54 protein-coding genes (1 of these 54 cut by a window edge) are annotated in these 54,847 nt (G+C 69.7%); 24 read left to right on the plus strand and 30 right to left on the minus strand.

Features of this window, described 5'->3' with window-relative positions; translation table 11 throughout:
• Positions 1–31: 31 nt before the first annotated feature.
• The 3 genes from ACO073_RS10395 to ACO073_RS10405 all read right to left on the minus strand — a co-directional run bounded on the left by ACO073_RS10395 (position 32) and on the right by ACO073_RS10405 (position 1,670).
• Positions 32–325 (minus strand): DUF1330 domain-containing protein, encoded by a 294-nt coding sequence (locus tag ACO073_RS10395; protein WP_421997203.1) that lies wholly within the window; start codon positions 323–325, stop codon positions 32–34.
• 12 nt (positions 326–337) lie between these two features.
• A complete protein-coding gene (locus ACO073_RS10400) occupies positions 338–1,204 on the minus strand; it encodes a sulfurtransferase (protein WP_421997204.1) in 867 nt (288 codons plus the stop codon).
• Between the two features lie 91 nt (positions 1,205–1,295).
• Entirely contained in the window at positions 1,296–1,670 is a 375-nt protein-coding gene (locus ACO073_RS10405; RefSeq protein ID WP_421997205.1) for a hypothetical protein, read from the minus strand.
• A 105-nt stretch (positions 1,671–1,775) separates the two neighbouring features.
• Between ACO073_RS10405 and ACO073_RS10410 the strand changes: the two genes are divergently transcribed.
• Positions 1,776–2,732 carry an AEC family transporter gene (locus ACO073_RS10410; protein ID WP_421997207.1) on the plus strand — a complete coding sequence of 319 codons (957 nt, stop codon included), beginning with the start codon at positions 1,776–1,778 and terminating at the stop codon, positions 2,730–2,732.
• A gap of 39 nt (positions 2,733–2,771) precedes the next feature.
• The gene (gene mscL, locus ACO073_RS10415) at positions 2,772–3,212 is read left to right on the plus strand and encodes a large conductance mechanosensitive channel protein MscL (protein WP_421997208.1); all 441 of its coding nucleotides are present in this window, start codon (positions 2,772–2,774) and stop codon (positions 3,210–3,212) included.
• A 164-nt stretch (positions 3,213–3,376) separates the two neighbouring features.
• Here the strand turns inward: mscL and dapA are convergent, their stop codons facing one another.
• Positions 3,377–4,276, minus strand: coding sequence for a 4-hydroxy-tetrahydrodipicolinate synthase (gene dapA / locus ACO073_RS10420; protein WP_421997209.1), 900 nt, complete (start codon positions 4,274–4,276; stop codon positions 3,377–3,379).
• Between the two features lie 86 nt (positions 4,277–4,362).
• Here dapA and ACO073_RS10425 point away from each other — a divergent pair, with 86 nt between their 5' ends.
• Both ACO073_RS10425 and ACO073_RS10430 read left to right on the plus strand, forming a co-directional pair.
• A complete protein-coding gene (locus tag ACO073_RS10425) occupies positions 4,363–5,226 on the plus strand; it encodes a LysR family transcriptional regulator (RefSeq protein ID WP_421997425.1) in 864 nt (287 codons plus the stop codon).
• A gap of 62 nt (positions 5,227–5,288) precedes the next feature.
• Positions 5,289–5,519, plus strand: coding sequence for a hypothetical protein (locus ACO073_RS10430; protein WP_421997211.1), 231 nt, complete (start codon positions 5,289–5,291; stop codon positions 5,517–5,519).
• 57 nt (positions 5,520–5,576) lie between these two features.
• Here ACO073_RS10430 and ACO073_RS10435 read toward each other — a convergent pair whose 3' ends face one another.
• Together ACO073_RS10435 and ppk2 are read right to left on the minus strand one after the other, a co-directional pair.
• Positions 5,577–7,901, minus strand: a complete 2,325-nt coding sequence (locus ACO073_RS10435) for an Orn/Lys/Arg decarboxylase N-terminal domain-containing protein (RefSeq protein WP_421997212.1) — start codon at positions 7,899–7,901, stop codon at positions 5,577–5,579.
• A gap of 27 nt (positions 7,902–7,928) precedes the next feature.
• Positions 7,929–8,849, minus strand: coding sequence for a polyphosphate kinase 2 (gene ppk2, locus ACO073_RS10440; RefSeq protein WP_421997213.1), 921 nt, complete (start codon positions 8,847–8,849; stop codon positions 7,929–7,931).
• Between the two features lie 223 nt (positions 8,850–9,072).
• On the opposite strand from ppk2, the gene ACO073_RS10445 reads away from it, so the two are divergent.
• Together ACO073_RS10445 and ACO073_RS10450 are read left to right on the plus strand one after the other, a co-directional pair.
• Positions 9,073–10,203 (plus strand): HlyD family secretion protein, encoded by a 1,131-nt coding sequence (locus tag ACO073_RS10445; protein ID WP_421997214.1) that lies wholly within the window; start codon positions 9,073–9,075, stop codon positions 10,201–10,203.
• Positions 10,203–11,783, plus strand: coding sequence for a DHA2 family efflux MFS transporter permease subunit (locus tag ACO073_RS10450; RefSeq protein ID WP_421997216.1), 1,581 nt, complete (start codon positions 10,203–10,205; stop codon positions 11,781–11,783). Before ACO073_RS10445 ends, ACO073_RS10450 begins: the two co-directional genes overlap by 1 nt.
• Positions 11,784–11,804: 21 nt before the next feature.
• On the opposite strand, the gene ACO073_RS10455 is transcribed toward ACO073_RS10450, so the two are convergent.
• On the minus strand, positions 11,805–12,899 hold the full coding sequence (locus tag ACO073_RS10455) for an NAD-dependent epimerase/dehydratase family protein (RefSeq protein ID WP_421997217.1): 1,095 nt from the start codon (positions 12,897–12,899) through the stop codon (positions 11,805–11,807).
• A 37-nt stretch (positions 12,900–12,936) separates the two neighbouring features.
• Here ACO073_RS10455 and ACO073_RS10460 point away from each other — a divergent pair, with 37 nt between their 5' ends.
• Positions 12,937–13,986: an LLM class flavin-dependent oxidoreductase gene (locus ACO073_RS10460; RefSeq protein WP_421997218.1), complete on the plus strand. Its 1,050-nt coding sequence runs from the start codon at positions 12,937–12,939 to the stop codon at positions 13,984–13,986.
• Positions 13,987–14,163: 177 nt separating this feature from the next.
• Here the strand turns inward: ACO073_RS10460 and ACO073_RS10465 are convergent, their stop codons facing one another.
• Positions 14,164–15,159, minus strand: a complete 996-nt coding sequence (locus ACO073_RS10465) for a Bug family tripartite tricarboxylate transporter substrate binding protein (RefSeq protein ID WP_421997219.1) — start codon at positions 15,157–15,159, stop codon at positions 14,164–14,166.
• 212 nt (positions 15,160–15,371) lie between these two features.
• Here ACO073_RS10465 and ACO073_RS10470 point away from each other — a divergent pair, with 212 nt between their 5' ends.
• Positions 15,372–16,331, plus strand: coding sequence for a D-2-hydroxyacid dehydrogenase (locus tag ACO073_RS10470; RefSeq protein WP_421997220.1), 960 nt, complete (start codon positions 15,372–15,374; stop codon positions 16,329–16,331).
• 113 nt (positions 16,332–16,444) lie between these two features.
• Here the strand turns inward: ACO073_RS10470 and ACO073_RS10475 are convergent, their stop codons facing one another.
• Positions 16,445–19,234, minus strand: coding sequence for an ATP-dependent DNA helicase (locus tag ACO073_RS10475; RefSeq protein WP_421997221.1), 2,790 nt, complete (start codon positions 19,232–19,234; stop codon positions 16,445–16,447).
• 375 nt (positions 19,235–19,609) lie between these two features.
• Positions 19,610–20,770, minus strand: coding sequence for a YbfB/YjiJ family MFS transporter (locus ACO073_RS10480; RefSeq protein WP_421997222.1), 1,161 nt, complete (start codon positions 20,768–20,770; stop codon positions 19,610–19,612).
• 70 nt (positions 20,771–20,840) lie between these two features.
• Between ACO073_RS10480 and ACO073_RS10485 the strand changes: the two genes are divergently transcribed.
• The gene (locus ACO073_RS10485; protein ID WP_421997224.1) at positions 20,841–22,442 is read left to right on the plus strand and encodes a lysine--tRNA ligase; all 1,602 of its coding nucleotides are present in this window, start codon (positions 20,841–20,843) and stop codon (positions 22,440–22,442) included.
• Positions 22,442–23,095, plus strand: a complete 654-nt coding sequence (locus ACO073_RS10490; protein ID WP_421997225.1) for an ureidoglycolate lyase — start codon at positions 22,442–22,444, stop codon at positions 23,093–23,095. The genes ACO073_RS10485 and ACO073_RS10490 overlap by 1 nt, the downstream gene beginning before the upstream one ends.
• A gap of 382 nt (positions 23,096–23,477) precedes the next feature.
• On the opposite strand, the gene ACO073_RS10495 is transcribed toward ACO073_RS10490, so the two are convergent.
• Positions 23,478–25,082 (minus strand): ABC transporter substrate-binding protein, encoded by a 1,605-nt coding sequence (locus ACO073_RS10495; RefSeq protein ID WP_421997226.1) that lies wholly within the window; start codon positions 25,080–25,082, stop codon positions 23,478–23,480.
• 45 nt (positions 25,083–25,127) lie between these two features.
• A complete protein-coding gene (locus ACO073_RS10500; RefSeq protein WP_421997228.1) occupies positions 25,128–25,742 on the minus strand; it encodes a TetR/AcrR family transcriptional regulator in 615 nt (204 codons plus the stop codon).
• 53 nt (positions 25,743–25,795) lie between these two features.
• On the opposite strand from ACO073_RS10500, the gene ACO073_RS10505 reads away from it, so the two are divergent.
• Positions 25,796–26,734 (plus strand): sterol desaturase family protein, encoded by a 939-nt coding sequence (locus tag ACO073_RS10505; protein WP_421997229.1) that lies wholly within the window; start codon positions 25,796–25,798, stop codon positions 26,732–26,734.
• On the opposite strand, the gene ACO073_RS10510 is transcribed toward ACO073_RS10505, so the two are convergent.
• A complete protein-coding gene (locus ACO073_RS10510; protein ID WP_421997230.1) occupies positions 26,724–27,332 on the minus strand; it encodes a TetR/AcrR family transcriptional regulator in 609 nt (202 codons plus the stop codon). The genes ACO073_RS10505 and ACO073_RS10510 overlap by 11 nt on opposite strands.
• A gap of 85 nt (positions 27,333–27,417) precedes the next feature.
• Here ACO073_RS10510 and ACO073_RS10515 point away from each other — a divergent pair, with 85 nt between their 5' ends.
• Together ACO073_RS10515 and ACO073_RS10520 are read left to right on the plus strand one after the other, a co-directional pair.
• Complete coding sequence (locus ACO073_RS10515; RefSeq protein WP_421997231.1) at positions 27,418–28,344, plus strand: SDR family NAD(P)-dependent oxidoreductase; 927 nt, start codon at positions 27,418–27,420, stop codon at positions 28,342–28,344.
• 68 nt (positions 28,345–28,412) lie between these two features.
• Positions 28,413–29,138 carry an SDR family oxidoreductase gene (locus ACO073_RS10520; RefSeq protein ID WP_421997232.1) on the plus strand — a complete coding sequence of 242 codons (726 nt, stop codon included), beginning with the start codon at positions 28,413–28,415 and terminating at the stop codon, positions 29,136–29,138.
• 22 nt (positions 29,139–29,160) lie between these two features.
• Here the strand turns inward: ACO073_RS10520 and ACO073_RS10525 are convergent, their stop codons facing one another.
• Together ACO073_RS10525 and ACO073_RS10530 are read right to left on the minus strand one after the other, a co-directional pair.
• A complete protein-coding gene (locus tag ACO073_RS10525) occupies positions 29,161–30,663 on the minus strand; it encodes a class I adenylate-forming enzyme family protein (protein WP_421997234.1) in 1,503 nt (500 codons plus the stop codon).
• Positions 30,660–31,406 (minus strand): SDR family oxidoreductase, encoded by a 747-nt coding sequence (locus ACO073_RS10530; protein WP_421997235.1) that lies wholly within the window; start codon positions 31,404–31,406, stop codon positions 30,660–30,662. Before ACO073_RS10530 ends, ACO073_RS10525 begins: the two co-directional genes overlap by 4 nt.
• Positions 31,407–31,527: 121 nt before the next feature.
• Between ACO073_RS10530 and ACO073_RS10535 the strand changes: the two genes are divergently transcribed.
• The 3 genes from ACO073_RS10535 to ACO073_RS10545 all read left to right on the plus strand — a co-directional run bounded on the left by ACO073_RS10535 (position 31,528) and on the right by ACO073_RS10545 (position 32,781).
• A complete protein-coding gene (locus tag ACO073_RS10535) occupies positions 31,528–31,908 on the plus strand; it encodes a RidA family protein (RefSeq protein WP_421997236.1) in 381 nt (126 codons plus the stop codon).
• 19 nt (positions 31,909–31,927) lie between these two features.
• A complete protein-coding gene (locus tag ACO073_RS10540; RefSeq protein WP_421997237.1) occupies positions 31,928–32,377 on the plus strand; it encodes a hypothetical protein in 450 nt (149 codons plus the stop codon).
• Between the two features lie 95 nt (positions 32,378–32,472).
• Positions 32,473–32,781: a hypothetical protein gene (locus tag ACO073_RS10545; RefSeq protein WP_421997238.1), complete on the plus strand. Its 309-nt coding sequence runs from the start codon at positions 32,473–32,475 to the stop codon at positions 32,779–32,781.
• A gap of 6 nt (positions 32,782–32,787) precedes the next feature.
• On the opposite strand, the gene ACO073_RS10550 is transcribed toward ACO073_RS10545, so the two are convergent.
• On the minus strand, positions 32,788–33,792 hold the full coding sequence (locus ACO073_RS10550) for an alpha/beta hydrolase (RefSeq protein WP_421997239.1): 1,005 nt from the start codon (positions 33,790–33,792) through the stop codon (positions 32,788–32,790).
• A gap of 25 nt (positions 33,793–33,817) precedes the next feature.
• Here ACO073_RS10550 and ACO073_RS10555 point away from each other — a divergent pair, with 25 nt between their 5' ends.
• The 4 genes from ACO073_RS10555 to ACO073_RS10570 are packed head-to-tail and all read left to right on the plus strand — an operon-like array spanning position 33,818 to position 36,077.
• Positions 33,818–34,003: a zinc-finger domain-containing protein gene (locus ACO073_RS10555; protein WP_421997241.1), complete on the plus strand. Its 186-nt coding sequence runs from the start codon at positions 33,818–33,820 to the stop codon at positions 34,001–34,003.
• A 14-nt stretch (positions 34,004–34,017) separates the two neighbouring features.
• Entirely contained in the window at positions 34,018–34,476 is a 459-nt protein-coding gene (locus ACO073_RS10560; RefSeq protein WP_421997243.1) for a MaoC family dehydratase, read from the plus strand.
• A gap of 12 nt (positions 34,477–34,488) precedes the next feature.
• Complete coding sequence (locus ACO073_RS10565; RefSeq protein WP_421997244.1) at positions 34,489–35,271, plus strand: crotonase/enoyl-CoA hydratase family protein; 783 nt, start codon at positions 34,489–34,491, stop codon at positions 35,269–35,271.
• Complete coding sequence (locus ACO073_RS10570; RefSeq protein WP_421997245.1) at positions 35,271–36,077, plus strand: phytanoyl-CoA dioxygenase family protein; 807 nt, start codon at positions 35,271–35,273, stop codon at positions 36,075–36,077. The genes ACO073_RS10565 and ACO073_RS10570 overlap by 1 nt, the downstream gene beginning before the upstream one ends.
• 19 nt (positions 36,078–36,096) lie before the next feature.
• Here ACO073_RS10570 and ACO073_RS10575 read toward each other — a convergent pair whose 3' ends face one another.
• From ACO073_RS10575 to ACO073_RS10640, 14 genes are all read right to left on the minus strand, one after another.
• Positions 36,097–37,119, minus strand: coding sequence for an NADPH:quinone oxidoreductase family protein (locus ACO073_RS10575; protein WP_421997246.1), 1,023 nt, complete (start codon positions 37,117–37,119; stop codon positions 36,097–36,099).
• Positions 37,120–37,890 (minus strand): crotonase/enoyl-CoA hydratase family protein, encoded by a 771-nt coding sequence (locus ACO073_RS10580; RefSeq protein ID WP_421997247.1) that lies wholly within the window; start codon positions 37,888–37,890, stop codon positions 37,120–37,122.
• A 9-nt stretch (positions 37,891–37,899) separates the two neighbouring features.
• Positions 37,900–38,280, minus strand: a complete 381-nt coding sequence (locus ACO073_RS10585) for a hypothetical protein (RefSeq protein ID WP_421997248.1) — start codon at positions 38,278–38,280, stop codon at positions 37,900–37,902.
• Positions 38,277–38,741 (minus strand): hypothetical protein, encoded by a 465-nt coding sequence (locus ACO073_RS10590; RefSeq protein ID WP_421997249.1) that lies wholly within the window; start codon positions 38,739–38,741, stop codon positions 38,277–38,279. The genes ACO073_RS10585 and ACO073_RS10590 overlap by 4 nt, the downstream gene beginning before the upstream one ends.
• A 4-nt stretch (positions 38,742–38,745) precedes the next feature.
• Positions 38,746–39,933 (minus strand): urate hydroxylase PuuD, encoded by a 1,188-nt coding sequence (locus tag ACO073_RS10595; protein ID WP_421997250.1) that lies wholly within the window; start codon positions 39,931–39,933, stop codon positions 38,746–38,748.
• A gap of 127 nt (positions 39,934–40,060) precedes the next feature.
• Entirely contained in the window at positions 40,061–41,338 is a 1,278-nt protein-coding gene (locus ACO073_RS10600) for an acyl-CoA dehydrogenase family protein (RefSeq protein WP_421997251.1), read from the minus strand.
• A gap of 189 nt (positions 41,339–41,527) precedes the next feature.
• On the minus strand, positions 41,528–43,225 hold the full coding sequence (locus ACO073_RS10605; RefSeq protein ID WP_421997252.1) for a formate--tetrahydrofolate ligase: 1,698 nt from the start codon (positions 43,223–43,225) through the stop codon (positions 41,528–41,530).
• A gap of 187 nt (positions 43,226–43,412) precedes the next feature.
• Positions 43,413–44,342: a methionyl-tRNA formyltransferase gene (locus ACO073_RS10610; RefSeq protein WP_421997253.1), complete on the minus strand. Its 930-nt coding sequence runs from the start codon at positions 44,340–44,342 to the stop codon at positions 43,413–43,415.
• A 4-nt stretch (positions 44,343–44,346) separates the two neighbouring features.
• Positions 44,347–45,792 (minus strand): formyl-CoA transferase, encoded by a 1,446-nt coding sequence (frc, locus tag ACO073_RS10615; protein ID WP_421997254.1) that lies wholly within the window; start codon positions 45,790–45,792, stop codon positions 44,347–44,349.
• A 39-nt stretch (positions 45,793–45,831) separates the two neighbouring features.
• Positions 45,832–47,562, minus strand: a complete 1,731-nt coding sequence (gene oxc, locus ACO073_RS10620; RefSeq protein WP_421997255.1) for an oxalyl-CoA decarboxylase — start codon at positions 47,560–47,562, stop codon at positions 45,832–45,834.
• Between the two features lie 19 nt (positions 47,563–47,581).
• Entirely contained in the window at positions 47,582–48,271 is a 690-nt protein-coding gene (locus ACO073_RS10625) for a GntR family transcriptional regulator (protein ID WP_421997256.1), read from the minus strand.
• Positions 48,272–48,378: 107 nt separating this feature from the next.
• On the minus strand, positions 48,379–49,884 hold the full coding sequence (locus tag ACO073_RS10630; RefSeq protein ID WP_421997258.1) for a tripartite tricarboxylate transporter permease: 1,506 nt from the start codon (positions 49,882–49,884) through the stop codon (positions 48,379–48,381).
• 24 nt (positions 49,885–49,908) lie between these two features.
• Complete coding sequence (locus ACO073_RS10635; RefSeq protein WP_421997259.1) at positions 49,909–50,412, minus strand: tripartite tricarboxylate transporter TctB family protein; 504 nt, start codon at positions 50,410–50,412, stop codon at positions 49,909–49,911.
• Between the two features lie 90 nt (positions 50,413–50,502).
• Positions 50,503–51,513, minus strand: a complete 1,011-nt coding sequence (locus tag ACO073_RS10640; RefSeq protein ID WP_421997260.1) for a Bug family tripartite tricarboxylate transporter substrate binding protein — start codon at positions 51,511–51,513, stop codon at positions 50,503–50,505.
• Between the two features lie 89 nt (positions 51,514–51,602).
• On the opposite strand from ACO073_RS10640, the gene ACO073_RS10645 reads away from it, so the two are divergent.
• The 4 genes from ACO073_RS10645 to fdhF all read left to right on the plus strand — a co-directional run.
• A complete protein-coding gene (locus tag ACO073_RS10645) occupies positions 51,603–52,493 on the plus strand; it encodes a LysR family transcriptional regulator (RefSeq protein ID WP_421997262.1) in 891 nt (296 codons plus the stop codon).
• A 189-nt stretch (positions 52,494–52,682) separates the two neighbouring features.
• Positions 52,683–53,144, plus strand: coding sequence for a formate dehydrogenase subunit gamma (locus ACO073_RS10650; protein ID WP_421997264.1), 462 nt, complete (start codon positions 52,683–52,685; stop codon positions 53,142–53,144).
• Positions 53,144–54,682, plus strand: coding sequence for a formate dehydrogenase beta subunit (locus ACO073_RS10655; RefSeq protein WP_421997265.1), 1,539 nt, complete (start codon positions 53,144–53,146; stop codon positions 54,680–54,682). Before ACO073_RS10650 ends, ACO073_RS10655 begins: the two co-directional genes overlap by 1 nt.
• Before the next feature lie 10 nt (positions 54,683–54,692).
• Positions 54,693–54,847 carry the beginning of a formate dehydrogenase subunit alpha gene (fdhF, locus tag ACO073_RS10660; protein WP_421997266.1) on the plus strand. The gene runs 2,689 nt beyond the window's last position, so 155 of the gene's 2,844 nt are visible here — the first part of the coding sequence; it begins with the start codon at positions 54,693–54,695; its stop codon lies off the right edge, out of view.

Raw genomic sequence — 54,847 nt, forward strand, 5'->3', positions numbered from 1 at the left:
GGCGCGATATGCCGCCGCGTCGGCGCCCGGCTCAGCCACTATGGCCGTCGACGAGGATCGCCTTCGACCTGCCGGCCTTGACGCGCATGGCGAGCACCGGCTTGTAGTCGTCCGAATCGTAGAACTTCTCCGCCGCCTCGTAGCTCGGGAACTCCAGGACGACCACGCGCGAGGGCTTCCAGTCGCCCTCCAGCGTGCGCATCTTGCCGCCGCGCACGATGAACCTGCCGCCGAACTTGGCGACCAGCCCGGGCGTGTGCTTGCGGTACTCGGCCATCAGGGCCTCGTCGGTCGTCTCGATCTCGACGATGATGTAGGCGGCCACGTCGCTTCCTCCTCAACCGGTTTCCATGGGCAGGCTGGCGTCGTTCGACCATTCCTGCATGGAGTTGTCGTACACCGAAACGTTCCGGTGGCCCAGCAGCGCCGTCAGCACGAAGGCATCGAGCGTCGCGGCGATGCCGCCGCCGCAATAGACCAGGATGCGCTTGTCAGGCGTCGTGCCGACGCCCTCGAACGCGGCGCGCAGTTCGGCGAGCGGCTTCAGCGTCTTGTCCGGCCCGAACAGGCTCGCCGCCGGTACGCAGGACGAGCCGGCGATGCGGCCGGCCCGGCCATAGACCACGCCGCCCGCGCCCTTGTGCTGCTCGTGGCTGAGCGCGTTCAGCGTCAGCGTGTCCTTCCGGCCGATCGCCGCCTTGATCGCATCCTTGTCGACGAAGATCTCCGGCCGGCGGCGCAGGGTCAGCGTCGCCGCGGGATAGGTCGTGGACTCGGTCGAGAGCGGACGGCCCTCTTCCTTCCACTTGTCGAGCCCGCCGTCGAGGATGGCGGCATCGTCGAAGCCGACGGCGCGCAGCATCCACCAGATCCGCGTCGCCCAGTTCGGCGTGGCGTGGCTGTAGAGGACCACGAACGTGCCGTGGCCGATGCCCTTGGCGGCGAAGGCGCGGGTCAGCACGTCGAGCGGCGGCAGGGTGAAGCGCAGCGGCGAGGCGGTGTCGGACAGCTCGCCGCCGAGGTCGAGGAAGGCGGCGCCCGGAATGTGGCCGGCCTCGTAGTTGGCGCGGCCGCTCTCGGCGTTGTAGCCGCCCTCGGGACGCGGCCGCAGGTAGGTGGTGCAGTCGAAGAGACGGAGACCCGGCGCGCCCAGGCGGCGCGCCAGCTCCTCCGTCGAGATCAGCGCTGCGGAATGCGCGGCCATCGTTCCCTCCCTCGGTTCGGGAGAGCTTAGCCGTCACCCCGCGCGGAGCGAAGCGCGGTTGAAGGCCGGTCCGTGGGGCCGGCCCGCGGGGTCAGATGGTCTTCTGCGGCAGCGGCGGGACGGCGACCGTGCCGTTCGCGGCCGGGACCGGGGCGGCGGCGGGCGGCGCGAGCTGGCCGACATCGGGCTGCTTGGGCGCCGACGGCTGCGGCGTGGTCTTCTTGGACTTCTTGGCCGTCGTCGCGTTGGCCGTCTTCGTGGGCTTGTGGGACTTGGCGCTGATCTTCTTGAGGCAGGCCGTGCGGGCGCTCGAGGTCTTCTGCTTCTGGCAGTAGGCGGCCGTGCCCGGCTTGGCCTTCGCCGCCGGTGTGGGGGTCGCCGCCGGCGTGTTCTCGTCCTGGGCGTAGGAAGGCACCGCCATGGCGACCGCCACCACGGCGGCCAATCCGGCAATGAGCAGACGCATTTTCGCTTTCTCCCGGGCCGCGTGAGGGGGATTGCGGCCACATTTCGCTGAAAAATACTACGTCTTTTCGGCTATTTATGTCAATTTCCTAATAGTTTAGTCCAAGTGAAATACGAGTCCCGCGTGCGCGCCATCCTCGACGTCGCCCTGCCGATCTTCGGCCTGATCCTGACCGGCTACCTGGCCGGCCGGTGGCGCATCCTGGGCCGCGAGGCGACGTCGGCGCTGAACGCCTTCGTGAGCTACTTCGCCCTGCCGGTGCTGTTCTTCGGCACGCTCGCCCGCACGCCGGTCCGGGCCGTGCTCGACCCCGCCCTGCTGGCGGGCTTCGGCGCGGTCGTGGTCGCGACCTTCGTCCTCGGCATGGCGGCGACGCGGCTGATGGGCCGCCGCGGCCTCGCGGCCATGAGCCTGCAGGGCATCGCCGCCTCGTGGGGCAATGTCGGCTACATGGGCGTGCCGCTCTGCCTCGCCGCCTTCGGCGAGGACAGCCTGCCGCCGGCCATGCTGACGGTGATCGTGACGGCGGTCGTCGCCATGGTGATCGGCGTCATGCTGATCGAGCTCGAGGTCGCGGCCGGCCACGGGCCGCTGCGGACCTTCCTGCGGGCCGCCTTCAACGTCGCGCGCAATCCGCTGCCGCTGTCGATCGCGCTCGGCATGGTGGTGTCGGCGGTCGGCCTGCCGGTGCCGACTCCGGTCGAGAAGTGGATCGACCTGCTGGGCGCCGCGGCCGGCCCCTGCGCGCTCTTCGCCATCGGCCTCTTCCTGTCCGACAAGTCGATCCGGAGCGGCCTCGCCGAGGCGGGAACGGCGACGGCGATCAAGCTCCTGGTGCAGCCGGCCCTCGCGTGGCTCGTGCTGCCGCTGTTCGTCGACCTCAAGGGAATCCCGGGTCAGGTCGCGCTGCTGATGGCCGCCCTGCCGACCGCGGCCAATGCCTTCGTGCTGGCCAAGCAGTTCGACGTCTCGGTCGAGCAGAATACGGCGGCGGTCCTGCTGTCCACGGCCTTCTCGGTGGTCACCGTTTCTGCTCTATTGGTGATGTTGCGCATTTCCTGACGACCAGAAGAATAGGCACGACCCAAAGGGGAGATGGACATGCTGCAGGAATTCAAGAAGTTCGCGATGCGGGGCAGCGTCGTCGACCTCGCGATCGGCGTCATCATCGGCGCCGCGTTCGGCAAGATCATCGATTCGATGGTCAACGACATCATGATGCCGATCATCGGCTGGGTGGCGGGCGGCCTCGATTTCAGCAACTACTTCCTCGGCCTGACCTCGGCCGCCGAGCAGGCGCCGACCTACGATGCGGCCAAGAAGGCGGGGGCCGCCGTGGGCTACGGCCAGTTCATCACCGTGACGGTGAACTTCGTCATCATCGCCTGGATCCTATTCCTGGTCGTCAAGGGCATGAACCGGCTGATGGTGAAGGAGCAGTCCACCCCGCCGCCGCCCGCGCCGCCGACCAAGGAAGAAGTGCTACTGACGGAAATCCGCGACCTCCTGAAGGCCTCGGCGCCGCCGTCGTCCCGAGCGTAATCCCTGTGTCGGGATGACAGTGCGCGCGTGACGGCGGGCTGCCCTGGCCCGGAAGACACCGCTGTCATCCCGAGGCCGAAGGCCGAGGGACCTTTGGGCGGCTCGAAAGGTCCCTCGCTACGCTCGGGATGACATCGAGTCTGTATCGGGCAACTGTCTCTCCCCTATGCCGCGCTGCGTGCGGCTTCGCCCGGAAGGACCGCGGCGTCGAGCCGGCGCGCCAGCCCCTCGGAGATGCGCGTCAGCGGCAGGCGGCATTCGGGCGAGGCGATCAGCCCCTGCCGCCACAGAAGGTGCTTGATCGGCATCGGATTGGCCTCGGCGAACAGCAGCGGCACGAAGGCGGCGAGCGGCGCCCACGCTCGCCGGGCGCCCGCCAGGTCGTTGGCGGCGAAGCGCCGGCCGACCTCGACGAACGCTCCGGTCATGACGTGGCTCGCCGCCAGGATGCCGCCGTCGGCGCCGTTCGCCATCATGGTGAAGTAGAGCGCATCCTCGCCCGTCAGCACGGAGAAGCCCCCGGGAACGTTGGCGGGCTTGCGCGCCAGCAGGTCGAGCGATTGCGCAAGGCTGCCGGAACTGTCCTTCACGCCCACGATGTTGCCGATCTCGGCCAGTTCCAGCAGCGAGTCGTTGGAGAGGTTCACGGCCGTGCGATAGGGGATGTTGTAGATCATCACCGGGCGGTCGGTCGCCGCCGCGACGGCGCGGAAGTGGGCGACCAGCCCGTCCTGGCCCGGCCGGTTGTAGTAGGGGCAGACCGAGACGATGCCGTCGAAGCGGAAGCGCTCGAGGCGGCGCAGCGCCGCGGCGACCTTGTGGGTGGCGTTGCCGCCGACGCCCACGAACACCGGCACGCGGCCGGCCACCACGTCGACCGTCCGCTCGACGATCGCGTCGATCTCGTCGGCATCGAGCGTGGGCGATTCGCCGGTCGTCCCGAGCGGGAACAGCCCGTCGACGCCCAGCCCGAGATAGTGCTCGATCAGCCGCTCGTAGCTCGCGAGGTCGACGGCGCCGTCCCGGAACGGCGTGACGAGGGGAAGCCATAGGCCGGTGATCATGTCGGTGCTCCTTCCACCGTGAAGGCTAGGGCCGGTTAATGAATTACCAAAACGAATGTTTCGTATATGATCGTTCGCAGGTGCTTATGCGTAAAGACATCGACCCCTCGCTGCTCCGGGCCTTCGTCGCCGTCGTCGATTCCGACGGCGTGACCGCGGCGGCCTCGGCGCTCGGCCTCAGCCAGGCCGCCGCCAGCCAGCAGATCAAGCGGCTGGAGGAGGTATTGGACTGCCGCCTGTTCGAACGGCGCGGCCGCAAGCTCGCGCTCGCGCCGGCCGGCGAGCGGCTCGTCGCCCAGGCGCGCCGCCTGCTGGCCGTGAATGACGAGGTCTGGACGGCGATGCGGGCGCCGGCCTTCGAGGGCGAGGTCCGTCTCGGCGTTCCCTACGACATCATCGCCACCTTCGTGCCGCCCATCCTGAAGCGCTTCGCGCGGGCGCGTCCGCAGGTCCGCGTCAGCCTCGTCTGCGAGGATTCGCGCGTGGTCCGCGAGGCGCTCCGCTCCGGCGGCGTCGACCTCGCGCTCACCACCGAGACCGACTGCGGGCGGCACGGCGAGACGCTGCGCACCGATCGCCTGGTCTGGGTCGGGGCGCCCGGCGGCGAGGCGCATCGGCTCGACCCGCTGCCGGTCTCGCTCGGTGCGCCGACCTGCCTCTTCCGGCCCGTCGCGGTGGAGGCGCTGGGCCGCGCCCGGCGCGACTGGCGCGCGGTCTGCGAGGTGAGCCGGCTGGAGCCGGTCTATGCCGTGCTCGAGGCGGGGCTCGCCGTGGCGCCGCTGCTGCGCTCCTCGGTGCCGCCGCGCTTCGAGATCTTCGAGGGCGCGCGGGCACGGGCCGCGCGCCTGCCGCCGCTGCCGTCCTTCCGGATCAATCTCTATGCGCCGCCCGCTCTCAGCGCCGCCGGTCGCGACCTGGCCGACCACGTGCGGGCGAGCTTCGCGGGCTGACGTTACACAAATGATACCAACGCGCGCTGTCGTGGCGGGGCGCGTCCACCTATCATCCGGCCATGCGTTTCCTGGTCGTTTGGACAGTGAAGCTCGGGTTCCTGGCGATATTGTTTCTCGCCCTGACGACGGATCTTCGACTTCGCCTGCCGCCGACCGTGTTGGGGATGAAGGTGCCGGACCAGGCGCGCCAGTGGGTCGATCGCAACGGCGACATCGGCAATGTCGCGGCGAGGGCCCACGCCGGCCTGCGGCAGATCTCCGACAGTCTGAGGGTATTCGCGCCGTTCTGAGGGGGCGTCGAGGGGCCCGGGCCGCGATCCATCGGATCGCGTGCCCGGGCCGTTTTTTTACTCGCGCACCACGTAGGTGTGGAAGCGCACGCGCCCGTCGGCGCCGGTCTCGCGGTAGATGCCCTGGATCTCGACGTCGAAGCCCGGAAACAGGTTCGCCGCCTTCTCGAACATGCGCAGGTAGTCGAGCATCGGCCTGGCGCGCTCGTCGAGCCGCTCGCCGGGGACGATCGAGGCGATGCCCGGCGGGTAGACGACGAAGAGCGTCGTGGCGATGCGGCCGGCGGCCTCGTCGATCGGCACATAGTCGACGTCGTTGCGCACCAGCCGGCGCACCGCCTCGTGCGGCGCCATCGCCGGCACGGGCAGGTGGCCGGGCGCGAACTGCGCCTGCTGCAGCGTGCTCACCGCGTGGTCGCGGTAGAAGTCGTGCATCTCGGCGCAGAGGTCGCGCAGGCGCATGCCGCCGTAGCGCGCCGGCCGCCGCCGCACGAAGCTCGCGAACACGTCGTCGAGCCTGGCATTCTCGTCGTGCAGGCGCTTGAAGGCGACGAGGGCGCTCAGCAGCGTGCCGGCCTTGCTCGATTCCACGCCCGGCGTGAGCAGGAAGAGCATCGAGTTGAGGTCGTTCTTCTCCGGCACGATCTGGTTCTCGCGCAGGTACTCGGCGACCACCGGCGCCGGCACGCCGTGCTTTGCATAGCCGCCGCTCGCGCGGTCGAAGCCCGGCGTCAGCAGCACCAGCTTGTTGGGATCGGTGATGGCATAGCCCTCGGCGACATGGTCGAAGCCGTGCCAGGCCGCACCCGGCTCGAGCGCCCAGAAGCGCGCATTGCCGGCCAGCTCGTCGGTCGGCAGGTCCTCCCAGCGCGCGTTGCCCACCTGGTCGGGCACGAAGGCCTCGAAGAACCACTGCCGCGCCGGGTCGCGCTCGCGCTCGGCGAACTCGCGGCGGATCGCGCGCACCTTCTTGCGCAGCTCGATGCCGAGCCGGATCGTGTCGTCCCATAGGACCTCGCCTGAGCGGCCCTTCATCATCTGCGCGCCGACGTCGAGCGAGGCGAACAGCGGATAGAAGGGCGAGGTCGAGGCGTGCAGCATGAAGAACTCGTTCAGCCGGCGATGCTCGACCCGCCGGCGCTGACCGGTGATGTGGCTGTCCTTGACGTGGATCTGCGAGGCCTGGCTGAAGCTCGCGAGCTGCTTGTGGGTCGACTGGGTGGCGATGATGCCGGGATCGTCGGGGCCGAGACCGGCGAGGCCCATGGCGAAGCGGCCGGCGTAGATCGGGTGGAACTTCATGAAGCCCGCCCAGGCCTCGTCGAACAGGATGTAGTCGCAGAGATGGCCGATCCGGTCGACGATCATGCGCGCATTGTTGATCGTGCCGTCGTAGGTGCACTGCTCGATCACCGCCACCCGGAACGGGCGCTCGCGCTTCCAGGCCTCCTTGTCGGCGACCAGCGGATGGGTGCGGATCTTCTCGCGGATCGCCGTCTCGTCGAAGGCCTCGTGGTAGATCGGGCCGATCAGCCCGTGCGCGTTGCGGTCGGCCTCGAGATAGACGGGGATCGCCTGGCCCAGGAACAGGGCGCCGTGATGGGCCGCCTTGTGGTTGTTGCGGTCGAACAGGACCAGATCGCCCTCGGCCAGTAGCGCCTGCAGCACGATCTTGTTCGACGACGAGGTGCCGTTCAGCACGAAGTAGGTGCGCTCGGCGCCGAAGATCGCCGCCGCTTCCTTCTGGGCCCGCAGGGCCGGACCCTCGTGCACCAGCAGGTCGCCCAGCTCGAGGACGGAATTGTCGAGGTCGTCGCGGAAGATCGCCTCGCCGAGATGCTCGACGAAGATCCGTCCGATCGGGCTGCGATTGTAGAAGATGCCGCCATTGTGGCCGGGGCAGGTCCACAGCTGGTTGCCTTCCTCCGCATAGTCGACCAGCGCGCCGAAGAACGGCGTCTTCAGCGTCTCGGCATACTGCTTGAGGCGACTCACCAGATTCTTGGCGATGAACTCCGGCGTCTCCTCGGCGAGGAAGATGTAGCCGTCGATATAGTCCAGCACCTCGACCGGGATGTCCTCGAGCCGCTTGCGGCGCACCAGGATGACGATGGGCAGTTCCAGCCCGCGCCGCCGCATCAGGTTGATCAGCGCCGCCGTCTTGCCCTCCAGGCCCTTCTTGCCCCAGTCGACGATCATGCAGCCGATGGCCGCGTCGGTCTGGACGGCCATCTCCGCGTCCTCGATGCCGCGCGCGCGGATGACCTCGAAGCCCATCTTCTCGATGGCGATGGTGATCTGGGCCAGCCGCTGGCCCTCCAACGATTCGGGATCGAAGGTGGGCGCGCAGAACAGGAAGGTGAAGCGGCGGAAGAAGTCCATGAAGTCCTCTTGGTCCGGCGGCCGGGCTCAGTAGACGGTCGGAACGTACATCGTTTCCGGCACGGGCGTGCGCACATAGTCCGGCTTGTGCTGGCGCTCGGGCAGGACGACCGGCTGGTGGTCGACGTCGCCGTAGGGCACCTGCTGCAGCAGGTGGTGGATGCAGTTCAGGCGGGCGCGCCGCTTGTTGTTGCCCTCGACCACCCACCACGGGGCCTCGGGGATGTGGGTGCGGGCCAGCATCTCCTCCTTGGCCTTGGTGTACTCTTCCCAGCGCCGCCGCGATTCGAGGTCCATCGGCGAGAGCTTCCACTGCTTCATCGGGTCGTGGATGCGCATCAGGAAGCGCAGGTTCTGCTCGGAATCGGTGATCGAGAACCAGTATTTCACCAGGATGATGCCGGAGCGCACGAGCATGCGCTCGAATTCCGGCACGGTGCGGAAGAATTCCTCGACGTCGGCGGCGTTGCAGAAACCCATCACGCGCTCGACGCCGGCCCGATTGTACCAGCTGCGGTCGAACAGCACGATCTCGCCGGCGCCCGGCAGGTGGGCGACGTAGCGCTGGAAGTACCACTGGGTGCGCTCGCGCTCGCTCGGCGCCGGCAGGGCCACGGTGCGGCAGATGCGGGGGTTGAGGCGCTGGGTGACGCGCTTGATGACGCCGCCCTTGCCGGCGGCGTCGCGGCCCTCGAACAGCACGACCAGCTTCAGGCGCTGCGCCACCACCCAGTCCTGCAGCTTGATCAGCTCGCGCTGCAGGCGCAGCAGCTCGGTGAAGTAACGCTTGCGGTCGATGCCGTCGGCCTGGCCCAGGTCGCCGACCTGGCCGGGCAGCCGGGTCAGCATGTCGTCGCCAAGCTCCTGCTCGAGCTCCTCGTCGACGCTGTCCGCCAGCTCCTGGCGAATCCGCTCCTCGAGCGTCTGGCTGTCCTTGTCCGCGTCCATTGGCCTGCTCCTGTATCCGCGCATCCCGGAAGGTGGTGGGAGGCGATGACAGTTTGACGACAACGCACGACGGCCAATCGCGCTCCGTCGCGCAAGGCCGTCGGTCCGCCGGGCGACGCGGTCCGAAACCAACGAAACCGAAGGCCGCCCTCGCGCAGTCTGCAGGATACCGGCGCCGCTCAGCATGGGCGCGCTGGAAAACTGCCGGCCCGAGGAGACCCCGATGTCCGCCCTGTCCTCCGCCCTGTCCCCCGTGTTGTGCTTCGTCGCCGCCATCGGCCTGAGCCGCGCCGGTCACGCGGCCGGCCTGGGACGCCCGTCGCCCCGTCAGGCGGCGCTCGGCCTCGCGCTGCTCGCCGGGCTGGGGCTGGCGGGCCGGGAGGGCTACGACTACTGGACGGTCGGCCGGTACCTGCAGTCGACCGACGATGCCTACATTCGCGCCGACTACACGACGGTCTCGCCGCGCCTGTCGGGCTACATCACCGAGGTCCTGGTCCGCGACAACGAGCCGGTGCGGGCCGGCCAGGTTGTCGCCCGGCTCGACGACCGCGACTTCCGCGTCGCCCTCGACGAGGCGAGGGCCGAGCTGGGCAGCGCCGACGCCGTGGTGCGCCATCTCGACGCCCGGATCGCCCAGCAGCAGGCGACCATCGACCAGGGGAAGGCCGACATCGCCGCCGGCAAGGCGACCCTCGCCCTGGCCGAGGCCGAGAACGAGCGCTACGGCGATCTCCGGAAGTCCGGTTACGGCAGCGTGCAGCGCGCGCAGCAGGCCGAGACGGTCCTGCGCGAGCGCCTGGCGCAGCTGCGCAAGAGCCGCGCCGGCCTGCTGGGCGCCCGGCGCAGCGTCGAGGTGCTGCAGTCCGAGCGCGCCCGCGCCGAGGCCCAGCGCGACCGCGCGAGCGCCGGCCTGCGCCAGGACGAGCTCAACCTCGGCTACACGTCGATCGTCGCGCCGATCGACGGCACGGTCGGGGCGCGCTCGCTGCGCGTCGGCCAGTACGTGCAGGCCGGCACGCCGCTGCTGGCCGTCGTGCCGCTGCAGGCGGTCTATGTCGTGGCGAACTTCAAGGAGACCCAGCTCGCGCGCATGCAGCCCGGCCAGCCGGTGGCGATCACGGTCGATTCCTTCCCGGACGTGACCTTGCGCGGCCATGTCGACAGCGTGGCGCCGGCGAGCGGCCTGCAGTTCTCCCTCCTGTCGGGCGAGAACGCCACCGGCAACTTCACGAAGATCGTGCAGCGCGTCCCGGTCAGGATCGCGATCGACCACGACACGCTGAGCGGCCGCCTGCGCCCGGGCATGTCGGTGCGGGCGACCGTCGACACGCGGACGGGCGGGGGACCCTGATGACCGGGGCCATCGTGACCGGGCCCGTCGTTGCCGAATCCGTTCCCCTGCGGACCTGGCTCGCGGTGGTGGGGGCGACGCTCGGCACCTTCATGGCGGTGCTCAACATCCAGATCGTCAGCGCCTCCCTCGACGAGATCCGCGGCGCGCTCGGCGCCGGCATCGACGATGGCGCCTGGATCTCGACCGCGTACCTCGTCGCCGAGATCGTCGTCATCCCCTTGTCCGGCTGGCTGTCGCGCGTGTTCTCGGTGCGTCGCTACCTGATCGCCAATGCCGCGCTCTTCGTCCTCTTCTCCGTCGCCTGCGGCCTCGCGCGGGACATCGACCAGATGATCGCCCTCAGGGTCCTGCAGGGGCTCTGCGGCGGCGTGCTGATCCCCATGGCCTTCACCCTCGTCATCACGCTGCTGCCGCCGGGCCGGCAGCCGGTGGGCCTCGCCATCTTCGCGATGGCCGCGACCTTCGCGCCGGCGATCGGTCCGACCGTCGGCGGATGGCTGAGCGAGAACTGGGGCTGGCAGTACGTGTTCTTCGTCAACATCGGTCCCGGGCTGGCGATGATCGGCCTGCTGTGGTTCACGCTCGCGCGCGAGCCGATGCAGCTCGGCCTGCTGCGCCGGGGCGACTGGGGCGGGATCGCCGCCATGGCGATCGGGCTGGCGGCGCTGGAGATCGTCCTGGAAGAGGGCAACCGGGAGGACTGGTTCGACTCCGGCTTCATCCTGCGCACCGCCGCGATCGCGGCGCTGGCGCTCTCGGCCTTCGTCTGGATCGAGCTGCGGTCGGCCCATCCGTTCCTGAACCTGCGCCTCCTGCGACGCCGCAACTTCGGCGCCGGCGTCGCCGCCATGTTTCTCCTCGGCGTCGCGCTCTACGGCTCCATCTACATGCTGCCGCTCTATCTCGGCCGCGTGCAGGGCTACAACGCGGAGCAGATCGGCTTCGTCCTGGCCTGGACCGGGCTGCCGCAGCTCCTGCTGATCCCGCTGGTGCCGTGGCTGATGCGCCGGTTCGATCCGCGCTGGCTGGTGGCCACCGGGCTCGTCCTGTTCGCCGGCAGCAACTTCATGAACGTGGACCTCACCGCCGACGTCGGCGCCGACCAGCTCCTGCTGCCCAACGTGGTGCGGGCGGTCGGCCAGGCGCTGCTGATGACGCCGCTCACGGCACTGGCGGTGAGCGGCATCGCGGCGGCGGATGCCGGCTCCGCCTCCGGGCTGCTCAACGTCACGCGCAACCTCGGCGGCGCGATCGGCATCGCGCTGCTGCAGACCTTCCTGGACGAGCGCCAGCGCTTCCATGTCGCCAGGGTCGGCGAGCAGCTCTCGGTGTTCGACGAGCCGACGCGGCTGCGCCTCGACGCCCTGGTTCAGCAGTTCGTCGACCATGGCCTGTCCGACCGCCTGCTCGCCGGGCGCAAGGCGATCGCCGCCCTCGCCGACAGCGTGCAGCAGCAGGCCTATGTCATGGCGGTCGCCGACGCCTTCTATGCGCTGGGCGCCACCCTGGTCCTGGCCCTGCTCGCCACGGTCGTGCTCCGTCGCCCGGCGACGCCGGCGGGTGCCGTCGGCGAATGACGGGCAGGCGGCCCGGCCGCGTCAGCGCGGCGGCAGCAGCTTCGCCGCCTGCATCTCGGCGAAGGCCTTCCGGAACATCGCCTCGGTGTCCATCACCTCGGTGAAGCCGGCCTGCAGCAGCTTGATGGTCGACACCAGCGCCGGCGGTCCGGGCTTGGTGCGGCCGAATCCCATCGTGTAGTCGGCATACTCGAAGGACAGGCCGACGAACTCCTTCAGCGTGCCGGAGACCAGCCCGTGCCGGCGGCGCACCTCGGCCCAGGCCGCTTCCTGCGGCCGGATTTCGCGATCGAGCGCCAGCGGCACGGCATCGCCGGCGTCGAAGCCCAGCGCGTCGGCGATGGCCGGCCAGACGTTGGGCCAGACGAAGACGTCGCCGTTGGTGACGTTGAAGATCTCGTTGCGCGCCGTCGCCGCCTCGCCCGACCAGGCGATGGCGCGGGCCAGCAGGTCGGCATCGACCGCCTGCGCCACGCGGCCGACGCCGCCGGGATAGTCGAGCCGCGTCTTGCCGGCCTGGCGCATCAGCGCGGCATAGGCGCCCAGCGCGGGGATCACGTTCATGGCGCTGCCCGTCGAATTGCCGACGATCAGGACCGGCCGCAGGATCGACCACGCCCAGGCCTTGCCCGGCTGGCGCTCGCGCAGGTAGCGCTCCTGGTTCCAGTAGAAGTTGGGCTGCTCGTGCATCTCCGAGCGGTTCTCGCGCGCCGGCACCAGCATCGGCCGCACATGCACGCCGTAGGCCTTGGTGCCCTGCAGCAGGGCGACGTGGCGCAGGTCCGGCGCGGCGCGCTCCAGCGGCTCGAACAGGTTGCGCAGCATCGCGTCGTTGGTGCGGATCTGCTCCTCTTCCTGCCAGCCGGCGACCAGTCCCGGCCGTTCGTGCAGGGCGGCATAGACGAGATGGGTCGTGCCGGCGAAGGCAGGGGCGAGGTTGGCGCAGGCCGCCGCGTCGGCGAGGTCGAGCGCGTGCCAGGCGGCGCCGAACGTGTCGGCTGGCCGGCGGCGCGACAGCGCCACCACCGCGCAGTCCATCTGCGAGCCGAAATGCTTCAGGGCGGCTTGGCCGACCAGGCCGGTGGCGCCGGCAATCAGGACCCTTTTGGCGACCATGGTTCGCTCTTACCATGCGTCCCCGGGAGGAAGCCCGATGGAATTCGGCATGTTCCACGAGTTCCAGGCGTTGCCTGGAGAGACGGCCGCCCAGTCCTTCGCCCATTCGATGGCGCAGGTCGACGCGGCCGAGGAGTGGGGCCTCGATGCGATGTGGCTCGCCGAGCTGCACTTCGCGCCGGACCGCTCGGTCCTCTCGGCGCCGCTCATCCTGGCCGCCGCCATCGCCCAGCGCACGCGCCGGCTGCGGATCGGCACGGCGGTGCAGGTGCTGCCGCTCTGCCATCCGCTGCGGCTCGCCGAGGAGGTGGCGACCGTCGACCAGCTGAGCGGCGGCCGCCTGATCTTCGGGGTCGGCCGCTCCGGCTTCGCGCATACCTACAGGACCTACGGCGTCGACTATGGCGAGAGCCGCGAGCGCTTCGCCGAGACGCTGGCGATCGTGAAGCGCGCCTTCACCGAGGACCGCTTCTCCCATCGCGGCAAGTACTTCGCCTATGACGACGTGCGGCTGGCGCCGAAGCCGCTGCAGCAGCCCTGGCCCGAGATCCGCATCGCCGCCGCCAGCCCCGACACCTATGTCGAGGTGGCCGAGATGGGCCACCCGATCTTCGTCGCCGCCCGCATCGGCAACCTCTCGGAGCTGGCGCCGCTGGTGCGGACCTATCGCGCGGCCTGGAAGAAGGCCGGACACGCCGGCGAGGGCCAGGTCTTCCTGCGCGTGCCGGTCTACGTCGCCGCCAGCGACGAGCGCGCGCGCGAGGAGCCGCGCGAGAGCATCATGCACCTGCTGCGCACGATCGGCGGCCGCCTCGCCGAATCCGCGACGGCAAGCGGCGCCCGCGCCCTCGAGAACCGCGCCGAGCGCGGCGCCCGCATGCAGGCGATCGACTACGAGGAAGTGCTGCGCGAGCGCATGATCGTCGGCACGCCGGACCGCGTCGTCGGCCGGCTGCGGGAGCTGCATGACGAGCTCGGCCTGGACGGCATCCTGGCCGAGCTCAATCCCGGGAGCCTGATCCCCCACGACCGCGTCATGGAGGCGCTGCGGCTGCTGTGTCGCGAGGTCATGCCGCGCTTCCGGTAGCGCGGCATGACATCTGGTCATTGGAGCGCGGACCTCCAGGTCCGCATCATGATGGTGAGCGGACCTGGAGGTCCGCGCTCCGATGAGGCGCTGCAGAGTGGTGTGCCCCCGGCAGCGAAAGAACTTGTTCTTCTCATGCTCCTCTCCCCCTGACGGGGGAGAGGAACCCGATTGTCTCTATTCCACCCGGGCGCCCGACTCCTTGATGATCGGCGCCAGGCGCTTCTCCTCGGCGGCGCGGAACGCCGCCGTGTCGGCGGGATTCATCCAGATCGCGGTCGCGCCCTGCTTCTCGAAGGCGGCCTTCACGGCCGGCGCCTCGAGCGCCTTCTTGGCGACAGCCGAGCACTTCTCGACCATGTCCTGCGGCACGCCGGCCGGCGCGCAGATGCCGCCCCACGAGGTGATCTCGTAGCCCGGCAGGAACTCGGCCATCGTCGGGATGTCGGGCACGGCGGGATGGCGCTGCTTGGACGTGACCGCGAGGCCGCGCACCTTGCCGCCGCGCATCAGGCCGAGCGGCCCCGGGATATTGTCCCACATCATGTCGACCTGGCCCGCCAGCAGGTCCTGGTGGGCGGGCGCGCTGCCCTTGTAGGGCACGTGCAGGAGCTGCACCTTGGCCAGCTGCTTGAACAGCTCGCCGCTGATCTGCGGGCTGGTGCCGGCGCCGGACGAGGCGAATGAATACTTGCCGGGGTTGGCGCGGGTGAGCTCGATCAGCTCCGGCACCGTCTTGGCCGGCAGGTCGAGCCGCGTCATCAGCATGTTGGGCACCGACCACAGCATGGCGATGCCGGTGAAGTCCTTGCCCGCATCGAACGGCAGCTTGGCGTAGAGCGTCGGCGCGATCGCGTGGCTGGCGATCGTGTAGAGCCCGATCGTGTAGCCGTCCGGCGGCGACTTGGCGATCGCGTCGGCGCCGACATTGCCGCCCGATCCCGACTTGTTGTCGACGATGAACTGCTGGCCGGTGGCCTCCGACATCTCGTGGCAGACGATGCGCGACAGCGTGTCGGTCGGTCCGCCGGGCGGGAAGACATTGATGTACCGCACCGGTTTGTTCGGCCAGTCGGCCGCGGCGCGGGCGATCCCCGAGGCGATCATGGGCGATGCCAGGGCGCCGGCCGACAGGATCAGGGCCCGGCGGCGCGGCAGGATCAGACGTTTCATCTTGGGTAGACCTCCACAATACTTTTTCTGGTCGCGACATTAGAGGAGGCGCGCCGCCGCGCACCTCTTATTTGCGGTCACATTTCCGGTACCGCGCCTGTCGGCCGCGTTCTCCGAAACCGTGCTGGAGAATCGGCTGGCGGCGGGCCGCCGTTGCATGGCGGCTGCGATCGGGTACGGTGCCGGCCCCGCCGCCGACCCGGAGCCGCTTCGTGACCAATCGCGCGCATGTCCTGCTGTGGACGGACCAGCCCGCCGCCTACCTCGATGCCGTCGAGGCCGCCGGCCTGGCCGACCGCGTTTCCCTCGACACCCTGCCGCGCAAGGAGAAGCCCTCGGCCGAGCAGATGGCGCGCACCGAGGCGCTGATGGCCGGCGCCATGCCGGCCGGCGTCCTGCCGCAGATGCCGAAGCTGCGATGGGCCCAGGCGATGAGCGCCGGTGTCGAGGCCTGGCTGGCGCTGCCCGACCTGCCGGCCGGGCTGACGCTCACCTGCGCCCGCGGCACCCACACCGAATCGATGCCCGAGAACATCGTCGGCGCGCTGTTCCACGTCGCCAAGCCGTACCGTTCGGTGGCCGAGGCCCAGAAGAAGTCGACCTGGGTCAACACCGTTGCCCAGCCGCTGGCCGGCAAGACGCTGGGCATCCTCGGCCTGGGCGCGATCGGCGCCGAGGTGGCGCGCATCGCGAGCGCGCTCGGCATGACGGTGATCGGCACCAAGCGGCGCGTCACGCCGGTGGCCAATGTCGCCGAGGTGCTGCCGGGCGACCGCAGCGACGAGGTGCTGGCGCGCGCCGACTTCGTCGTGCTGCTGCTGCCGGCCACGCCGGAGACCGAGAACTTCGTCGACGCCAGCAGGCTGGCGAAGATGAAGAAGTCCGCCTGGCTCCTGAACTTCGGGCGCGGCCAGGCGATCAAGGACGACGACCTGATCGCCGCGGTGAAGGGCAGGACGATCGCCGGCGCATTGCTCGACGTGTTCCGCCAGGAGCCGCTGCCGTCGGAGCATCCGTTCTGGACCACCGAGGGCATCATCGTGCTGCCGCACATCGGCGGCCCCCATCCCCAGCGCGACCGCTTCGTCGCCCGCCTGTTCGTCGACAATCTCGGCCGCTTCCTCGACGGCGCGCCGCTCAAGGAAGTCGTGGACCGCACCGCGGGGTACTGAGCGACATCGCGCCACTGCGTGGTCAGGATCATGTTCTTCTGGACCGCGGGCCTCCAGGCCCGCTCATGATCCTGAGCGAGCCTGGAGGCCCGCGGTCCGAAAGACGATGAGTGCTACCCGAGGAACTCCCGCACCGCCGCCACCGCTTCGGCCAGCCCGACCCGGTCGATCGCGACGCCGGACGGGAAGGCGCCCAGCAGGCGGCTGGGCAGGCGGGAGTCGAGCATGACGAAGACGCCGCGATCGTCGGCGCGGCGGATCAGCCGTCCATAGGCCTGCTTCAGGCGCAGCCGGGCCAGCATGTCGTCGTAGGCGTTGGCGCCGGCGCCCGCTTCCTTCCAGGCGGCCTTGCGGGCGCGGTGCAGGATGTCGGGGCGCGGCCACGGCACGCGGTCGAACACGATCAGCCTGAGCGAGCGGCCGGGCACGTCGACGCCGTCGCGCACCGCGTCGGTGCCGAGCAGGCACGAATGCTCCTCGGCGCGGAAGATGTCGACCAGGGTGGCGGCATCCATGCCGCCGACATGCTGGGCATGGAGCGGCAGGCCCGCTTCCTCGAGCGCCGGGGCGATGCGCTGGTGCACGGCGCGCAGCCGGCCGATGGCGGTGAACAGGCCGAGCGCGCCGCCGCCCGCCGCCAGGAACAGCTCGCGATAGGCCGCGGCGACCTGGTCGGCGTCGTCGCGCTTGACGTCGCGCACGATCAGCACGCGCGTCGCCGTCGCATAGTCGAAGGGCGAGGCCATGGCGGCGCGCATCGCCGGCGCCTGGAGATGGCGCAGCCCGGTGCGTGCCTCGGCGACCGTCCAGTCGGCCAGCGCCTCAGGCGCCTCGTCGTTGGCGGCGGCCGGCACGCCCAGCGAATCGCGTAGCGTCGCCGAGGTCACGACGGCGCCGTGCGAGGGCACGATGACCGAGTTCACGAACGGCTCGGTCGGATCGAGATAGTGGCGGTACATGCCGACGTCGATCTCGCGGTTCTGGCTGCGCTCGATGGCGAACCAGTCGACGAAGGCACGGTCGGGCTCGTTGTGCAGGCCGCGCAGCATGGCGCGCCAGGCCTCCAGCGTCAGCTCGCAGCGGTTGGCGAGCGAGCGTGCGACGCCCTCGATGCGTCCGCGCTGGCCGCTGTCGAGCTTGTCGGCCTCGCCCTCGAGCTTGGTGCGCAGCGCCTGCCGCAGCCTGCGCACCGGCGCCAGCATCTGCTCGAGCGCCTCGACCAGCCGGTCGGCCGCCTCCAGCAGGCCGGGGTTGAGGGGCCGCACGTCGCATTCCTGGCCGAAGCCCTGGTCGTCGCCGCTCGAGCGCGCGCGCACCTGCTGGCGCACCAGGGCGAGGAACTCCTCGGCCGGGCCGAGCACGGTGCCGTCGGCCAGCCGCGTCTGCCATTGCGGCGAGGGCAGGAGATGGGCGAGCTGCAGCAGCCGGCGCAGCGCGGTGTGCGCCTCCTCGTCCTCGCCCAGCAGGTCGGACAGGCGGCGTTCCAGGCCGCGGGCGCGGCTGCCGCGGCGGCCCTCAGCGCCGAGCAGCCAGCGGCGCAGGTCGGAGGCCTCGACGCCGCTCAGATGCGCGCCGAAGGCGCCGTCGGCGGCGTCGAAGAGGTGATGCCCCTCGTCGAAGACGTAGCGGAGCGGCCGCGTCGCGTCGTCGAGCCCGCCCATCGCCGCCTGCACCATGACCAGCGCATGGTTGGCGATCACGATGTCGGCCTGGCGGGCGCGGCGGATGGTGCGCTCGACGAAGCACTTCCGGTAGTGCTCGCAGGCCGAGTAGATGCATTCGCCGCGCCGGTCGGCGAGCCGCGTGATGCGGCTGCGCCCCAGCAGGTCGAGCAGCCAGGCCGGCAGGTCGCCGCCCACCATGTCGCCGTCGCGGCTGGCCAGCGCCCAGCGCGCCAGCAGGCCGAGCCCGACCGCGTTCTCGGGGGCGAGGCCGGTGCGCATCACCGCCTCCTGGAAGTTCAGCAGGCAGAGATAGTTCTCGCGTCCCTTGCGGATCACCACGCGCCGCCGCTTCTCCGCCGAATCGCGGTGCAGCCGGTCGAGCTCGTTGTCGATCTGGCGCTGCAGGTTGCGGGTGTAGGTAGCGATCCAGACCGGGGCGCCGTTCTTCTCGGCCCACAGGCTGGCCGGCGCGACATAGCCCAGCGTCTTGCCGACGCCGGTGCCGGCCTCGACCAGCACGACGTTGGGCTCGCCCTCCTGCTGGCGCGGCGCGAAGGCCTGGCTCGCGGCCGAGGCATAGTCGCTCTGGGTCGGCCGCGCCTCGGCCATGTTGGCGCCGGCGGCGATCATCTGCGCCAGGCGCAGCCGCGCCTCGCGCGGCTCGACCGGCTGGCTCGAGGGTGGTGGCGCGGGCGGTGGCTCCTCCCATTGCGGCAGGCTCTTCCAGATGTCGAGGCCGGCGCCGGGACGGATCTTGCGGCTGGCCGGGTCGAGGCCGAGCGCGGCCAGCACGGGCTCGCTCCATGCCCACTGGCCGCGCGCCATGCTGAGCGCCACGTCGGTCAGCTCGCGGTTCGCCAGCGCCGCCATGTCCTCGAGCTCGTCGAGCAGGACGCGCGCCGCCTCGGGCAGGCAGGCCGCCTGCTCCTCGGGCGTCTCGGGCACCGGCAGGTCGAGCGCCTCGGCGAGGCCGCGCGGCGTCGGCAGGCAGAATTGTGCAGGCCGCACGAAGGCGAACAGTTCGAGCAGGTCGAGCGCCGGCAGGTCCTCGAGGCCGAGCCGGGCCGCGACGGCGGGCGCGTGGCAGACGAGGGGCGGCTGCGCCGCGGCGCGACGGGCGACCTCGGCCGCGGTCAGCCGCTCGATCCGCCCGCCCTCCGGCCCGTCGCTTTCGGGCGCGCGCCACAGCGCGCCGCGCGCACTCGCGACGAGGGACGGGTGGTTGGCCAGCGACACCATCGGCAGCGCGATAGCACACAATGCGGGCGGGAGGGGGGTGGGCGGTTTCGTTGCTCGCGGCGGCAGGACCGGGGGCCGACGCCGGCACGGGAGAGGCGGGAAGCGGCGGCGACTATAACACTAGTGCACCGTAAAGTGACATGAGTTATCATGCGCTCCGGCGGCTTCCGGCCGCTTCGCTCTATGCATCGTCTATCCGAATCAGCCCGCCGGCTGCAGCGTCGGCGAAGGGGGGTGTTGTCGTCGTGTCGCATTCCAGGCGACATCGATCGGCCGTCTCCAGCGCCGAAAGATCGGATGCATCAACGACTTGCGCGTCTCTTCGAAGAAGCGTGGCGAACGCTTTCCGGTTCGCCGCTTCCGGGCGCGAAGCAGTCAGATTCGGCCACGGCGTCGGGCGTCGGCGACCGTCGACAGAACCGCCGCCAGCACCAGAGTCCCGGCGGCCACCAGCTGCGGCGTCGCGAGGCTGCCGGTGCGATCGTACAGGTAGCCGGCGAAGGTGGGGCCGAGAATCTGGCCGAAGCTGAAGGCCGCGGTCATGAGCGCGATGCGGCCGCGCGGATCGCCGCCGGCGCCCTCGCGCGCCGCCACCAGCCCCAGCGCGGTCAGGCCCATGAAGGTCCCGCCGACGAACAGGGCCGAGACGATCACGCTGGCGGCGTGCAGCCACAGCGCGCTCACCGCGACGCCGGCCGCCTCGACCAGGCTGGCCCAGGTGTAGGCGACGAGGATGCCGCGGCGCCGGGCGATCCAGGTCCAGAGCGCCACCGACGGCGCGGCGCTGAGGCCGAACACGACCCAGATGTAGGGTTCCAGCGGCGCCAGCCCGGCCGTGCCGCGCACCATGTCGACGATGAAGGTCGCGGTGATGATGTAGCCGAAGCCGAACAGGCCGTAGGCGACGACCAGAGCGGCGAAGCCGCGGGACTCGCCCGTCGGCGGGGGCTTTGCCGCGGCCGTCGCGGGCCGGGGCGTGTCCGGCGGCACCAGGACGACGACCGCGATGCCCGCCACGAGGGCGAGGGCGGCGCTCGCGAACCACAGGCCGGCCCAGGACGCGCCGCCCGCCAGCAGCAGCGCGACCAGCGCGGCGGAGGCCGCGATGCCGCTGCCGACCCCGGCGAAGTGGACGGCCGACAGTTCGCCGCGGCCCTGCTGCGCCAGCCGCTCCAGCACCAGCGCCGAGGCGAAGATCAGGGTGAAGGCGCTGGCCATGCCGGCGACCAGCCGCAGCGCCAGGAAGACCGCCAGCGCCGTCGTGAGGCCCATCGCGGCGAGGCAGAGCGCGTTGGCGGCAAGCGAGCCCAGCAGCCAGGCGCGCCGCGAGCCGGGCAGGCGGAGCGCGGCGAGCAGGGCGCCCGCGAGGTAGCCCAGGAAGTTGGCCGACGCGATCATCCCGGCCTGCGACTTGCTGAGCGACAGCGCCTCGACCATGGGCGGCAGGATCGGCGTGTAGACGAAGCGTCCGACGCCGATGCCGGCCGCCATGGCGAGCCCGCCGCCGAGCGCCAGGAGGAGGGGGGTCCGGGCCATGATGCGCGGCACTTTGGGCTCGCGGCCCGCATTGACGCAAATCGCCGCCGCTCCTAGTTTCGCCGGTTCCATGTCCCAGACCGATCGTTCCCTCGCCGAGGCCGCGCGCGCGTGGCCGTTCGAAGAAGCCCGCAAGCTGGTCGCCCGTATCGGCGGCAAAGCGCCGGCCAAGGGGTACGTGCTGCTCGAGACGGGCTACGGCCCGTCGGGCCTGCCGCACATCGGCACCTTCGGCGAGGTGGTGCGCACGACCATGGTGCGCCAGGCCTTCCGGCGGCTGTCGGACGTGCCGACGCGCCTGTTCTGCTTCTCCGACGACATGGACGGGCTTCGCAAGGTGCCCGACAACGTGCCCAACAAGGAGATGCTGGCGGCCCATCTCGGCAAGCCGCTGACCGCGGTCCCCGATCCGTTCAGCAACGAGCATCCGAGCTTCGGCGCGGCCAACAACGCCCGCCTGCGCGCCTTCCTCGATTCCTTCGGCTTCGAGTACGAGTTCCAGTCGGCCACGGACTGGTACCGGTCGGGCCGCTTCGACCGGATGCTGCTCACCATGCTGCGGCACTACGACGAGGTGCAGGCGGTCATGCTGCCGACGCTGGGCGAGGAGCGCCGCGCGACCTATTCGATCTTCCTGCCGATCTCGCCGAAGACCGGGCGGGTGCTGCAGGTGCCGCTGGTCAAGGTCGATGCCGACGCCGGCACCATCGTCTACCGCGACGAGGACGGCACCCTGGTCGAGACCCCGGTCACCGGCGGCAACGTCAAGCTGCAGTGGAAGGCCGACTGGGCCGGCCGCTGGTTCGCGCTCGACGTCGACTACGAGATGTACGGCAAGGACCTGATCCCCTCGGCCGAGCTCAGCGCGAAGATCGTGCGCATCCTGGGCGGCAAGCCGCCGGAGGGCTTCAACTACGAGCTCTTCCTCGACGAGGAGGGCAAGAAGATCTCCAAGTCCAAGGGCAACGGGCTGTCGGTCGAGGAATGGCTGCGCTATGCGCCGCCGGAATCGCTGGCGCTCTACATGCAGCAGCAGCCGCGGCGGGCCAAGCGCCTGTACTTCGACGTGATCCCGCGCGCCGTCGACGACTATCTCGCCGCGGTCGAGAAGCTGCCCGGTGAGGAGCCGGCCAAGGCGCTGGAGAATGCGGCCTGGCACATCCACGACGGCAAGCCGGTCGACCACCACTCGGCCGGCGTCAATTTCGGCATGCTGCTCAATCTCGCCAGCGTCGCCCACACCGACAGCAAGGACGTGCTGTGGCAGTACCTGCGCCGCTACGTGCCGGGGGCGACGCCCGAGAACGCGCCCTATCTCGACCGGCTGCTGACCGGCGCCGTGGCCTACTACCAGGACTTCGTGAAGGCCTCGAAGAAGTTCCGCCTCCCTGCCGGGAAGGAGCGCGAGGCGTTGCAGGACCTCGCCGACACGCTGCGCGGCCTGCCCGAGGATTCGACCGCCGAGTTCATCCAGAACGAGGTCTACGAGGCGGGCAAGCGCCACTTCGCGCAGGCCGAGCTGCGGCAGTGGTTCAAGACGCTCTACGAGGTGCTGCTGGGCAGCGAGCAGGGGCCGCGCATGGGCGCCTTCATCAAGCTCTACGGCCGCGACAATGTCGTGACGCTGATCGAGCGGGCGCTGGCGGGCGAGGATCTGAGCCGGGCCGCGTGATGGACCAGGTCGTCTTCGACTATCTCAATCCCAAGGTCCCCGCCGGCCTGCGACTGGTCGACGTGCCGGTGGTGCGCGCCACCGAGGAGTCGATCCGCGGCTACGGCGAGATCGCCCGCGCCAAGGACCATCGCATCGAGATCGTGCCCTGGCCGCTCAGCGGCTGGCGCCGGCTCGACGCCGGCACCGGCATCGAGGGCGGCACGACCCAGGGCGTGTTCGCCTGCGAATGGCAGGGCAACGAGCTGCTGGGCCGCAACGAGGCGGTGGGCGGCCACTATGTCATCGGCTTCCGCGAGCGGCCGGAGCAGGCGCGGCCGGGCGTGGCCCTGGCCGGCGACCGCGTGCTCTTGTGGCATTGCAACTACCATCCCGACGGCGGCCAGCTCTTCTTCCCGCTCGACGGCCAGCCGTTCGTCGTGCCGGTCGCGAAGCCCGGCGACGATCTCGCGCCCGAGGACTTCGTCGCCCTGTGGTCGGACGGCAGTTTCGGCATCTACATCCATCCCGGCATCTGGCACGAGGGCGTGTTCCCCGTGACCCCGTCGGGCCGCTTCTTCGACCGGCAGGGCAAGGTCCATGGCCGCGTGAGCTGCGACCTCGCCAACGAGCAGGGCGTCCTGCTCAACGTCCCTCTGCCGCACACTCTCTGACCGGTCCGTCCGCTGCGCGGACACATCCCCGTCTGCGACGGGAGGAGGAAGGTCAGTACTCCTCCCCAGCTCTGCTGGGGAGGTGTCGCCGTCTGCGGTGACGGAGGGGTCGAGAGGCTTCAGCCGGATTCATGACCCCTCCGTCCGCTGCGCGGACACCTCCCCGTCTGCGACGGGGAGGAGGAAGGTCAGTACGCCTCCCTGCGCGAAGCGCGGGGAGGTGTCGCCGTCTGCGGCGACGGAGGGGTCGAGAGGCTTCAGGGGGCCCATGATCCCACCGTCCGCTGCGCGGACACCTCCCCGTCTGTGACGGGGAGGGCTTCTTCAATCTCCTCCCTGCGCGCAGCGCGGGGAGGTGTCGCCGTCTGCGGCGACGGAGGGGTCAGCCCCAGTTGCTGGCGCGGAAATCGACCACGAAAGACTGTGCCGGCCGCCACTTGTAGTCGCGGCGCTTGGCGGTGAACGTCGCGTTCTGATGGACGATGTTGTAGACGGGATCCTCGCGCTCGATGATCGTGAGGATGCGGCGGAAGTCGCGGCGGCGCTGCTCGACGTCGATGCCGGCCTGCAGGTTGGCCATCAGCGACGGCATCTCCTCGTTCTCCCACTGGCCGGCTTCCCAGGTCTGGCCGCCCGGGGCGTAGGCGGCCAGCGAGGCCACGGGATCGTTGAACCAGGACGAGTTGGAGTTCTCGCAGATGCCGCGGCCGGGGAAGCGGCCGAGGATCTGGCCCCAGTTCTCCTTCATCTCGATGGCGACGTTCAGGCCGACGGCCTTCCACTGCTCGACCATGATCTGCGCCGTCTGCACCTGGTTCGTGTAGTAGTTGTTGAGCATCTGGTAGGGCACCGGGGCGCCGTCGTAGTCGGCCTCCTTGAGGAGGCGCCTGGCTTCCGCCGGGTCGTAGGCCGGGGCCGCCCAGTCGGTCAGCAGCATCGGGCCGAAGAAGTCCCACTGGAGCCCCTTGGGCACTCGGGTGCGGCCGGCCCACAGCGCATCGACGATGGCCTGGCGGTCGACGGCATGGGTCATGGCGCGGCGCACGCGCGGATCCGCGAGCGTCGGGTGGTGCTTGTCGAAGATGGTGAGCCGGATGTTCATGATCGGCCCGCCGACCACGTGGAGCTTCGGGCTGGCCTCGATGGTGGCGATCTGGTCCGGCGGCATGTCGCAGGCGAAGTCGAAGTCGCCGGCCCGCAGGCCGTTCACGCGCTGGGCAACCTCGGGCACCTCGACGAAGCGGATGCGCCGGATCGGCGGGCGGCCGCCCCAGTAGTCGTCGAACCCCTCCAGCAGCAGCTCGGCATCGGGCTTGTAGGCGACGATGCGATAGGGGCCGGTGCCGACCGGCTGGCGCGCCCAGTCGAGCCAGGTCTTGGCCTCGGCGAAGGCGCGGTGCGAGAAGATGGCGCCGCAGTTGCGCGTCAGGCGGCCCTCGAGCGTGGCGTCCGGCACCTTGTTGACGAAGCGCACGGTGTGCTTGTCGACGATCTCCATGCGCTCGAAGCCGGGATAGGCGGCCATGGCGATCTTGGGCGCCTCCGGCGGCGGCACCTTCGAGGTCGCGCCCGGCGTGGTCGAGACCCACATGCCGCGCGTGTCGACCGAACTGCCGCTCCACATGCGTTCGGGCCCGAAGCTGAAGGCCACGTCCTCGGCGGTCATCGCATCGCCGTTGTGGAAGCGCACATTCTTGCGCAGCGAAAGCTCGAGCGTGCGGCCGTCGATGCGGCGCCAGCTCTCGGCGAGGCCGGGCTGCAGCGACAGGTCGCCGGTCCAGGCATGGTCGGTCAGCGTCTCGGCGAAGGTGTAGAAGACCCGCTGGCCGACATTGGACTGCTCGCGCATCGGCTCGAGCGTGTTGGAGGTCGAGATCTTCTGGACCGCGATGGTGATCGAGGGGCGATTGTCGCCCTGGGCGATCGCGATGCGGGGCAGGGCGAAGGCGCCGGCAAGGCCGAGCGCATGGCGTCGAAGGAGCTTCATCGCCGCACGCTGCCCGCTCCGCGTGATCGGGCGATGACCCCGGCGTTACGTAGCGATGATGGCGCGGAAATAGCCTGCGATCAGGCGCACCAGCTCGTCCTCGAAGGCGCGGCTGCGGAAGAACGGCTGCTCCTCGAGGACCGCGGCGCGGATCGTGCCGAGCAGGGCGCGCGACAGCACGAAGAGCTGCACGTCGGTGAAGGCCGGCAGCAGCAGCCGCGGCTGGGCGGCGATGAAGGCCGCGACCGGCGCCATGACCTCGACGCCGGATCCCTGGGCGAGGACCGCCTGGACAACCGCCTTGCGCGCCCGCAGGCGGCCCCGGAAGCCGTTCACGATCGCCCGTACCGCGGCCCTGGCGCGGCCTTCGACCGTGGCCTCTTCCGGCGCGGTGGTCGCCTTCCTGAGCTCCGTCAGGGTAGCCTCGACCTCCTGACGGGCCAGCGCGACCAGGATCGCTCTCTTGTCGTCAAAGTACTGGTAGAGCGTGCCGACGCTGACCCCGGCCCGCTCGGCCACGGCATTGGTCGTGAAGCCGGCAAGACCGCGGGCCTCGAGAATCTGAGCCGAGGCCTCGAGGATCAGCGCGACGGTCTCGGCCGAGCGGGCTTGGCGCGGGACTCTTCGTTTGGTTTCAGGGACTTGCCGGCGAGGGGGCATGGCGATGGCGTGGCAGGGGAACGCGAGTTTCGAATATGAGCAATGCTCATAATATGACGGGCATGCAGGAAATCGGCACCCTCTATCTCGTCCTCCTCCCCGTCGTCATGATCGCGGGACTCGTGGAGGCCCTGTGGCTGCAGTACCGGCGGGGCGTCGCCTACGACTGGAAGGCCTGGGGCTGTTCCCTGGCGGACCTGGCGGGCCGCCGATTGCTGGCCTTCATTCCCTACACGCTGGCGGCACCCTGGCTGGCCTGGGTGTGGGACCATCGGCTGTTCACGCAGTCGCTCGACAGCGTCTGGTCGGTGCTGCTGCTCTTCGTCGGCCTGGAGTTCTTCTATTACTGGTATCACCGCGTGAGCCACACCTCGCGCTGGTTCTGGGCCGCGCATTCGGTCCACCACTCGCCCAATCAGTTCAACCTCGCAGCCGCCTATCGCCTGGGCTGGTTCGGGAAGTTCACCGGCACCTCGCTGTTCTTCACCCCGCTGGTGCTGCTGGGCTTCACGCCGACGACCGTGCTGACGGCGCTGTTCCTCAACCTGCTCTACCAGTTCTGGCTGCACGCCGACTGGATCCCGAGGCTGGGCTGGCTGGAGTACGTGCTGAACACGCCGTCCAGCCACCGCGTCCATCACGCCCGCAACCCGGAGTATCTCGACGCCAACTATGGCGGCGTGCTGATCGTCTTCGACCGCCTGTTCGGCACCTACGTGGCGGAGCGCAAGGACCTGCCCTGCGACTACGGCCTCGTCGCGCAGCCGACCTCGTCGCGCAATCCGATCGCGCTGAACGTCCTGCCGTGGATCGGCCTCGCGAAGGACGTCGCCTCGGCCCGCTCGCCGCGCGAGGCCTGGATGTTCCTCTTCGGACCGCCGGGCTGGCGTCCAGACGGAAAGGGCCTGACCGCGGCCGAGCTGAAGAAGCGCGCGGCCGAGGCGCAGCCGGCTCGCCCGCGGCGCGGCCAGCCCCAGCCGATCATGGGCTGAGCTCGCCGAGCGCGGCCGTGAACAGGCGGCCGAGCATCGCCAGGGTCTCGGGCTGCTCGATCAGCCCGGGATCCTGCGACAGCGCTTCCCAGACCGCCCCCTCCACGACCGCCAGCGACAAAGCGAGCCGCGCCGGATCGGGCGTCCGGCCGAGGGCGCCGGCGAGCTTGGCCTGCAGGGCGGGAACGAAGGTGCGGGCTTCCTCGATGATCGCGTGTCGGCCCTGGACCTCGGGATGGGCGTCCTTGATCGCCAGCGACAGGTCGAGCGACCGGCGCTTCTCGGCGACGAACGCCGCCACGAACCGCTCCGCGGCGGCGTCGACGCCGCGCACGCCAGCGAGATCGACGGCCAGCACGGTCTCGAGGAAGGCGCGCGTGCGGCGGCGCACGATCTCGACGGCGATCGACTCGCGGCTCGGGAAGTACTGGTAGAGCGAGCCGACCGACACGCCGGCGCGCTGCGCGATGCGGGTGGTCGTGACCGCGGCCCAGCCATCGTCTCTCAGAATGCGAATGGCGGCTTCGACGATCGCCTCGACGGTGTGCGTCGAGCGCCCCTGGCTGGGCGATTTGCGGGGCTTGAGCGCGGCGGGCACGGGCGGAACTCCATGCGAATCGACCGCGGGTGCGGCCATGCCCATCTTCGACACACCACGGTCGAAGTCAAAGCATGGAGGCAAGATGCCCGCTCCCGTCCATCTCCTCACCGGCGCGACGTCAGGCCTCGGCCTCGAGGCGGCGCGCCATCTGCTCGCCGATCCGGCCTGCCGCCTGATCGCCGGCGCGCGCCGGCCGGACCGGGCCTACGCGCTGCGCGGGCTGGCGCCGGCCGACCGCTTGGCCATCCTGCCGCTCGACCTGCTCTCGCTCGAATCGACGATGGCGTTTGCCGACCTGGTGGCAGCCCGCCTCGACGGCGGGAGGCTCGCGTCCCTGGCGGCCAATGCCGGCCTGCAGTTCGTCGGCCTGCCACGCCTCACCCGCGACGGCTACGACGAGACCTTCCAGGCCAACTGGCTGGGCCATGCCGTGCTGATCGAGCGGATGCTGCCCCGTCTCGCGCCCGCCGCGCCGGTCGTGCTGACGGCCAGCGGCACGCACGACCCGACGAAGCGCGAGGCCCGCATGTTCGGCTTTCGCGGCGGCCTGTTCACGGGCGCCGAGCGCGTGGCCAGGGGCGACCTCGATGCGACGGCGTCGGCCCGGCAGCAGGGGATGGACCGCTATGCCACCTCCAAGCTCTGCGCCGTCCTCCAGGTCTACGCGCTGGCGCGCCGCTGCGGCACGGACGGTCCGCGCTTCATTGCCTTCGATCCCGGGCTGATGCCGGGCACCGGTCTGGCCCGCGACCGTGGCGCTTTCGAGCAATGGGCCTGGTCGAACGTGATGCCGCTGGTGGCGCGCCTGGTGCCGGGGGCGAGCACGGCCGCCCGCTCGGGAGCGGCATACGCCGAGCTGCTGACCGGGCGCGCCTTCGCCCGTGGCACCGGCCTGCATGTCGACTATACGTTGAGGGAGATACCGAGCTCGCGCGATTCCCACCGCGTCGACTGGCAGGACGAGCTCGATCTCTTCGCCCGGCGCACCGCTCAGGCGGTCATGAACTAATCTCTCGGGCCCGCCCGCTTGAGCCGCTTCCGCCCCATCGGCACATTGCTCGGCGAAGGAGAGCGGCCATGGCAAGGGACAAGGTGTGCGTCGTGATCGGCGCGGGCGACGCGACGGGTGGTGCCATCGCGCGCCGCTTCGCCCGCGAAGGCTACACGGCGGTGGTGACGCGGCGCAGTGCCGACAAGCTCGCGGACCTGGTCGCACGCATCACCGGGGAGGGCGGCAAGGTCCATCCCTTCGGGTCCGATGCCCGCGACGAGGCTCAGGTGGTGGAGCTGTTCCGCCGCGTCGAGACGGAGATCGGCGACGTGGAGGTCTTCGTGTTCAACATCGGCGGCAACGTGCGCTTCGACATCCGCGACACGACGGCCCGCGTCTATCGCAAGGTCTGGGAGATGACGGCCTTCGCCGGCTTCCTGACCGCGCGCGAGGCGGCGAAGGCGATGGTGCCGCGCCAGCGCGGGACGATGCTGTTCACCGGTGCGACGGCAAGCCTGCGCGGCGGCCGAGGCTTCTCGGCCTTCGCCGGCGGCAAGCATGCCGTGCGCGCGCTCGCCCAGTCGATGGCGCGCGAGCTGGGGCCGCAGAACATCCATGTCGCCCATGTCGTGGTCGACGGCGCGATCGACACCGAGTGGATCAGGACGAACTTCCCCGAGCGCTACGACGCGGGGCCGGACGCGGTGCTCGATCCCGACGACATCGCCGAGACCTACTGGCAGCTCCATTGCCAGAAGCGCTCGGCCTGGACCTTCGAGATGGATCTCCGGCCGTGGAAGGAGACCTGGTGAAAGAAGGCGTGCGGGCCGCCCGTCAGACGCGACGGCCGGCGTCGCGCGCGTAGGAGGCGGCGGCCTGCTCGACCAGGGTCCGTCGGTCGATCTTGTTGGTGCCGGCAAGCGGCAGCTCGGGCACGAACCAGACGGCGCGCGGATGGGCGTAGGCCGGACCGTTGTCGAGCGCGAAGCGGCGCAGCACATCTTCCGAGGGCGATGCGCCGGGCTTCGGCACCACGAACGCGACCGGAAGCTGGTACTTGATCTCGTCGGCCACCGGCACGACGCACACCTGGGCGACGTCGGGATGCTGGCCCAGCAGCTTCTCGACCTCGCCGGGATAGACGTTCTCGCCGCCGCACTGGAACATGTCGTCGGCCCGGCCGACGAAGAACACGAAGCCGTTCTCGTCGCGGCGCATGACGTCGCCGGTGTCGTACCAGCCGTCGACCAGCCGCTTCTTCGTGTCGGCCTCGCGGTTCAGGTATCCCGTCATCAGTGCCGGCGTGCGGATGTGCAGCACCCCCTGCGTGTCGTCGCCGCCCACGAACTTCACCTCGATCCCGCGGCGCGGATAGCCGAGCGAGCCCGGCGGCTTGGCGATCCCGTCGGGATGCGGGCCGAAGCCGATCGGCCCGGACTCGGTCGTGCCCCAGCTGTTGGCGGTCTCGGCGTTGGGGAACAGGCGATGCATCTGCCCGAAGAACTCCGCCGTCGACGGCGCCGAGCCCGTGACCGCGGTGGTCACGCAGCCGAGATCGGCGCGCGCCAGCTCCTCGGTCTCGCGCATCACCAGCGCCAGCATGGTCGGGACCGAGGTCACCATGTCGACGCGCAGCCGGTCGATGGCGCGGATGTAGCCGCGGGCGGTGAAGGCGGTCATCAGCACGATCGTGCCGCCGTTGATCATCACCAGCTTGGCGCTGAACAGGCCGTTCATGTGGAACAGCGGCGCGGCGATGATCGCCTTCCGTCCCTCGATGCCGGGACGCTGCTCCGGCGTCGCGCCGGTCGCCCAGATGTAGCCGCCGTGGGTCAACGGCACGCCCTTGGGCAGGCCGGTCGAGCCCGAGGTGTAGAGCACCATCGCGACCTCCTCGGGCGCCATGTCGACCGGCGCGAAGGGGCCCGGATCGAGAAGCGCGTCGAGGCGCTCGATCGCCTCGGTCGGCACCAGCTCGGACACGATCGGGGCGCGCTCCGCGTCGGCGACGGCGAGCTTCACCGCCGAATCCTTCATGATGTGGGCGACCGTCTCGCGCGGCAGCTTGTGGTTGACGCAGACCGAGACCAGGCCGGCGGCCATGGTGGCCATATAGAGCATAAGATAGTCGGCGCTGTTGGCCGCGACGATGGCGACGGCATCGCCGCGCCGCAGGCCGCGCTTCAGCAGGCCGCGCGCGAGGGCGGCGATCCGCTCGCGGCCGGCGCCATAGGACAGGCGGCTCTCCTCGTCGCCCTCGGGCGAGACCTGGATGATCAGGGGCCGGTCGTCCGGCGCCGCGGGATCCAGGATCGCGGCCAGGTTCTTGATGCTCACGTCTCTCTCCGCTGGAACTGGGAGCCGCCGTAGGACTGGTCGGTGGGCACGATCTCCATGTAGGTCACGTCCATGCGCTGCGGCGCGCCGAGCACGAACATGACCGCCTCGGCGATGTCGTCGGGCTGCAGGCAATCGAAGCCTTCATAGAAGCGGCGGCGGCCTTCCTCACGGTCCTGCAGCAAAGCAAGATGTGCGCCGGTCTCGACCCGTCCGGGCGAGATCTCGCTCACCCGCACGCCGCTGCCGTGGAGGTCGAGCCGCAGCGTCTGCCCGAGATTGCGGAGGGCCGCCTTGGTCATGGCGTAGACCGGCATGCCGGGGATCGGCGAGACCGCGGCGATCGAGCCGAGATTGACGATGTGTCCCTTCCCGCGCGCCTTCATGCCGGGCACCGTCGCGGCGAGGCAATTGAGCGTCCCCTTGATGTTGACGGTCATCAGCGCGTCGATGTCGTCGGGCGCGGCGGCCCAGGAGACGCCCCCCGGCGCGAAGGCCGAGGCGTTGTTGACCAGGATGTCGGCATCGAGCCCGCCCATCGCGCTCAGCACGGCGTCGCGGTGGGTGATGTCGAGCGCCAGTGGCCGGCAGCCCGTCTCGCGGGCCAGCTCGGCGAGATCGTCCGCCGAGCGCGCCACCGCCCAGACCTCCAGCCCGCCGATCGCGAGCTGGCGGACGATGGCGGCGCCGATGCCGCGGCTGGCGCCGGTGACGATGGCCGTGCGGTAGCGGTCGAGCGACATGGATCTCCTTTGCCCGCGGCGGACCGGCGGGAACGTGATTGCGGCGAGCGCCGGCCGCGCGGCCGATTCCAGCCGGACGGAATGTGCTCTAGATTGCCGCCGCACATTAAGGGAGCAGCCCGTGGCCAAGAAACTCTTTCCCGACGGCACCGAGGTCGTGCCGTTCTACGTCCGCGCGATCCGCAGCGGTCCGCTGGTCTTCGTGTCGGGCACGACCTCGCTCGATTCGCGCGGGCGGGTGCAGGGCCGGACCGCGGCGGAACAGACCGCCATCACCATGCGCAAGATCGAGGCGGCGCTGAAGAAGGCGGGGTGCCGGCTGGCGGACCTGTCGCAGCTCACGATCTTCGTCACCGACATCCGCGACATGGGCGCGGTGTCCAAGGCGCTGGGCAAGGCGCTCAAGGGCTCGGTCGTGACCTCGACCCTGGTGGCGGTGTCGGCTCTCGCCGTGCCCGGCCTTCTGGTCGAGATCGAATCCATGGGCGTCGTCGAGCGCTGAGCAACGGAGCGGAGCCGTCATGGCAGGAAGAATGAGCCGGCGGTCGGCGCTGGCAGGCGCGGGGACGAGCATCGTCCTGGCCGGCGGAGGCGCCGCCGCCGAGGAGCGCGTGTGGAGCGGCACCGTCGACATCGAGCAGGTTCAGGTCGCCTTCATCGGCAGCGGTGCGGCCGGCGGCGGGGCGCTGCATTTCCGCGGCAGGAGCTACCGCTTCTCGATCGGAGGCCTGGGCATCGGCGGCTTCGGCATCTCGAAGCTCGAGGCGCACGGCGTCGTGTACAACCTCCGTGAGCTCGGCCAGTTTCCCGGCGCCTACGGGTCGGCGCGCACCGGCGTGGCCGCCGGCGACCAGGGGCATGGCCAGATGTGGCTGGAGAATCCCCACGGCGTGATCATGAGCCTGAAGGCGCGGCGGCAGGGGCTGGCGCTGTCGATGGGCGCCGATGCCGTGGTGATCTCCTTCGCGTGAGGGAGCGGTCGTTGCCGCGTGCCGCCCTGTACGGCCAAACGGCCGCGGGGTAGTGTCCATCGTCCGAAGATGATGGGCCAAGACGGGGGAGTCACATGGTCTCGCAATCGACAATCCGGGGAATCCTGGCCATCGGCGTGGCCGTGCTCCTGTCCGCCTGCGATCAGAACCTTCAGAAGCCCGGCGACAACGTCGATACCGACACCGACGCCACCAGGATCACCTGGACCGACGGCCGCGAAGCCATCCGCATCACCTGCGGCATGCCGGGCGGCTGCTCGACGCGGGCGCTGGCGATGTGCTCGGGCAACTACACGGTGCTCAGCATGACCAACATGCCGACGCGCGGCGACGCCACCGTGGTGCGCGGTCCCGGCACGGTCGTGGTGCGTTGCGCGAGCTGACGCTAGCTAGCGGCTTCGCTTCGAGCCCCACAGGGCGGCGACGGCCGGCTGCGAATGGGCCGCCTCGGCGCCGGACGGCAGCGCCGCCTCGTGATCGGAGATCCAGGCGGCGACGTCGGTGGCCACGGTCCGGCCCTCCTTGTCGCGCAGCAGCAGGTGATAGCCGTCCTTGTAGAAGGCGAGCTTCGAATCGGCGCGCGGCGGCATGACCTCGATCGCCGCCCGCACCGGCGCCTGCGGCACGATCCGGTCGCCCAGCCCGTGCAGCATGAGATAGGGCTTGTGCACGCGGGCGGCCGCGACACGGGCATCGTCCATCAGGTCGACCAGGCCGTACGCCATGTCGAGCCGGACCTGGCGCAGCATCTTCGGGTCGTTGCGCAGCTTCTCCATGGTCCTGGGATTGTCCGTCGGCTTGTAGTCGATCGAGGTCGGACCCGACGGCAGCCACGGCACCGTGTGGGCGAAGAACCAGAGGCCGGCGCTGGCGACCGGACCGAACGTGTCGCGCGAGCGGAGCGCCGGGGCGAGCAGCACCAGGCCTTCGACGTCGGCGCCCTCTTCGGCCGCGACCAGGACCACCGCGCTGCCCATGCTCTCGCCGGCCAGGTAGACCGGCACGTCCGGGTACCTTGCATGCAGCAGCCGGATCATGGTCTTCGCATCCCCGACCAGGGCGTCGGTTCCGGGCCAGCGTCCCCGCGTCGGGCTGGAGCCGAAGCCGCGCTGGTCGTAGGCAAAGGTCGTGATGCCGTCCCTGGCCCAGATGCGGGCCGGCTCGTCCCAGGCGCTGCGATAGTCGCCGAAGCCGTGAAGGCCGAGGATGATCGCCCGGGGATGGCCGTCGGCGGCCGGCCACACCGTGACCGGCAGGGCCGTGCCGTCCGCGGCGACGTACTGCTGGTCGTCCAGGCTGGGCGTCCGGGCGCTGGGCGGCCAGGAGCTCGGGGTCGGGGCGACTGTCGGGGCGCAGGCGGAAAGAATGACCAGGGCGGCGGTGGCCGCTATCATCCGCAGGCGCAACAGGAGAGAGAGCGTGACGGAGCCGTTCGAAATCATCACTGTCGATACTGACCGCGTCGCCTGCGATGGCGGGGGCGGCGCGTTGGGACATCCTAAAGTCTATCTCAACCTGGGCGAAGAGGGGCGAGTGGAATGCCCTTATTGCAGCAGGCTGTATCGACTTCGCGACGGCGCCCGTCCGGACGCCCACGCCCATTGACGCCTGCCAGGACCATGAAGCAACTCGGCGAGGGGTGGAACTGGCGGGACCTGAAGGTCGGGGATCGCTTCACGACCTACGGGCGGACGCTGTTCGAGGCGGACCTGCTGAACTTCGTGACGCTTTGCGGCTTTTCCGAGGAGCTGTTCACGAACAAGGAATACATCCGCGAGCATGCGCCCATGCGCGGCGGCCATCCCGTCCCGGGTGCCCTGGTCTTTTCCATGGCCGAGGGGCTGGTGATCCCCACCACCCTGCAGGGAACGGGTCTCGCCTTCCTGTCGATGGGCTTCGACATCAAGGGGCCGACCTATGTCGGCGACACGATCCATGTCGAGATCGAGCTCACCGAGATCCGGCCGACCTCCAAGGACCCGATGCGGGCGCTGGTGCGGACCACCAACACGGTCCTGAACCAGAAGGGTGAGACGGTGCTGGTCTACACGCCCCTGCGCATGATGCAGGGACACTGACGGAGGCAGGCCATGGCGAAGGTCGCGGTCGAGCGGGACGGGCCAGTCACGATCGTCGCCATCGACCGTGCCGCCGAGGCGCGCAACGCCGTCGACCCCGAGACCGCCGAGCTCTTGCGCGCGGCCTTCCTCGCCTTCGATGCCGACGACGGGCAGTCGGTGGCGATCCTGACGGGCCGCGGCGGCATCTTCTGCGCCGGCTACGACCTCAAGGTGGCCGCGAATCCCGACCGGACGGCGGCCAACCTGCACGACACAGGGGGGCCGGGTCCGATGGGGCCGACGCGGCATCTTCTCTCCAAGCCGGTGATCGCCGCCGTGGAAGGCTACGCCGTCGCCGGCGGCCTCGAGCTCGCGCTGTGGTGCGACCTGCGCGTGGCGTCGGAGAGCGCCCGCTTCGGCGTGTTCTGCCGGCGCTGGGGCGTGCCGCTGATCGACGGCGGCACGGTGCGCCTGCCGCGCCTGATCGGGCAGAGTCGTGCGCTCGACATGATCCTGACCGGCCGCGAGGTCGGCGCCCGCGAGGCGCTGGAGTGGGGGCTCGCCAACCGCGTCGTGCCCGAGGGCCATGCCCTGCCGGAGGCCATCACTCTGGCGCATCAGCTCGCGCGGTTTCCGCAGACATGCCTGCGGTCGGACCGCCGGTCGTCCTACGAGCAGTGGAGCCTCGGGCTGGGCCAGGCCCTGGTCAACGAGGCGGAGCACGGGATGCCCGCCCTTCGCCAGGAGGCGCAGGCCGGGGCGGCGCGCTTTGCCGCCGGCAAGGGCCGCGGCGGCGGCTTCGGGGACATCTGATGACGAACTTGCCATCCGACGCGGAGGTCGCGCGCTATCAGGCCGACGGCGCCGTCTGCCTGCGCGGCGCCTTCTCGGCGGACTGGATCGAGCGGCTGCGCGAGGCCGTCGACGCCGACATGGCCGCGCCCGGACCGATGGTGCGGATCAACACGCCGAAGGACGCGCCGGGCCTGTTCTTCGTCGACTTCCAGCTCTGGCAGCGTCATGCAGCGGCGCGAGCCTTCGTGCACGAGTCGCCGGCCCGGCACATCGCGGCGCGGCTCATGGGCTCGCGCACCGTCGTCTACTATCACGACCATCTCCTGGTGAAGGAGCCGGGCACGCGGGAACGCACGCCCTGGCATCACGACCAGCCCTACTATCCGATCGACGGCGAGCAGATCGTCTCGCTGTGGCTGCCGCTCGACCCGGTCGACCGCGCGACCTGCGTCGAATACGTGAAGGGCTCGCATCGCTGGGGCCGCTGGTTCCAGCCCAAGTTCTTCCGCCAAGGCGGCGTCGACCTCGCCGTCGCGGATCCGCGCTTCGAGCCGCTGCCGGACCTCGATGCCGAGCGCGACCGCCACGACTATCTCGCCTGGGACATGGAGCCGGGCGACGTCATCGCCTTCCATGCGCTCACATTGCACGGCGCGTCCGGCAACCTCTCGAGCGATCGCCGCCGCCGTGCGTGGGCGACGCGATGGTGCGGCGACGACGCCCGCTACGCGGCGCGGGTCGGCCAGATCTCGCCGCCGATCGAGGGCCACGGGCTGGCGCCGGGCGACCGGCTGGACTGCGAGACCTTCCCTCGGGTGCTCTGAGGCTCCGGCGGCCGCGCGGTCAGGGGACCAGCACGGCCTTTCCGACCACCGTCCTGTCCTGGATCATCCGGAAGGCGGGCACCCAGTCGGCGAGATCGAAAGTGCCGGCGATGGTGGCCTTGAGCTTGTCCTCGCTGAACCAGCGCATCAGCTCCTGCTGCGCCCTGGCGACCATTTCCCGCCGCCGCGCAAGCGCCGGCAGGTCCTTTGGCGAGGGCGCGCCGCGGCCGCCCCAGCCGGTGTAGTAGCCGTAGTAGAAGCCGATCACGGTGACGTTCTTGACCAGCAGGATGTTGGCGGGGATCTGCGGAATGGTGCCGCTGGCGAAGCCCATGGGGATCAGGCGTCCCTCCGGCGCGACGCAGCGCAGCGAGACGTCGAACGCCTCGCCGCCCACCGGATCGAACACGACGTCGGCGCCGCGGCCCTCGGTGATCGCCAGCACGCGGGCGCGCAGGTCCTCCTGCCGGTAATCGATCAGGTGGTCGGCCCCGGCCTCGCGCGCGGCGGCGAGCTTGTCGGCGCCGCCGGCCGAGGCGATCACGACAGCGCCCATCGCCTTGCCGACCTCGATCGCCGTCAGGCCCGAGCCGCCGCCGGCGCCGTGCACCAGCAGCACCTCGCCCGGCTGCAGGTCGGCCTTCCATTTCAGCGCGCCGTAGGCCGTCGGATAGAGCGTCGGGAAGTTCGTCGCCTGGGCGTAGGGCATGATCTCCGGGATCGGCAGCACGTTGGCCGCGATGGCGACGGCGTACTCGGCAAAGGCGCCCTGGCTGACGCCCGTCATCACCCGCTGCCCGACCGCAAGGCCGCTGACGTCCGGACCCAGCTTCACGATGTGCCCGGCAAGCTCGTTGCCGGGCACATAGGGCAGGTTGGGCTTGTTCTGATGCTTGCCCTGCACGCCCAGCATCGCGGCGAAGCTGACGCCGGCCGCGCCGACCCGGATCAGGACCTCGCCCGGTCCCGGCTCGGGCGTCGGGATGTCGGCGATCTTCAGATTCTCGATGGGCCCGTAGGCCTCGCACACCAATGCCCGCATTCACTGCCTCTCGAACTTGCCGTGGCGACCCTCGCCCTGGGCGAATCGGGCCGCGCCCTTCTGCGATTCCTGCCGCCGCGCCGCCAGCGACAGTTCCATCTCGCGCCGGATCGCCGCCGCCTGGTCGCGGTCGAAGCTCTCGTACGCCGACTGGCGGTCGGAGGTCATCGCGACCGGCGGGAAACCGGCGATCTGGCGCGCCAGCGCCTCGGCCGCCTCCCGTGTCGTGCCCCGCGCGACCTTGCGGGTCGCCAGACCGATCGCGATCGCCTCGTCGGCGCCGACCGCGCGGCCGGTCAGCAGCATGTCGAGGGCGCGGCCCTGGCCGACGATTCGCGGCAGGCGCACCGTGGTGCCGTCGCTCATCGGCACGCCCCAGCGGCGCGAGAACACGCCGAAGGTCGCGGTCTCGTCGACGATCCGGATGTCGCAGTAGAGCGCGACGCCCAGGCCGCCGGCGCAGGCATGGCCCTCGATGGCGGCGATGACCGGCTTGGACAGCGGCGCGCGCAGCGGCCCCTGCTCGCTGCCGGCCCAGGGAAAGTAGTCGGTGCCGCCGCCCAGCTCCTTGAGATCGGCGCCGGCGCAGAACGCACCGCCGGCTCCCGTCAGCACGGCGACCTTCGCGTCGGGATCGGCCTCGAAGGACCGCAGCGCCGCGGCGAGCGCGTGCGCCGCCTCGTTGTCGAGCGCGTTCTTCGCGCGCGGGCGGTTGACGATGATCGTGGTGACCGGCCCGGCGGCCTCGGCAAGGATCTTCGGCGGTTCCATCGACGGCCTTCAGCGGATGCGACCGAGCTCGTCCTCGAGCGGACCGTTCGATCGGTGTGGCGTGCGGAAGTACCACCAGTTTTTCTCCGGCGTCCACCGTTCCCTGGCGGCCGTCGCCGTTCCCCAGACGCACTTCCTGAAGGCGCGCGTGGCGGCCATGAAGGTACGGTCGGCCTGCTCGAGCGCGAGGCCGAGCTCCCCCATCTCCTCGCGGCCGAACATCGGCAGCGCCTCCAGGACGAGCTCGCGCACGTCGACGTCGTTCAGCCAGTTGTCCAGGTCGAAGCTGTAGCCGTTCTCGGCGAGATCGGCCGTGAACCGGGCCCACTGCTCGACCAGCTCGCGCAGGTCGCCGATGTCGGGCGGGCCGGGGGGCGGCGGTGGCTTCATGGCTCGCGCGCGGCCTGGCGCCGCCAGTAGCGCTCGCCGTCGTTGGGCTTGAAGAAGGTGCGGATCACGCCGTTGGGGTTGAACGCGATGAACGCGCCGGTCTGCGTGTCGTAGCGGGTGATCACGCCGTCGCGGCGCACGGCCTCGAGGACAGGACCGCCCGGCCTTGCATCGCGCAGAAGCTGGGCCTGGTGCAGGTAGTCCTGCTTGGTGATGCGGCCGAACTCGGAACCGTGCTTCCTGAAGTGCTCGTCGAGGCGGCGTTGGTCGGCGAAGCCCACGCTGGCGCCCCAGCCGCGGGTGCCGGACGGCGCGGCGCCGGTGTCGGACGCGGCCGAGCTCCTGACCAGCTCGCGCTGGCCGCGCTCGGAGACATGAGTCCAGAAGACGAGGATCGCGACGACCGCCAGCGCCGCCGTCAGCAGGCGGCGCCAGGGCCATCCACGCGGGCGGGCCGTCATGTCGCTATTGTGCGCCGCCCTTGATCCAGCGCGCAATCAGGCGGCGCTCGGCCTCGGTGATGTGGGTCATGTTGCCCGGCGGCATGACGCGGGTGACCCAGACCTGCTGGTTGATCATCGCGGCGCGCTCGCGGATTTCCTGCGGCGTCTCCAGGATCACGCCCTTGGGCGGCGCCGCGAACCCTTCCTGTGTCGGCTTGGCCGCGTGACAGGACTGGCAGCGCTCGCGGAACACGGGGGCGACCTCGGCGAACGAGGCGGGCGGGCCGATATCGGCCGCGGGCCGGGGCAGCGAGACGAGCGCGGTAATGGCCAGCAGGACCAGGCCGGCGGCCAGGACCAGGGGGTTCTGGTTGCCCTTGTGGCGCTGCACGAACCAGACGCGCACCAGGGCGCCGGCGGCCGAGACCAGCAGCAGCAGCACCCAGTTCCACTCGTGCCCGTAGAGGCCCGCATAGTGGTTGCTGATCATCGTGAACAGCACGGGCAGGGTGAAGTAGGTGTTGTGGACCGAGCGCTGGCGGCCCATCAGGCCGAACTTCGGATCGGGCGCGCGCCCTTCCTCCTTGGCGCGCACCAGCTCGCGCTGGCCGGGAATGATCACGAAGTAGACGTTCAGCACCATGATCGTGCCGAGCATGGCGCCGAAATGGAGATAGGCGCCGCGGCCCGAGAACAGGTGGCAGAGGGCCCAGGCGGCGACGGCGCAGTACAGGGCGAGGAGGCCGCCCAGCAGCAGGTCGTCCTGGCCGAAGGCCGACCGGCACAGCCCGTCGTAGACCAGCCATCCCAGGACCAGGAAGCCGATGCCGATGGCGATGGCCTCGGGCCGGGACAGCGGCATGACCGACGGATCGATCAGCGCGACCTCGGCGCCGTAGTAGTAGACCAGGCTCAGCAGCAGGAAGCCCGTGATCAGGGTGGTGTAGGCCTCCCACTTGAACCAGTGCAGCTCGGGCGGCAGCGTCTCGGGCGCCACCCTGAACTTCTTGGCCGTGTAGAAGCCGCCGCCGTGCACGGCCCAGACCTCGCCGCCGATGCCGCGGGCCGAATCCGCCGGATCGAGCGGCGGCCGCAGATGGTTGTCCAGCCAGATGAAGTAGAACGAGGCGCCGATCCAGGCGATGCCCACGATCATGTGCGCCCAGCGCAGCACCAGATTGAGCCAGTCAACGACGAAAGCGACGTCCATGCGATCTCGTAGCGCCGGCGCCCGGGACATCCCGGGCCTGCGATCGCGCTCCCCCGGCGATCAAGCTAAACGATTCTGCGGCCGAGAGTAGGGGCGGCGCGGTCGCGGCCGGCCGCCCCCACCGGCGTCAGTGCCGGCTGAGCTCGGCCCGTCCGACAACCATGTGATGGACCTCGTCCGGCCCGTCGGCGAAACGCAGGTGGCGCTGGTTCATGTACATCTCGGCGAGCGGCGTCCACTGCGAGATGCCGGTGGCGCCGTGGATCTGGATCGCCTGGTCGATGATCGTGCAGACCTTCTCCGGCACCATGGCCTTGACCATGCTGACCCAGATGCGGGCCTCGCGGTTGCCCAGCACGTCCATCGCCTTGGCGGCCTTCAGCACCATGAGCCGCATGGCCTCGATCTCGATGCGCGCCCGCGACACCAGCTCGATGTTCTTGCCGAGCGCGATCAGGTTCTTGCCGAAGGCCTGGCGCGTCGAGCCGCGCTTCACCATCAGGTCGAGCGCCTTCTCGGCGGCGCCGATCGAGCGCATGCAGTGGTGGATGCGGCCCGGGCCGAGGCGGAGCTGCGAGATCTCGAAGCCGCGGCCCTCGCCCAGCAGGATGTTCTCCTTGGGCACCCGGACATTGTCGAACTTGATGTGCATGTGGCCGCGCGGCGCGTGGTCGTGGCCGAACACATGCATGGGCCCCAGGATCTTCACGCCCGGCGTGCCGATCGGCACCAGGATCTGCGACTGCTGGAACTGCGGCGAGGCGTCGGGGCTGGTCTTGACCATGGTGATCATGATCTTGCAGCGCGGGTCGCCGGCGCCGGAGATGTAGTACTTCTCGCCGTTGATGACCCAGTCGTCGCCGTCGAGCACGGCGCGCGTGGCGACGTTCTTGGCGTCCGACGAGGCGACGGCCGGCTCGGTCATGGCGTAGGCCGAGCGGATCTCGCCGTTGAGCAGCGGCTTCAGCCACTTCTCCTTCTGCTCGGGCGTGCCGACGCGCTCCAGCACCTCCATGTTGCCGGTGTCGGGTGCCGAGCAGTTGAGCGATTCGGAGGCCAGCGGCTGCTTGCCGAGCTCGGCGGCGATGTAGGCATAGTCGAGGTTGGTGAGGCCGCGGCCGATTTCCGAGCCGGGCAGGAAGAAGTTCCACAGGCCGGAAGCCTTGGCCTTGTTCTTCGCGCCTTCGAGCAGCTCGAGCTGGCCCGGCGCCCAGCTCCACGGGTCCTTGCGGCCCTCGCCGAGGCGGAAGAACTCCTCGGTGATCGGCGCGACGTTCTCGTCGATGTGCTTCATCACCGCGTCGAACAGGGGCTGCGCCTCCTTCGACATGGCGAGGTTGTTGAGGTCGGGGTTGGTCAGGTCCGGCCGCCCCATGGCGGCCGACTTCGCCGGCATCACGTTCATCAGGCTCTCCTTTTTTGCGGGGGAGACCCTAGTGCGGATTCGGGAAGGGCGAAACCGTGCCTCCCCAGCGAAGCTGGGGAGGTGTCCGCGAAGCGGACGGAGAAGTCATGGGCTCCGGCACGGAGGCTCATGACCCCTCCGGCCCTCCGGGCCACCTCCCCGCGCGCTTCGCGCACAGGGAGGAGGACTTCAGAACAGCCCGACGATCTTGCCGTCGGGTCCGATGTCGATGCTGTTGGCGGCCGGCACCCGGGGCAGGCCCGGCATGGTCATGATGTCGCCGCAGACCGCGACGACGAACTCGGCGCCGGCTGACAGGCGGACCTCGCGGACGGTCACGACATGGTCCGTCGGCGCGCCCTTGGCGTCGGGGTTGGTCGAGAAGCTGTACTGGGTCTTGGCGATGCAGACCGGCACCTTGCCAAAGCCCATCGCCTCGAACGAGGCGAGCTGGTCCTGCACCGGCTTGGCGATGGCGATGTCGCGGGCGCGGTAGATTTCCTTGGCGATGGTGCGGATCTTCTCCACCAGCGGCATGTCGTCGGGATAGAGGAGCTTGAGGTTGCTCTTGCCGCTGTCCGCCACCTTGACCACGGCGCGCGCCACGTCGGCGGCGCCCTTGCCGCCCTCCGCCCAATGGTCGGCCATCACCGCCTCGACGCCGAGCTTGGCGCAAGCCGACTTCACGAGATCGATCTCGGCCTCGGTGTCGGCGCTGAAGCGGTTGATCGAGATCACCGGCTCGAGGCCGAACTTGCGCACGTTCTCGACGTGCCGCTGCAGGTTCGACATGCCGGCTTCGAGCGCCTTCAGGTTCTCGCTCTTGAGATCCTCCTTCTTCACGCCGCCGTGCATCTTCAGCGCGCGGATGGTGGCGACCAGCACCACGGCGTCGGGCTTCAGCCCGGTCTTGCGGCACTTGATGTCGATGAACTTCTCGCCGCCCAGGTCGGCGCCGAAGCCGGCCTCGGTCACCACGTAGTCGGCGAGCTTGAGCGCCGTCGTGGTGGCCAGCACCGAATTGCAGCCGTGGGCGATGTTGGCGAACGGCCCGCCATGAATGAACGCCGGCGTGCCTTCCAGCGTCTGCACCAGGTTGGGCGCCAGCGCGTCCTTGAGCAGCACGGCCATCGGCCCGTGCGCCTTGAGGTCCGCTGCGCGCACCGGCTTGCGCTCGCGCGTGTAGGCCACGATGACGTTGCCCAGCCGCGTCTTCAGGTCCTCGAGGTCCTTGGCCAGGCAGAAGATCGCCATGACCTCGGAGGCCACGGTGATGTCGAACCCGTCCTCGCGCGGGAAGCCGTTGGCGACGCCGCCCAGCGACGACACGATCTGGCGCAGGCTGCGGTCGTTCATGTCGATCGCGCGGCGCCAGGCGACGCGGCGGCCGTCGATGCCGAGCGCATTGCCCCAGTAGATGTGATTGTCGATCAGCGCCGAGAGAAGATTGTGGGCGGCGCCGATGGCGTGGAAGTCGCCGGTGAAGTGGAGGTTGATGTCCTCCATCGGCACGACCTGGGCGTAGCCGCCGCCGGCCGCGCCGCCCTTCATGCCGAAGGAGGGGCCGAGCGAGGGCTCGCGCAGGCAGAGCATGGCCTTCTTGCCGATATGGTTCAGCGCGTCGGTGAGGCCGACCGTGGTCGTGGTCTTGCCTTCGCCGGCCGGCGTCGGCGAGATCGCCGACACAAGGATCAGCTTGCCGTTGGGCTTGCCCTGCAGCGACTGGATGTAGTCCATCGACACCTTGGCCTTGTAGTGGCCGTAGGGTTCGAGGTTCTCCGGCGCGATGCCGAGCTTCTCCTTCGCCAGCTCCATGATCGGCCGCTTCTTCGCTTCCTGCGCGATCTGGATGTCGGTCTTCGGATTGGTGTGCTGAGACGCGGGCATCGGACGTTTCCTTCTCAACGACGTTTCTGTGGGCCCGACTCACCTTCTTTCATGTTCCTCTCCCCCTTTGGGGGAGAGGTTAGGTGAGGGGGCGATCGCAGGCTTTCCCGTTAAATCTCCCCCTCACCCAGCCTCTCCCCCAACGGAGGAGAGGAGCATGAGAGCAGGACGAGAGGCATCGGTTGCCTCACGCCAGCCTCGCGCCGACGGCGAGCTTGGCGGCCGCGGCCCATTCGCCGGCGGCCACCTTGGGGCCGTCGGCCGGCTTGACGCGCAGCACCTTGATGCGGCCGTCGGGCACCACGACGGTGAACCCGTCGCCCGACACCTCGACGACCTCGCCGTACTTGCCGCCGATTCCCTTGGGATCGCGGGCCGGCAGGGGCTCGATGTCGAAGATCTGCAGGGTCTTGCCGTCCAGCGTCGTCCAGGCGCCGGGTGCGGGGTTGCAGCCGCGCACCAGCGGGTCGATCTGGCGCCACGACTTGCCCCAGTCGATGCGGGCGATGTCGGCGGTGGCGCGGCCCTCGTAGGTCGCCTTCGCCTCGTCCTGCTTGATGCGCGGCGCCTTGCCGGCCTTCACCAGGTCGACCGATTCCAGCATGGCGTCGACGCCCATCGGGAACAGCCGGTCGAAGTAGACCGATCCCAGCGTGTCCTTCGGCCCGATCGGCGTCATCTTCTGCAGCAGCACGTCGCCGGTATCGAGGCCGTTGTCGGGCCAGAAGATCGACAGGCCCGTCTCCTTCTCGCCCAGGATGATCGGCCAGTTGATCGCCGAGGCGCCGCGATAGGCCGGCAGCAGCGACGGATGGTACTGGATCGAGCCGTGGGTCGGGATGTTGAGGAACTCCTCGGGGACGAACAGGGTGACGAAGGCCATGACCTGCAGGTCGGGCTTCAGCGCCTTGAACTCCTCCCAGACCTCGGGCTTGCGGTAGGAGGCCGGCTGGAACACCGGCAGCTTGGCCGCCAGCGCCGCCTCCTTCAGCGGATCGGCCTTCTGGCCGGGCTTCTCCGGCGCCACGTAGACGCCGACGATGTTCTCGCCGCGCTTCAGCAGCGCTTCCAGCACGGCCTTGCCGAAGGCCTGCTGGCCATGGACCACGATGCGCATGGTGCTACTCCGCCGCCTGTGCCTTGGGTGCCTCGCCGGTCGCGCCGGATGCCTTGATCGTGGCGATCTCTCGCGGCGTGAACTTCAGGACCTTGCTCAGGATCTCGTCGGTGTGCTCGCCCAGCAGCGGCGAGCGCTTCACCTCGGTGATCGAGTCGGAGAGCTTGATCGGGTTGCCTACCGACAGGTACTTGCCGCGTGTCGGATGGTCGACCTCGACCACGGTGCCGGTCTCGCGCAGCGACGGCTCCTCCGCCAGCTCCTTCATCGACAGGATGGGGCCGACCGGAATGTCGAGCGCGTTGCACTCGGTCATGACCTCGAACTTGGTCTTGGTCATGGTCCACTGCTCGATGCGCTCGAAGATCTGCTTCAGCCGCGGCAGCCGCGCGGGCGGCTTGGCGTAGTCCGGATGGGTCTTCCAGTCCGGCTCGCCGATCATGTCGCAGATCTTCTCCCACACCGGCGCCTGGGTGATGAAATAGATGTAGGCGTTGGGATCGGTCTCCCAGCCCTTGCACTTCAGGATGACGCCGGGCTGGCCGCCGCCCGAATCGTTGCCGGCGCGCGGCGTGGCTTCGCCGAACGGGATGCCCTGGCCGTACTGCGTGTATTCCTTGAGCGGGCCGTGGGCGAGGCGCTGCTGGTCGCGCAGCTTGACCCGGCAGAGGTTCAGCACGCCGTCCTGCATCGAGGCCAGCACGCGCTGGCCGCGGCCGGTGCGCTTGCGCTGGAAGAGGGCGCAGGCGATGCCGAGCGCCAGGTGCAGGCCAGTGCCGGAATCGCCGATCTGGGCGCCGGTCACCAGCGGCGGCCCGTCGAGGAAGCCGGTGGTCGAGGCCGCGCCGCCGGCGCATTGCGCCACGTTCTCGTAGACCTTGCACTCCTCGTAGGGTCCGGGGCCGAAGCCCTTGACCGAGGCCACGATCATGCGCGGGTTCAGGGCGTGGATGCGCTCCCAGGTGAGCCCCATGCGGTCGAGCGCGCCGGGCGCGAAGTTCTCGACCAGCACGTCGCAGGTCTTCACCAGGCGCTCGAGCACCTTCATGCCCTCCTTGCTCTTGGAATCGAGCGTGATCGACCGCTTGTTGTGGTTGAGCATGGTGAAGTAGAGGCTGTCGGCGTTCGGCACGTCCTGGAGCTGGCCGCGCGTGATGTCGCCGGTGCCCGGGCGCTCGACCTTGATCACGTCGGCGCCGAACCAGGCCAGCAGCTGGGTGCAGGTCGGTCCCGACTGGACGTGCGTGAAGTCGAGGATCTTCACGCCGTCGAGCGCCTTGCCGTCCTTGCCCCAGGGCTTGGCCGAGACCTTCGGCAGGTCGCTGCCCTTGGTCTTGGCGGCCTTCGCCTTGCCGGCGACGACCTTGAGCGACTGCTTCTTCGCCTTCTTCGCGGCCTTGTCCTTGTCCTTGCCCTTGGCTTTCGCCTTCTTGTCTTTCTTCTTCGCCATCTCAGTCTCCGATCGTAATGTGTCGTCGAGGCCGCGCGGCTACTTCTTGCGCAGCTTGCTTTGCGGATTGAGGTTGCCGATGCGGCCGCTCTCGCTGCCGGCGGCGGGGTCGATCACGGCGTTGATCAGCGTCGGCTTGCCCGAATCGAGCGCCTGGTTGACGGCGCGCTTCAGCTCGTCGGGCGTGGTGGCGTTGATGCCGACGCCGCCGAACGCCTCGGCCATCTTGTCGTAGCGCGCGCCCTTCACGAAGGCGGTGGTCGCCGGATCGGCACCGCCGCCGGCATTGACGTCGACGCCGCGGTAGATGCCGTCGTTGTTGAACACCACGACGCAGACCGGCAGTCCGTACCGGCAGATCGTCTCGATCTCCATGCCGCAGAAGCCGAAGGCGCTGTCGCCCTCGACGGCCAGCACCGGATGGCCGGTCTCGACGGCGGCGGCGATGGCCGAACCCATTCCGACGCCCATGACGCCCCAGGTGCCGACGTCCAGCCGCTTGCGCGGCTTGTACATGTCGATGGCGCCGCGGGCGAGGTCGAGCGTGTTGGCGCCCTCGTTGACCAGGATCGTGTCGGGCCGCTCCTTGATAATGGTGCGCAGCGCGCCCAGCGCGCCGTGGTAGTCCATCGGCGTCTTGTTGTTCATGAAGCGCGGCGCCATCTTGGCGACGTTCTCGTCGCGCTTGGCGGTGACCGTGCCGGTCCAGTCCGCCGGCGCGCCGGCCCATTTGGCCCCCATGCCGTCGATCAGCGCCTGGACGCAGGAGGCGATGTCGCCCACCACGGGCGCCGCGATCTCGACGTTGCTGTCCATCTCGCGTGGCTCGATGTCGACCTGGATGAACTTCTTGGGCGCCTCGCCCCAGGCCTTGCCCTTGCCGTGCGACAGCAGCCAGTTGAGCCGTGCGCCGATCAGCATCACGACATCCGAGTCCTTCAGCACCGTCGAGCGGGCGGCGCCGGCGCACTGCGGATGGGTGTCGGGCAGCAGGCCCTTGGCCATGCTCATCGGCAGGAACGGCACGCCGCTCTTCTCGACCAGGGTGCGGATCGCCTCGTCGGCCTGGGCGTAGGCCGCGCCCTTGCCGAGGATGATCAGCGGGCGCTTCGCCGCCTTCAGCACGTCGAGCGCGCGCTGCACGGCGGCCGGCGCGGGGATCTGGGCCGGCGCGGGGTCGATCACCTTGACCAGCGACTTCGCGCCGGCATCGGCATTGATCACCTGGGCGAACAGCTTGGCCGGCAGGTCGAGGTAGACGCCGCCGGGACGGCCGGACACCGCGGCGCGGATGGCGCGCGCGAAGCCGATGCCGATATCCTGCGCGTGCAGCACGCGATAGGCCGCCTTGCACAGCGGTTTGGCGATCGCGAGCTGGTCCATCTCCTCGTAGTCGCCCTGCTGCAGGTCGACGATCTCGCGCTCCGACGAGCCCGAGATCAGGATCATCGGGAAGCAGTTGGTCGTGGCGTGGGCGAGCGCCGTCAGGCCGTTCAGGAAGCCCGGCGCCGAGACGGTGAGGCAGACGCCGGGCTTCTTCGTGAGGAAGCCCGCGATCGCCGCGGCGTAGCCGGCGTTCTGCTCGTGGCGGAAGGACAGGACGCGGATGCCGGCGGCCTGGGCCAGGCGGCCGAGATCGGTGATGGGAATGCCCGGCACGCCGTAGATCGTGTCGATGCCGTTCAGCTTCATCGCGTCGATGACCAGGCTGAAGCCGTCGGTCAGCTCCTGCGCGTCGTCTTCCTGTGCCTTCAGTGCGGCCTCGGCCATGGGTTCCTCCCGTTTCTCGTCAGTCCAGATAGTCGGCGTGCTTGGCGACGTGCTCGGCCAGGCCGAGCGCGTGCTGGCGCACCAGGTCCTCGGCGCGTTCCGTGTCGCGCGCCTCCAGGGCCTGGATGATGTTCATGTGGTCGCGGATCGACCGGTCGGCGCGGTCGTCCTGGCCGATCGTGCTGCCGCGGATCATCCGCATGTGGGTGAACAGGTTCTCCGCCAGCCGGATCAGCGCCTGGTTGCCGCTGAGCTCGATGATGGTCTGGTGGAAGGCGATGTTGACCTCGGAATACTCGTCGAGCTTGGCGTGCAGCCGGTCGCCCTCGAAGGTCGCGAACATGCGGCGCAGGCCCGCGATGTCGCCGTCGGTGGCCGACTGGGTGATCAGCCGCGCCGCCATGCTCTCCAGCGCCGCCCAGGCCTGGATCAGCTCGATCACCTCGCGCTTGGTCTTGCGCACGACATAGACGCCGCGCCGGGGCACCGAGCGGACGAAGCCCTCGCGCTCGAGCTGCGCCATGGCCTCGCGCACCGGCGTGCGCGAGATGCCGAAATCCTGCGCAAGCTGGCGCTCGTCGAGCCGGATGTCGGTGCGCGAGCGGTAGATGCCGCAGGACACGATCACGTCACGCAAGGCCGCATAGGCCTTGTCCTTGAACGTCTCCCGACTGTCGATCGGGGCGACCACGAGGCGGGCTTCGCTCATGGAATCAGGTTGTCCCTCCCGCCAGCCGGCCCCCACCGGCTGGATACATTATTCATTATTCCACGGCGCCATGCCCGTCCAGCCGCCCGACCGCCCGCCGGGGCCGGTCAGGACGCGGGACGCGGGGGCGAAAAGCGGCCGTAGAGGGACGAGATCGCCGGCCAGAACAGGGCGACCAGACCCAGGACCATGATCGTGCTGACCAAGCCGTTGGAGAAGAACACGCCCAAGCTGCCCTGCGAGATCAGCAGCGACTGGCGGAAGGACTCCTCGGCCTTGTCGCCCAGGACGATCGCCAGGACGAGCGGCGCCAGCGGGTAGTTGGTCTTCTTCAGCAGGTATCCGGCGACGCCGAACACCAGCATCATGACGATGTCGAAGGTGTTGTTGTGCACGGTGTAGGCGCCGATGGCGCAGATCACCAGGATGATGGGCGCGATGATGCCGAACGGCACGCGCAGGATGGCGGCGAAGACGGGCACCATGGTGAGCACGATGATCAGCCCGACCACGTTGCCGAGATACATGCTGGCGATCAGTCCCCAGACGAAGTCCTTCTGCTCGACGAACAGCAGCGGACCGGGCTGCAGGCCCCAGATCAGCAGGCCGCCCAGCAGCACGGCGGCGGTGGGCGAGCCCGGCACGCCGAGCGACAGCATCGGCAGCAGGGCCGAGGTTCCCGCGGCATGGGCCGCCGTCTCCGGCGCCACCACGCCCTCGATCTCGCCGGTGCCGAACTTGGCGCCGTTGCGCGAGGCGCGCTTGGCGATGCCGTAGCTCATGAACGAGGCCGGGGTCGCGCCGGCCGGCGTGATGCCCATCCAGCAGCCGATCAGGCAGGAGCGCAGCGAGGTCATCCAGTAGCGCGGCAGCTTCTTCCACGTCTGCCACACGACGGCGGGGTTGATGCCCGAGGCCTTGCCCTTGAAAGACAGGCCTTCCTCCATGGTCAGCAGGATTTCGCCGATGCCGAAGAGCCCGATGACGGCGACCAGGAAGTCGAAGCCGCTCAGCAGCTCGGTCGAGCCGAAGGTCAGGCGCAGCTGGCCGGTCACCGTGTCGGTGCCGACCGCGGCCAGCGCGAAGCCTATCATCATGGCGGCGATGGTCTTGGTCGGCGGCTCCTTGCCCATGCCGACGAAGCTGCAGAAGGCGAGGAAGAAGACAGAGAACTTCTCGGCCGGACCGAACTGCAGCGCGAAGCTCGCGACCAGAGGCGCCGCCAGCGTGATCACGATGACGGCGAACAGCGCGCCGACGAAGGACGAGGTGAAGGCCGCCGTCAGCGCCTCGCCGCCCTGTCCCTTCTGGGCCATGGGATGGCCGTCGAAGGTGGTGGCGACCGACCAGGGCTCGCCCGGGATGTTGAACAGGATCGAGGTGATGGCGCCGCCGAACAGCGCGCCCCAGTAGATGCAGGAGAGCAGGATGATCGCCGAGGTCGGCGACATGCTGAAGGTGAGGGGAAGCAGGATCGCCACGCCGTTGGCGCCGCCCAGCCCGGGCAGCACGCCGATGATCACGCCCAGCACGATGCCGATCACCATGTAGAGCAGGTTGTCCCAGCTCAAAACCACGGCGAAGCCGGCCATCAGGTCGCCAACGCTCTCCATGCCGAAGCTCTCCCCGCGGTCTCGCTACAGGCCCAGCCAGTCCTCGATCGGTCCCTTGGGCAGGGGCACGAGGAACCAGATTTCGAACGTCACGTAGGCCAGGACCGGCAGGCCGAGGCTGATCGCGAGCGTGAGCAGCCATCCGTAGCGGCCGATCCAGCGCATGAAGCCCGCGATCAGGAGCGCGGAGGAGAGATAGATGCCGAGCCAGGGAATGGCGGCCACGTACAGCGTGAGGGGCACGACCACCTTGAGGACCTGGCCGAGCTCGCCCCAGGTCGCGAACGTTCGGCGGCTGCCGTGGCTGAGCGCCCTCACCAGGTTGAAGGCGCTGGTGGCGACGACGATCAGGCCGATCCAGAACGGGAAGAAGCCCGACATCGGGCCTTCCGCGCCCCAGCCGGTTCCGACCTTCAGGCTGCCGGCGATGGTCACCAGCCCCAGCAGGATCATGAAGGCAGCGACGCCTGCCTCGACGAGGTGCTGCCGCGGGCCGCGCGTGGCGGGCTCATCTGCCGGATGGGTCATGACTCTTCGATTTCCGAATGGACTGTAGGGCCGGCGCCGGGCCGGGAGCGCTTCTCGCTCCCGGCCGTGCGCGGCCGTTCGACGGCACGGTCAGTTGGTTGCGAGGAAGCCCGCTTCCTTCATGAGGTCGCGATGCCGCTTCTCCTCGTTCTCGACCCACTTGGCGTATTCCGGTCCGGTCATGAAGGACTGGTTGAAGGCGCCGTCCTTCATGAGCTGCGCCCATTCCGGCGTCTCGCGCACCTTCTTCAGCAGGTCGATGTAGAAGGCCACCGCCTCCTTCGGCACGCCGGCCGGCATGAAGATGCCGCGCAGCATCAGGTACTCGATGTCGAGCCCCTGCGACTTGCAGGTCGGGATGTCGGACCACGACTTGCCGCCGGCCATCGGCTCCTTGCCGGACAGCGGCTTGCCGTCGAAGACGCAGAGCGGGCGGACCTTGCCGGCGCGCCATTGTGCGACCGCCTCGATCGGGTTGTTGACGGTGGCGTCGACGTGCTTGCCGACGAGCTGGACCGCGACCTCGCCGCCGCCCTTGTAGGGAACGTAGGTGAACTTCCCCCCGATCGCCTTCTCGAGGGCGACGGTGATGATCTGGTCCTCCTGCTTGGAGCCGGTGCCGCCGATCTTGATCTGGCCGGCGGGCGCGGCCTTCACGGCCGCCACGAACTCCTGCGCGGTCTTGTAGGGCGACTCGGCGTTGACCCAGAGGACGAACTCGTCGAGCGCGAGCATCGCGACCGGCGTCATCTCCTTCCAGCTCACCGGAATGCCGGTCGCCAGCGGCGTCGTGAAAAGGTTCGACAGGGTGATGACCAGCCGGTTGGGATTGCCCTTCGAATTCTTGATCTCGAGGAAGCCCTCGCCGCCGGCGCCGCCGGCCTTGTTCACCACCACCATGCTCTGCTTCATCAGCTTGTGCTTGGTGATGATCCCCTGGATCATGCGCGCCATCTGGTCGGCGCCGCCGCCGGTTCCCGCCGGAACGATGAACTCGACGGTCCGTGTCGGTTCCCAGGCGGCGGCTGGCGTGGTGTAGAGGCTGACGGCCAGCGTCGCTGCCATGGCAGCGAGCGCCCCCGAGCGGAGCGTGTGGGTCATGATTTTGTTTCCTCCCGATCCACCATTTTTGGTGGATTTGCGAACGATATTACAATGATCGCGGCAACCGGTCGAGCGGCCGCCTCGGCATGATCGACAAGCTCGAGTATCTGATCGCGCTCGCGCGGGAGAAGAACTTCGGCAAGGCGGCCGAGCAGTGCGGCGTCACCCAGCCGACCTTTTCCGCCGGCATCAAGCAGCTCGAGGATTCGCTGGGCGTTCTGCTGGTGCAGCGCACCTCGCGCTTCCTCGGCTTCACCGCCGAGGGCGAGCGCGTGCTCGACTGGGCCCGCACGATCGTCGCCGACACGCGCGCGATGCGCCAGGAAGTGCAGACCCTGAAGCAGGGGCTGAGCGGGCATCTCAAGATTGCCGCGATCCCCACGGCGCTCGCCATGGTGTCGGCGCTCACCACGCCGTTCCGCGCCAAGCATCCCAACGTGAAGTTCACCATCCTGTCGCGGACGTCGGCCGAGGTCCTGTCGATGCTCGAGAACCTCGAGGTCGATGCCGGCCTGACCTACATCGACAACGAGCCGCTCGGCCGCATGCGCGCGGTGCCGCTCTACCTCGAGCAGTATCGCCTGCTCACCTCCGCCGACAGCCCGCTCGGCGAGCGCGACCGCGTGACCTGGGCGGAGGTCGGTCGCATCCCGCTCTGCCTGCTGACGCCCGACATGCAGAACCGGCGGATCATCGACAGCCTGCTCAACGCCGCCGGCGAGCGACCCGAGCCCACGCTGGAATCGAACTCGATGATCGTCCTGTTCTCCCACGTCCGGACCGGGCGATGGGCGAGCGTGATGCCGGCCAAGCTCGCCGACACGCTCGGCCTCACCGAGAAGTTGCGTGCGATCCCGATCGTCGAGCCCGAGGCCGTCCACCAGATCGGTCTGGTGGTGCCGCTGCGGGAGCCGATGACGCCGCTGGCGTCGGCGCTGGCGGCAGAGGCGGCTCACTTGGCGCGCACGTTCGACTGACTATTAGTGGTGTTTATGTCTCTCCATTACTATATATAGATTTTTTGATTGAGCAATCAAGATTGAGAAGCTCAAGGCGATAGATTTTTTCTATCGTCCCACACGTTCGCTTTATTGCGCCGGCGCCACGTGAAGCGCAAAGCTTCTCCAGCAAACGCCGAACGGCCAGTAGCCACGGAGAACGCCGCGATGACGGCCTGGAGCGAAACGCAAGCCGCCGAGATCATCGACCGTCACGCCGCCCGCGACGGCGCGTTGCTGCCCATCCTGCACGACATCCAGAGCGCGTTCGGCTGCGTCCCGCCGCCGGCGGTGCCCTTCGTCGCCGAGGCGTTGAACCTGACGCGGGCGGAAGTGCACGGCGTCGTGTCGTTCTACCACGACTTCCGCGAGCGGCCGGCGGGCCGCCACGTGCTGAAGCTCTGCCGGGCGGAAGCCTGCCAGTCGGTTGGCGGCGAGGCGCTCGCCCGCCGCATCCTCGATCATTTCGGCGTGGACTGGGAGGGAACGACGGCCGACGGCCGCGTCACCGTCGAGGCGACCTACTGCCTGGGCCTGTGCGCCTCCGGACCGTCGGCCCTGCTCGACGGCCAGCCGCTGGGGCGGCTCACGCCGTCGTCGATCGCCGACATCTCGCGCGAGGTCGGCTGATGGCCACGCGCATCTTCGTCCCGCGCGACGCGGCGGCCCGCGCCGTCGGCGCCGACAAGGTCGCCGCGGCGATCGCCGACGAGACGAGGCGCAAGGGTCTCGCCGTCGAGATCGTGCGCACCGGCTCGCGCGGCCTTTTCTGGCTGGAGCCTCTGGTCGAGATCGAGACGCCGGGCGGCCGCATCGGCTTCGGGCCGGTGGAGGCGCAGGACGTCGCCGGCCTTTTCGCCGACGGGTTGCCGCCGGCGTCCCATCCGCTGTGCGTCGGCCGGCCCGAGGAGATTCCCTTCCTCAAGAAGCAGACGCGCATCACCTTCGCGCGCTGCGGCATCATCGATCCGCTGTCGCTGGCCGACTATCGTGCCCACGGCGGCGGGCGCGGCCTCGAGCGGGCGCGCAGCATCGGGGCGGCGGCGACCGTGGCCGAGGTCACGAAGTCGGGCCTGCGCGGCCGCGGCGGCGCGGGCTTTCCGACCGGCATCAAGTGGAAGACCGTCGCCGATACCGCCGCCGACCGGAAGTACATCGTCTGCAATGCCGACGAGGGCGATTCGGGCACCTATGCCGACCGCATGATCATGGAAGGCGACCCCTTCCTGCTGATCGAGGGCATGGCGATCGCCGGCTTCGCCGTCGGCGCGACGAAGGGCTACGTCTACATACGCTCGGAGTATCCCGACGCCATCCGCGTCATGGAGCAGGCCGTGGCCCTCGCCGGGCGCGAAGGCATCCTGGGCGAGTCGGCGGGCTTCGACATCGAGATCCGGGTCGGCGCCGGCGCCTATGTCTGCGGCGAGGAGACCTCGCTGCTGGAAAGCCTCGAGGGCAAGCGCGGCCAGGTGCGTGCCAAGCCGCCGCTGCCGGCCCACAAGGGCCTGTTCGGCCGGCCGACCGTGATCAACAACCTGATCTCGCTGGCCACCGTGCCGGCGATCCTGGCCGACGGCGCCGATGCCTATGCCGCGCTGGGCATGGGCCGCTCGCGCGGCACCATGCCGATCCAGCTCGCCGGCAATGTCCGGCATGGCGGCCTGTTCGAGGCCGCCTTCGGGCTCACCCTCGGCGAGATCGTCGACGGGATCGGCGGCGGCACGCGCAGCGGCCGGCCGGCGCGCGCCGTGCAGGTCGGCGGCCCGCTCGGCGCCTACTTCCCGCGCAAGCTGTTCGACACGCCGTTCGACTACGAATCCTTTGCCGCCCTCGACGGGCTGATCGGTCATGGCGGCGTCGTGGTGTTCGACGACACGGTCGACATGGCGCATCAGGCGCGTTTCGCGCTGGAGTTCTGCGCCATCGAATCCTGCGGCAAGTGCACGCCCTGCCGCATCGGCTCGGTGCGCGGCACCGAGACAATCGACAAGATCATCCGCGGCGAGCGCGTCGCGGCCAACCTCGCGCTGATCACCGACCTCTGCCAGACGCTGAAGTTCGGCTCGCTGTGCGCGCTGGGCGGCTTCACGCCCTATCCGGTGATGAGCGCCATCCGGCATTTCCCCGAGGATTTCGACCGCCCGCCCCTCGAGGCCGCGGCGGACTAAGGAGCAGGTCATGTCCCTCGTCCAGGAGACCGACTACGGCACGCCCGCCAGCCGCGCGGCGGAGAGCGTGACCCTCACCATCGACGGCCAGGCCGTCACGGTGCCGGCCGGCACCTCGATCATGCGCGCGGCGATGGAGCTTGGAACCAAGGTGCCGAAGCTCTG

The organism is Reyranella sp., from assembly GCF_965229815.1.
Taxonomy (GTDB): Bacteria; Pseudomonadota; Alphaproteobacteria; order Reyranellales; family Reyranellaceae; genus Reyranella.

What these genes read in the sequence shown, in the direction of transcription:
- ACO073_RS10400 (WP_421997204.1), bottom strand. Translation starts at nt 1,204, where the DNA reads ATGGCCGCGCATTCCGCAGCGCTGATCTCGACGGAGGAGCTGGCGCGC.
- ACO073_RS10405 (WP_421997205.1), bottom strand. Translation starts at nt 1,670, where the DNA reads ATGCGTCTGCTCATTGCCGGATTGGCCGCCGTGGTGGCGGTCGCCATG.
- mscL (WP_421997208.1), top strand. Translation starts at nt 2,772, where the DNA reads ATGCTGCAGGAATTCAAGAAGTTCGCGATGCGGGGCAGCGTCGTCGAC.
- dapA (WP_421997209.1), bottom strand. Translation starts at nt 4,276, where the DNA reads ATGATCACCGGCCTATGGCTTCCCCTCGTCACGCCGTTCCGGGACGGC.
- ACO073_RS10425 (WP_421997425.1), top strand. Translation starts at nt 4,363, where the DNA reads ATGCGTAAAGACATCGACCCCTCGCTGCTCCGGGCCTTCGTCGCCGTC.
- ACO073_RS10430 (WP_421997211.1), top strand. Translation starts at nt 5,289, where the DNA reads ATGCGTTTCCTGGTCGTTTGGACAGTGAAGCTCGGGTTCCTGGCGATA.
- ACO073_RS10435 (WP_421997212.1), bottom strand. Translation starts at nt 7,901, where the DNA reads ATGGACTTCTTCCGCCGCTTCACCTTCCTGTTCTGCGCGCCCACCTTC.
- ppk2 (WP_421997213.1), bottom strand. Translation starts at nt 8,849, where the DNA reads ATGGACGCGGACAAGGACAGCCAGACGCTCGAGGAGCGGATTCGCCAG.
- ACO073_RS10445 (WP_421997214.1), top strand. Translation starts at nt 9,073, where the DNA reads ATGTCCGCCCTGTCCTCCGCCCTGTCCCCCGTGTTGTGCTTCGTCGCC.
- ACO073_RS10450 (WP_421997216.1), top strand. Translation starts at nt 10,203, where the DNA reads ATGACCGGGGCCATCGTGACCGGGCCCGTCGTTGCCGAATCCGTTCCC.
- ACO073_RS10455 (WP_421997217.1), bottom strand. Translation starts at nt 12,899, where the DNA reads ATGGTCGCCAAAAGGGTCCTGATTGCCGGCGCCACCGGCCTGGTCGGC.
- ACO073_RS10460 (WP_421997218.1), top strand. Translation starts at nt 12,937, where the DNA reads ATGGAATTCGGCATGTTCCACGAGTTCCAGGCGTTGCCTGGAGAGACG.
- ACO073_RS10465 (WP_421997219.1), bottom strand. Translation starts at nt 15,159, where the DNA reads ATGAAACGTCTGATCCTGCCGCGCCGCCGGGCCCTGATCCTGTCGGCC.
- ACO073_RS10475 (WP_421997221.1), bottom strand. Translation starts at nt 19,234, where the DNA reads ATGGTGTCGCTGGCCAACCACCCGTCCCTCGTCGCGAGTGCGCGCGGC.
- ACO073_RS10480 (WP_421997222.1), bottom strand. Translation starts at nt 20,770, where the DNA reads ATGGCCCGGACCCCCCTCCTCCTGGCGCTCGGCGGCGGGCTCGCCATG.
- ACO073_RS10485 (WP_421997224.1), top strand. Translation starts at nt 20,841, where the DNA reads ATGTCCCAGACCGATCGTTCCCTCGCCGAGGCCGCGCGCGCGTGGCCG.
- ACO073_RS10490 (WP_421997225.1), top strand. Translation starts at nt 22,442, where the DNA reads ATGGACCAGGTCGTCTTCGACTATCTCAATCCCAAGGTCCCCGCCGGC.
- ACO073_RS10495 (WP_421997226.1), bottom strand. Translation starts at nt 25,082, where the DNA reads ATGAAGCTCCTTCGACGCCATGCGCTCGGCCTTGCCGGCGCCTTCGCC.
- ACO073_RS10500 (WP_421997228.1), bottom strand. Translation starts at nt 25,742, where the DNA reads ATGCCCCCTCGCCGGCAAGTCCCTGAAACCAAACGAAGAGTCCCGCGC.
- ACO073_RS10505 (WP_421997229.1), top strand. Translation starts at nt 25,796, where the DNA reads ATGACGGGCATGCAGGAAATCGGCACCCTCTATCTCGTCCTCCTCCCC.
- ACO073_RS10515 (WP_421997231.1), top strand. Translation starts at nt 27,418, where the DNA reads ATGCCCGCTCCCGTCCATCTCCTCACCGGCGCGACGTCAGGCCTCGGC.
- ACO073_RS10520 (WP_421997232.1), top strand. Translation starts at nt 28,413, where the DNA reads ATGGCAAGGGACAAGGTGTGCGTCGTGATCGGCGCGGGCGACGCGACG.
- ACO073_RS10530 (WP_421997235.1), bottom strand. Translation starts at nt 31,406, where the DNA reads ATGTCGCTCGACCGCTACCGCACGGCCATCGTCACCGGCGCCAGCCGC.
- ACO073_RS10540 (WP_421997237.1), top strand. Translation starts at nt 31,928, where the DNA reads ATGGCAGGAAGAATGAGCCGGCGGTCGGCGCTGGCAGGCGCGGGGACG.
- ACO073_RS10545 (WP_421997238.1), top strand. Translation starts at nt 32,473, where the DNA reads ATGGTCTCGCAATCGACAATCCGGGGAATCCTGGCCATCGGCGTGGCC.
- ACO073_RS10550 (WP_421997239.1), bottom strand. Translation starts at nt 33,792, where the DNA reads ATGATAGCGGCCACCGCCGCCCTGGTCATTCTTTCCGCCTGCGCCCCG.
- ACO073_RS10560 (WP_421997243.1), top strand. Translation starts at nt 34,018, where the DNA reads ATGAAGCAACTCGGCGAGGGGTGGAACTGGCGGGACCTGAAGGTCGGG.
- ACO073_RS10565 (WP_421997244.1), top strand. Translation starts at nt 34,489, where the DNA reads ATGGCGAAGGTCGCGGTCGAGCGGGACGGGCCAGTCACGATCGTCGCC.
- ACO073_RS10570 (WP_421997245.1), top strand. Translation starts at nt 35,271, where the DNA reads ATGACGAACTTGCCATCCGACGCGGAGGTCGCGCGCTATCAGGCCGAC.
- ACO073_RS10575 (WP_421997246.1), bottom strand. Translation starts at nt 37,119, where the DNA reads ATGCGGGCATTGGTGTGCGAGGCCTACGGGCCCATCGAGAATCTGAAG.
- ACO073_RS10580 (WP_421997247.1), bottom strand. Translation starts at nt 37,890, where the DNA reads ATGGAACCGCCGAAGATCCTTGCCGAGGCCGCCGGGCCGGTCACCACG.
- ACO073_RS10585 (WP_421997248.1), bottom strand. Translation starts at nt 38,280, where the DNA reads ATGAAGCCACCGCCGCCCCCCGGCCCGCCCGACATCGGCGACCTGCGC.
- ACO073_RS10590 (WP_421997249.1), bottom strand. Translation starts at nt 38,741, where the DNA reads ATGACGGCCCGCCCGCGTGGATGGCCCTGGCGCCGCCTGCTGACGGCG.
- ACO073_RS10595 (WP_421997250.1), bottom strand. Translation starts at nt 39,933, where the DNA reads ATGGACGTCGCTTTCGTCGTTGACTGGCTCAATCTGGTGCTGCGCTGG.
- ACO073_RS10600 (WP_421997251.1), bottom strand. Translation starts at nt 41,338, where the DNA reads ATGAACGTGATGCCGGCGAAGTCGGCCGCCATGGGGCGGCCGGACCTG.
- ACO073_RS10605 (WP_421997252.1), bottom strand. Translation starts at nt 43,225, where the DNA reads ATGCCCGCGTCTCAGCACACCAATCCGAAGACCGACATCCAGATCGCG.
- ACO073_RS10610 (WP_421997253.1), bottom strand. Translation starts at nt 44,342, where the DNA reads ATGCGCATCGTGGTCCATGGCCAGCAGGCCTTCGGCAAGGCCGTGCTG.
- frc (WP_421997254.1), bottom strand. Translation starts at nt 45,792, where the DNA reads ATGGCGAAGAAGAAAGACAAGAAGGCGAAAGCCAAGGGCAAGGACAAG.
- oxc (WP_421997255.1), bottom strand. Translation starts at nt 47,562, where the DNA reads ATGGCCGAGGCCGCACTGAAGGCACAGGAAGACGACGCGCAGGAGCTG.
- ACO073_RS10625 (WP_421997256.1), bottom strand. Translation starts at nt 48,271, where the DNA reads ATGAGCGAAGCCCGCCTCGTGGTCGCCCCGATCGACAGTCGGGAGACG.
- ACO073_RS10630 (WP_421997258.1), bottom strand. Translation starts at nt 49,884, where the DNA reads ATGGAGAGCGTTGGCGACCTGATGGCCGGCTTCGCCGTGGTTTTGAGC.
- ACO073_RS10635 (WP_421997259.1), bottom strand. Translation starts at nt 50,412, where the DNA reads ATGACCCATCCGGCAGATGAGCCCGCCACGCGCGGCCCGCGGCAGCAC.
- ACO073_RS10640 (WP_421997260.1), bottom strand. Translation starts at nt 51,513, where the DNA reads ATGACCCACACGCTCCGCTCGGGGGCGCTCGCTGCCATGGCAGCGACG.
- ACO073_RS10645 (WP_421997262.1), top strand. Translation starts at nt 51,603, where the DNA reads ATGATCGACAAGCTCGAGTATCTGATCGCGCTCGCGCGGGAGAAGAAC.
- ACO073_RS10650 (WP_421997264.1), top strand. Translation starts at nt 52,683, where the DNA reads ATGACGGCCTGGAGCGAAACGCAAGCCGCCGAGATCATCGACCGTCAC.
- ACO073_RS10655 (WP_421997265.1), top strand. Translation starts at nt 53,144, where the DNA reads ATGGCCACGCGCATCTTCGTCCCGCGCGACGCGGCGGCCCGCGCCGTC.